This is a genomic window from Streptomyces sp. NPDC059668, from assembly GCF_042734135.1.
Lineage (GTDB): Bacteria > Actinomycetota > Actinomycetes > Streptomycetales > Streptomycetaceae > Streptomyces.
In genome coordinates, this window is sequence record NZ_JBHWEL010000033.1 from 1 (window position 1) to 43,198 (window position 43,198).

Annotated in this window: 44 protein-coding genes and 1 pseudogene; 26 read left to right on the forward strand and 19 right to left on the reverse strand. The window is 70.5% G+C overall.

Annotated features, from left to right (window positions below):
- Window positions 1-120: 120 nt before the first annotated feature.
- A complete protein-coding gene (locus tag ACFV2J_RS23195) occupies window positions 121-1,377 on the forward strand; it encodes a GNAT family N-acetyltransferase (protein WP_385081578.1) in 1,257 nt (418 codons plus the stop codon).
- Between the two features lie 209 nt (window positions 1,378-1,586).
- Here ACFV2J_RS23195 and ACFV2J_RS23200 read toward each other — a convergent pair whose 3' ends face one another.
- Window positions 1,587-1,772 (reverse strand): hypothetical protein, encoded by a 186-nt coding sequence (locus ACFV2J_RS23200; protein WP_168528796.1) that lies wholly within the window; start codon window positions 1,770-1,772, stop codon window positions 1,587-1,589.
- Between the two features lie 216 nt (window positions 1,773-1,988).
- Here ACFV2J_RS23200 and ACFV2J_RS23205 point away from each other — a divergent pair, with 216 nt between their 5' ends.
- Entirely contained in the window at window positions 1,989-2,897 is a 909-nt protein-coding gene (locus tag ACFV2J_RS23205; RefSeq protein ID WP_385081579.1) for a FadR/GntR family transcriptional regulator, read from the forward strand.
- A gap of 18 nt (window positions 2,898-2,915) precedes the next feature.
- Here the strand turns inward: ACFV2J_RS23205 and ACFV2J_RS23210 are convergent, their stop codons facing one another.
- Window positions 2,916-3,104, reverse strand: a complete 189-nt coding sequence (locus ACFV2J_RS23210; protein WP_148009080.1) for a hypothetical protein — start codon at window positions 3,102-3,104, stop codon at window positions 2,916-2,918.
- Window positions 3,105-3,319: 215 nt separating this feature from the next.
- Here ACFV2J_RS23210 and ACFV2J_RS23215 point away from each other — a divergent pair, with 215 nt between their 5' ends.
- The 3 genes from ACFV2J_RS23215 (at window position 3,320) to ACFV2J_RS23225 (ending at window position 7,556) form a co-directional block, all read left to right on the forward strand.
- The gene (locus ACFV2J_RS23215; protein ID WP_385081580.1) at window positions 3,320-4,198 is read left to right on the forward strand and encodes a GntR family transcriptional regulator; all 879 of its coding nucleotides are present in this window, start codon (window positions 3,320-3,322) and stop codon (window positions 4,196-4,198) included.
- Window positions 4,198-4,935: an HAD family hydrolase gene (locus ACFV2J_RS23220; RefSeq protein WP_385081581.1), complete on the forward strand. Its 738-nt coding sequence runs from the start codon at window positions 4,198-4,200 to the stop codon at window positions 4,933-4,935. Before ACFV2J_RS23215 ends, ACFV2J_RS23220 begins: the two co-directional genes overlap by 1 nt.
- Window positions 4,936-5,318: 383 nt before the next feature.
- Complete coding sequence (locus tag ACFV2J_RS23225) at window positions 5,319-7,556, forward strand: phosphotransferase family protein (protein WP_385081583.1); 2,238 nt, start codon at window positions 5,319-5,321, stop codon at window positions 7,554-7,556.
- A gap of 92 nt (window positions 7,557-7,648) precedes the next feature.
- Here the strand turns inward: ACFV2J_RS23225 and ACFV2J_RS23230 are convergent, their stop codons facing one another.
- Window positions 7,649-8,497, reverse strand: a complete 849-nt coding sequence (locus ACFV2J_RS23230) for a nitroreductase/quinone reductase family protein (RefSeq protein WP_385081584.1) — start codon at window positions 8,495-8,497, stop codon at window positions 7,649-7,651.
- 641 nt (window positions 8,498-9,138) lie between these two features.
- The gene (locus ACFV2J_RS23235; RefSeq protein ID WP_385081585.1) at window positions 9,139-9,831 is read right to left on the reverse strand and encodes a TetR/AcrR family transcriptional regulator; all 693 of its coding nucleotides are present in this window, start codon (window positions 9,829-9,831) and stop codon (window positions 9,139-9,141) included.
- A 53-nt stretch (window positions 9,832-9,884) separates the two neighbouring features.
- On the opposite strand from ACFV2J_RS23235, the gene ACFV2J_RS23240 reads away from it, so the two are divergent.
- The 4 genes from ACFV2J_RS23240 (at window position 9,885) to ACFV2J_RS23255 (ending at window position 13,103) form a co-directional block, all read left to right on the forward strand.
- A complete protein-coding gene (locus ACFV2J_RS23240) occupies window positions 9,885-11,009 on the forward strand; it encodes an FAD-dependent oxidoreductase (protein ID WP_385081587.1) in 1,125 nt (374 codons plus the stop codon).
- Between the two features lie 384 nt (window positions 11,010-11,393).
- Entirely contained in the window at window positions 11,394-11,933 is a 540-nt protein-coding gene (locus ACFV2J_RS23245; RefSeq protein ID WP_385081588.1) for a helix-turn-helix domain-containing protein, read from the forward strand.
- 106 nt (window positions 11,934-12,039) lie between these two features.
- The gene (locus ACFV2J_RS23250; protein WP_385440352.1) at window positions 12,040-12,630 is read left to right on the forward strand and encodes a hypothetical protein; all 591 of its coding nucleotides are present in this window, start codon (window positions 12,040-12,042) and stop codon (window positions 12,628-12,630) included.
- Between the two features lie 140 nt (window positions 12,631-12,770).
- Window positions 12,771-13,103: a DUF2516 family protein gene (locus tag ACFV2J_RS23255; protein WP_385081604.1), complete on the forward strand. Its 333-nt coding sequence runs from the start codon at window positions 12,771-12,773 to the stop codon at window positions 13,101-13,103.
- A 93-nt stretch (window positions 13,104-13,196) separates the two neighbouring features.
- On the opposite strand, the gene ACFV2J_RS23260 is transcribed toward ACFV2J_RS23255, so the two are convergent.
- From ACFV2J_RS23260 to ACFV2J_RS23270, 3 genes are all read right to left on the reverse strand, one after another.
- The gene (locus ACFV2J_RS23260) at window positions 13,197-14,552 is read right to left on the reverse strand and encodes a PP2C family protein-serine/threonine phosphatase (RefSeq protein ID WP_385081590.1); all 1,356 of its coding nucleotides are present in this window, start codon (window positions 14,550-14,552) and stop codon (window positions 13,197-13,199) included.
- A gap of 333 nt (window positions 14,553-14,885) precedes the next feature.
- On the reverse strand, window positions 14,886-16,010 hold the full coding sequence (locus tag ACFV2J_RS23265) for an NlpC/P60 family protein (protein WP_385440356.1): 1,125 nt from the start codon (window positions 16,008-16,010) through the stop codon (window positions 14,886-14,888).
- 269 nt (window positions 16,011-16,279) lie between these two features.
- A complete protein-coding gene (locus tag ACFV2J_RS23270) occupies window positions 16,280-17,092 on the reverse strand; it encodes a class I SAM-dependent methyltransferase (RefSeq protein WP_385081592.1) in 813 nt (270 codons plus the stop codon).
- 236 nt (window positions 17,093-17,328) lie between these two features.
- Between ACFV2J_RS23270 and mshA the strand changes: the two genes are divergently transcribed.
- The 3 genes from mshA (at window position 17,329) to ACFV2J_RS23285 (ending at window position 21,097) form a co-directional block, all read left to right on the forward strand.
- A complete protein-coding gene (mshA, locus tag ACFV2J_RS23275; RefSeq protein ID WP_385081594.1) occupies window positions 17,329-18,666 on the forward strand; it encodes a D-inositol-3-phosphate glycosyltransferase in 1,338 nt (445 codons plus the stop codon).
- Between the two features lie 37 nt (window positions 18,667-18,703).
- On the forward strand, window positions 18,704-19,195 hold the full coding sequence (locus ACFV2J_RS23280; protein ID WP_385081596.1) for a YbjN domain-containing protein: 492 nt from the start codon (window positions 18,704-18,706) through the stop codon (window positions 19,193-19,195).
- A 126-nt stretch (window positions 19,196-19,321) separates the two neighbouring features.
- The gene (locus ACFV2J_RS23285) at window positions 19,322-21,097 is read left to right on the forward strand and encodes a glycosyl hydrolase family 28-related protein (protein ID WP_385440360.1); all 1,776 of its coding nucleotides are present in this window, start codon (window positions 19,322-19,324) and stop codon (window positions 21,095-21,097) included.
- 137 nt (window positions 21,098-21,234) lie between these two features.
- Here the strand turns inward: ACFV2J_RS23285 and ACFV2J_RS23290 are convergent, their stop codons facing one another.
- Complete coding sequence (locus ACFV2J_RS23290; protein ID WP_385440363.1) at window positions 21,235-22,047, reverse strand: AraC family transcriptional regulator; 813 nt, start codon at window positions 22,045-22,047, stop codon at window positions 21,235-21,237.
- On the opposite strand from ACFV2J_RS23290, the gene ACFV2J_RS23295 reads away from it, so the two are divergent.
- Window positions 22,046-22,531, forward strand: a complete 486-nt coding sequence (locus ACFV2J_RS23295) for a DUF2000 family protein (RefSeq protein WP_385087658.1) — start codon at window positions 22,046-22,048, stop codon at window positions 22,529-22,531. The two genes, ACFV2J_RS23290 and ACFV2J_RS23295, sit on opposite strands and share 2 nt — an antisense overlap.
- A 144-nt stretch (window positions 22,532-22,675) precedes the next feature.
- On the opposite strand, the gene ACFV2J_RS23300 is transcribed toward ACFV2J_RS23295, so the two are convergent.
- Entirely contained in the window at window positions 22,676-24,079 is a 1,404-nt protein-coding gene (locus ACFV2J_RS23300; RefSeq protein WP_385087656.1) for an MDR family MFS transporter, read from the reverse strand.
- A gap of 184 nt (window positions 24,080-24,263) precedes the next feature.
- Between ACFV2J_RS23300 and ACFV2J_RS23305 the strand changes: the two genes are divergently transcribed.
- Complete coding sequence (locus ACFV2J_RS23305) at window positions 24,264-25,022, forward strand: phosphoglyceromutase (RefSeq protein WP_385087655.1); 759 nt, start codon at window positions 24,264-24,266, stop codon at window positions 25,020-25,022.
- Between the two features lie 83 nt (window positions 25,023-25,105).
- Here the strand turns inward: ACFV2J_RS23305 and ACFV2J_RS23310 are convergent, their stop codons facing one another.
- A complete protein-coding gene (locus ACFV2J_RS23310) occupies window positions 25,106-25,240 on the reverse strand; it encodes a hypothetical protein (RefSeq protein ID WP_385087653.1) in 135 nt (44 codons plus the stop codon).
- A gap of 155 nt (window positions 25,241-25,395) precedes the next feature.
- Window positions 25,396-25,677: a hypothetical protein gene (locus ACFV2J_RS23315; protein ID WP_385087652.1), complete on the reverse strand. Its 282-nt coding sequence runs from the start codon at window positions 25,675-25,677 to the stop codon at window positions 25,396-25,398.
- A 249-nt stretch (window positions 25,678-25,926) separates the two neighbouring features.
- On the opposite strand from ACFV2J_RS23315, the gene ACFV2J_RS23320 reads away from it, so the two are divergent.
- Window positions 25,927-26,271 carry a hypothetical protein gene (locus ACFV2J_RS23320; protein WP_385087650.1) on the forward strand — a complete coding sequence of 115 codons (345 nt, stop codon included), beginning with the start codon at window positions 25,927-25,929 and terminating at the stop codon, window positions 26,269-26,271.
- A 336-nt stretch (window positions 26,272-26,607) separates the two neighbouring features.
- Entirely contained in the window at window positions 26,608-27,177 is a 570-nt protein-coding gene (locus ACFV2J_RS23325) for a DUF4232 domain-containing protein (RefSeq protein WP_384724218.1), read from the forward strand.
- A gap of 345 nt (window positions 27,178-27,522) precedes the next feature.
- Here the strand turns inward: ACFV2J_RS23325 and ACFV2J_RS23330 are convergent, their stop codons facing one another.
- Together ACFV2J_RS23330 and ACFV2J_RS23335 are read right to left on the reverse strand one after the other, a co-directional pair.
- Window positions 27,523-28,017, reverse strand: a complete 495-nt coding sequence (locus ACFV2J_RS23330; protein WP_385087648.1) for a DUF5959 family protein — start codon at window positions 28,015-28,017, stop codon at window positions 27,523-27,525.
- A gap of 305 nt (window positions 28,018-28,322) precedes the next feature.
- A complete protein-coding gene (locus tag ACFV2J_RS23335; protein WP_385087646.1) occupies window positions 28,323-28,859 on the reverse strand; it encodes a winged helix-turn-helix transcriptional regulator in 537 nt (178 codons plus the stop codon).
- Between the two features lie 113 nt (window positions 28,860-28,972).
- Here ACFV2J_RS23335 and ACFV2J_RS23340 point away from each other — a divergent pair, with 113 nt between their 5' ends.
- From ACFV2J_RS23340 to ACFV2J_RS23350, 3 genes are all read left to right on the forward strand, one after another.
- Window positions 28,973-29,278 carry a putative quinol monooxygenase gene (locus ACFV2J_RS23340; protein WP_385087644.1) on the forward strand — a complete coding sequence of 102 codons (306 nt, stop codon included), beginning with the start codon at window positions 28,973-28,975 and terminating at the stop codon, window positions 29,276-29,278.
- A 28-nt stretch (window positions 29,279-29,306) separates the two neighbouring features.
- Entirely contained in the window at window positions 29,307-30,074 is a 768-nt protein-coding gene (locus ACFV2J_RS23345; RefSeq protein WP_385087642.1) for an SDR family oxidoreductase, read from the forward strand.
- A 339-nt stretch (window positions 30,075-30,413) separates the two neighbouring features.
- Window positions 30,414-31,211 carry a hypothetical protein gene (locus ACFV2J_RS23350; RefSeq protein WP_385087640.1) on the forward strand — a complete coding sequence of 266 codons (798 nt, stop codon included), beginning with the start codon at window positions 30,414-30,416 and terminating at the stop codon, window positions 31,209-31,211.
- A gap of 77 nt (window positions 31,212-31,288) precedes the next feature.
- Here the strand turns inward: ACFV2J_RS23350 and ACFV2J_RS23355 are convergent, their stop codons facing one another.
- Window positions 31,289-31,873, reverse strand: a complete 585-nt coding sequence (locus tag ACFV2J_RS23355) for a hypothetical protein (protein WP_385087638.1) — start codon at window positions 31,871-31,873, stop codon at window positions 31,289-31,291.
- Window positions 31,874-32,064: 191 nt separating this feature from the next.
- Here ACFV2J_RS23355 and ACFV2J_RS23360 point away from each other — a divergent pair, with 191 nt between their 5' ends.
- On the forward strand, window positions 32,065-32,784 hold the full coding sequence (locus ACFV2J_RS23360) for an SDR family oxidoreductase (RefSeq protein WP_385087636.1): 720 nt from the start codon (window positions 32,065-32,067) through the stop codon (window positions 32,782-32,784).
- 188 nt (window positions 32,785-32,972) lie between these two features.
- Here ACFV2J_RS23360 and ACFV2J_RS23365 read toward each other — a convergent pair whose 3' ends face one another.
- From ACFV2J_RS23365 to phoU, 4 genes are all read right to left on the reverse strand, one after another.
- Entirely contained in the window at window positions 32,973-33,734 is a 762-nt protein-coding gene (locus ACFV2J_RS23365) for an SDR family oxidoreductase (protein WP_385087634.1), read from the reverse strand.
- 4 nt (window positions 33,735-33,738) lie between these two features.
- Window positions 33,739-34,287, reverse strand: a complete 549-nt coding sequence (locus ACFV2J_RS23370; protein ID WP_385087632.1) for a hypothetical protein — start codon at window positions 34,285-34,287, stop codon at window positions 33,739-33,741.
- A 243-nt stretch (window positions 34,288-34,530) separates the two neighbouring features.
- A complete protein-coding gene (locus ACFV2J_RS23375; protein WP_168528760.1) occupies window positions 34,531-34,683 on the reverse strand; it encodes a hypothetical protein in 153 nt (50 codons plus the stop codon).
- A gap of 225 nt (window positions 34,684-34,908) precedes the next feature.
- On the reverse strand, window positions 34,909-35,598 hold the full coding sequence (gene phoU / locus ACFV2J_RS23380; RefSeq protein ID WP_351717296.1) for a phosphate signaling complex protein PhoU: 690 nt from the start codon (window positions 35,596-35,598) through the stop codon (window positions 34,909-34,911).
- A 240-nt stretch (window positions 35,599-35,838) separates the two neighbouring features.
- Between phoU and ACFV2J_RS23385 the strand changes: the two genes are divergently transcribed.
- Both ACFV2J_RS23385 and ACFV2J_RS23390 read left to right on the forward strand, forming a co-directional pair.
- The gene (locus tag ACFV2J_RS23385) at window positions 35,839-37,116 is read left to right on the forward strand and encodes an ATP-binding protein (RefSeq protein WP_356367497.1); all 1,278 of its coding nucleotides are present in this window, start codon (window positions 35,839-35,841) and stop codon (window positions 37,114-37,116) included.
- A complete protein-coding gene (locus ACFV2J_RS23390) occupies window positions 37,113-37,793 on the forward strand; it encodes a response regulator transcription factor (RefSeq protein ID WP_009340348.1) in 681 nt (226 codons plus the stop codon). Before ACFV2J_RS23385 ends, ACFV2J_RS23390 begins: the two co-directional genes overlap by 4 nt.
- A gap of 72 nt (window positions 37,794-37,865) precedes the next feature.
- Here ACFV2J_RS23390 and ACFV2J_RS23395 read toward each other — a convergent pair.
- Window positions 37,866-38,519 (reverse strand): annotated as a pseudogene (locus ACFV2J_RS23395) (DUF461 domain-containing protein); the annotation flags it as partial.
- A 623-nt stretch (window positions 38,520-39,142) separates the two neighbouring features.
- Between ACFV2J_RS23395 and ACFV2J_RS23400 the strand changes: the two are divergent.
- The 4 genes from ACFV2J_RS23400 to cysS all read left to right on the forward strand — a co-directional run bounded on the left by ACFV2J_RS23400 (window position 39,143) and on the right by cysS (window position 43,070).
- Window positions 39,143-39,625, forward strand: coding sequence for a CarD family transcriptional regulator (locus ACFV2J_RS23400; RefSeq protein WP_003953493.1), 483 nt, complete (start codon window positions 39,143-39,145; stop codon window positions 39,623-39,625).
- A 406-nt stretch (window positions 39,626-40,031) separates the two neighbouring features.
- Complete coding sequence (gene ispD, locus ACFV2J_RS23405; RefSeq protein ID WP_385097265.1) at window positions 40,032-40,784, forward strand: 2-C-methyl-D-erythritol 4-phosphate cytidylyltransferase; 753 nt, start codon at window positions 40,032-40,034, stop codon at window positions 40,782-40,784.
- Window positions 40,774-41,307: a 2-C-methyl-D-erythritol 2,4-cyclodiphosphate synthase gene (ispF, locus tag ACFV2J_RS23410; RefSeq protein ID WP_385097262.1), complete on the forward strand. Its 534-nt coding sequence runs from the start codon at window positions 40,774-40,776 to the stop codon at window positions 41,305-41,307. Before ispD ends, ispF begins: the two co-directional genes overlap by 11 nt.
- A 362-nt stretch (window positions 41,308-41,669) precedes the next feature.
- The gene (gene cysS / locus ACFV2J_RS23415; protein WP_385094660.1) at window positions 41,670-43,070 is read left to right on the forward strand and encodes a cysteine--tRNA ligase; all 1,401 of its coding nucleotides are present in this window, start codon (window positions 41,670-41,672) and stop codon (window positions 43,068-43,070) included.
- Window positions 43,071-43,198 lie beyond the last annotated feature (128 nt).

Consider the following 43,198-nt stretch of genomic DNA (forward strand, 5'->3'; position numbering starts at 1 on the left):
GCCCTTAAGGCCGGACGGGGGTCTGGGGGCGGAGCCCCCAGGTACGGGATGGGTCGGGTAGGGGCGGCGGGGGCGAAAAAACCCGCGACAGCCCCAGGGACGTACACCTAGCGTGCCCTCATGACCCGCCGCGATGGAATCGACGTACGCCCGATCACCGAGACCGAGATCCCGGACTGGACCCGCGCACTGAACACGGGATTCCTCCGCTCCCCGGCCGTCTCGGCCCAGGAGACGGCCGACCGCGGCGCGTACATGCTCCTGCCCCGCACACTCGGCGCCTTCGACACCGGCCGCTGCGTCGCGACCTTCCGCTCGTTCCCGCAGCAGCTCACCGCCGTGGGCGGCGCCCCCGTCCCCGCCGAAGCGATCACGAACGTCTCCGTCACCGCCACCCACCGCCGCCGCGGCCTCCTCACCCGGATGATGGGCACCGCCCTCACGGCCGCGAAGGAGCGGGGCGACGTGGTCGCCACGCTGATCGCCGCGGAGTACCCGATCTACGGGCGGTACGGTTTCGGACCGGCCACCACCGCCGCGCAGTGGACCGTCGACGTCCTCAGGACCGGCCTCGACCGCCGCTGGTCGGGCCCGGCCGACGGCGGCCGCATCGACCTGGTGGACGGCGAGGAGGTGCGGAAGACCGGCCCGGAGCTGCACGCCCGGCTCGCCCGCACCCGGGCGGGCGTGGTCGACCGCGCGGAGCGCTGGTGGCAGAAGAACACCGGTGCGCTGAAGGTGGACCCCGCCGCGTGGACGGAACCGTTCTACGCCGCGTACCGCTCGGCGGACGGCGAGGTGGAGGGACTGGTCGCCTACGAGGCGGACGACAACTGGGGCGACGCGAAGCAGCCGCTGAACACGGCAACCGTGCAATGGCTGATCGGGGTGACCCCCGCCGCCGAGCGTGCCCTGTGGCACTACCTCTGCTCGATCGACTGGATCACCCGGGTCAAGACCGGCTGGCGCGCCCCCGACGACCTGCTGCCGGACTTCCTGCCGGACCCGCGCGCCGCCAGGATCACCAGCCAGGCGGACTGGCTGTGGGTGCGCATCCTGGATGTCGTACGGGCCATGGAGGCGCGTACCTACGCGGGCTCGGGAACCCTCGTCCTGGACGTCACCGACGCGGACGGACTGTCCGCCGGGCGCTACCGGCTGGACGCGGGCCCGGACGGGGCCGTGTGCGCCCCGACCGGGCAGCGGGCCGACCTCACGCTGGACGTGCGCGAGCTGTCGGCCCTGTGGCTCGGCGAGCCGTCGGCGGTGCGGCTCGCGGCGCTCGGGCGGGTGCGGGAAGAACGAGAGGGCGCCGCCTCCGTGGCCGACGCCCTGCTCCGCACGTCCAGGCGACCGTGGTGCCCGGACATCTTCTGAGTCCTGAGTTCTGCCGGCCCGACTCCTGCTCCTTCCTGTGGCCGCGGCTTCCTGGTTCCTTGTTCCCGGGGCGTATTCCGTAGCACCCCTGTTGCTGTTGCTGTTGTTGTTGTTCGACGTGCGGTGGTGCGTCGTACGGACCGACCGAGCTCCCGGCTCCCCTCCGGAGGGGAGCCCGGTCAGCCGGACTGCCGGACGGTGGTGCCCGATCAGCCGGACTGGGAGAGCAGCAGGACGAGGATCACGGCCCCGATGCCGCTGATGGTGGTGTTCTTGGCCTTGAGGCCGACGGTCAGCACGGCGAAGGCGATGAGGCCCATCGGCCCGTACCTCCACTGGATGATCTGCTCGAATCCGATGGCGAGGGCGGCGACGGCGAGGGCGATGAGCGGCATGACGGTCCCTCCTTCGGGACGGCGAGGCGGACCCCGCTGGGACCGTCCACCTGGTCGGCCGAACGTGCACCTGGACGACTCTGGCGGCCAACCCCTAGGGAAGTTTGACCATGTTGCTTAAGTTGGCAACCAACTCATTCTTAGTTATCTCCTCGTTGGGACGACTCATAACCACCTATCCTGCAACTGCCCAAAGATGGCGCGAAGTTGTAGTGTTTGGTCGTGGAGCCGGAACACGCCGCCGTCAATGGGCGGAACAGGTCACCACGGCCACAGAGGTCACACCGTGAGGTGGCCGACGAACTGCGCAGCCGGATCAGGTCCGGCAAGCTGCGGCCGGGCCAGCGCATGCCCACGCAGGCCAAGCTGGCCGACGAGTTCGGCGTCGAACGCGGGGCCGTCCGTCAGGCGCTGCGCATCCTGCAGTCGGAGCACCTGCTCGTCAACGTGTCCAAGGGGAGCCCGGCCACCGTCGCCGACACCCCCGAACGGGCTCTGACCGGCCCGGAAGCCTCACCGCAGCCCACCACGGTGACACTGGGCGGCCGGATCGCGGCCGCCTTCGGGGCCCGGCACGTGGAGATCGACGCACTCTGCCTGACCTCCATTTCGCTCACCCTTGCCATGGGCGAACCCCTCCGGCACATTCACGCGGGCCGCATAAAACCAGCCAGGGTGGACGTGCGCGTCCTGCTCCCCAGCAGTGACATCGACCTGGCCTTCCCGGCCCCGGTCGACGCGTCGGCCTCGGGACGGCTCCAGCGCAGCTGGCTCACCAACCGCAACGCCCAGGGGCAGGTGCTGCGCCACAACCTGCTCGCCCTGCGGGCCACGCACGGCATCGACGTCAACGTGTCCTTCCGCGCGCTGCCCTTCACCCCGCCCGTGAAGCTGTACCTGCTGAACGGGACCGAGGCGCTCTTCGCTTACTACACCCTGGCCAGGCGCGAGGAGGAGGTCGACCACGAGTACCTGGAGATGTACGACGTCCAGGGCACCCAGTCGATGCTGTTCCCGTTCTCGCACGGAGCCGGGCAGCGGGACACCACCTTCGTGGAGCAGTCCCGCCTGTGGTTCGACGCGCTGTGGGAGACCATCAGCTCGGAGCTGCTGCTCTCGGGCTGACCGCCTCCCGGCCGGGGCTCACAGGGCGGGGCCGGCCACCAACAGGGCGAGGACGACCGCCCCGATGGAGCTGCAGGTGGGGCTCTTCGCCTTGACCCCGATGGTGAGCAGCAGCAGACCGACGACGCCGGTCGTGCCGTACTGCCACTGGACGAACTGGTCGAAGCCGACGACGAAGAGGGCGGAGAGAAGGGCGATGGCGGGCATGGGCGGTTCTCCTGCTTCTACTGTGGCGTGGTGGTTCCTCTGGGGTGTGCGGGGGTGAGTCCGGGGAGCTGGAGGCCCCTGACTCGGAGGGGGAGGCAAAACTTCCGCCAACTTGACCAAGTTGGCTGCCAACTCTGCTTAGGTTGTCCCCACTTGGCCACCAGTCATAAACAACTTTTAAACAACTCCCCGCAGATGGGCAGGAGTTGTAACGTTTGGTCGTGACCCAGGAGAACGTTGCAGTGAACGGCAGCAGAAGGCTCTCGCCGCAGGAGATCGCCGACGTCCTGAGGGATCGGATCCGGGCCGGAGACCTCAAGGCGGGAGACCGGCTGCCCACGCAGGCCGAGCTGGCCGAGGAGTTCGGTGTCGAGCGGGGGACCGTCCGGCAGGCGCTGCGCGTCCTTCAGGACGACGGCCTGCTCAGTAACGTCAGCAAGGGCAGCCCGCCCCGGATCGCGGAACGGGCCCCGGTGCAGGGCGAGCCCCAGACGACGATGGTCGGCCTGGCGCCCCGCCTGGCCCAGGCGTTCTCGGCACCGCACGTGCGGATCGACGCGGCCTGTCTGACCGCGGAGACGCTCATGGTGGCGCTCGGTGAACCGGTCCGCCTGATCCACGAGGGCCGACTGCGCCCCGAGTCGATCGACGTCCGCATCCTGCTCCCGTCCCGGGACATCAACCTGGCCTTCCCGGTCTCGGTCGACAGCGGGGCGGACGACGACCCGGTCCACGGACGCTGGCTGACCCAGCGCAACGCCCAGGGTCACGTCCTCCAGCACAACCTGCGCGCCCTGCGCTCCTCGCACGGCATCGACGTACGGGTGACGTTCCGGGCCCTGCCCTTCACGCCGCCCGTGAAGCTGTACCTTCTCAACGAGGCCGAGGCCCTGCTCGCGTACTACATGGTCACCCGGCGGGAGGAGGAGATGGCCGACGTGACGCTGGACATGTACGACGCCGTGGGATCGGACTCCCTCCTCTTCTCCTTCGAGAAACGGTCCGGCCAGCGGGACGCGGCGTTCGTGGAGCAATCCCAGAAGTGGTTCGACGCCCTCTGGGAAACCATCACCACGGACCTGACACTCTCCTAGTGACTTCTGATACGAGGCAGACCGAACTGGTGACAACGGAGACCGAGAACCTGCGAGAAGTGATCGAAAGGGCTCGCTTCGTGCTCTTCGACTTCGACGGGCCGATCTGCCGGCTGTTCGCGGGGCACCTGGCGGTGAACGTGGCGAAGGACCTGGTGGAGTGGCTCGAACACCAGGGCATGCGGGGGCTGCTGACGGAGGAGGAACAGGTCCACCCGGACCCGATGGTCGTTCTGTACGCCGTCCACCGGCGCCATCCGCACAGCGACCTGGTGGCCGAACTGGAGGAACGCCTCACCCAGCAGGAACTGAAGGCCGTGACCTCCGCCTGGCCGACCCCGTACGCGGATCCGCTGATCCGGACCTGGAGCGCGGTGGGCGCGCGGCTGGCCGTCGCGACCAACAACTCGGCCCGTACGGTCTCGGGCTACCTCGAAAGCCGCGGCCTCACGGACTGCTTCACCCGCAACCTCTACGGCCGCACACAGGACCTGAACCAGCTCAAACCCCACCCGCACTGCCTCAACCGCGCCCTGAACGCCCTGGGCGCCGCCCCCTCCGCCGCCCTGATGATCGGCGACGCCCCCTCCGACCACGAGGCCGCCCGACAGGCGGGCGTCCCCTTCCTCGGCTACGCACGCAATGCGTACCAGGAGAAGCTCCTGCGCGCCGCGGGCGCCGAGGACGTGGTGTCCTCGCTGGAGCCGGTGCTGCGGGTGCTGCGGGGGCAGGACTGACGGGGCGGCACTGGCGGGACAGAGCTGGAGGGTGCGGTCGCGGGTGCAGGAGAGCGCGGGCTCGACGCCGTCGACGTGCCGGGCCCGGATCGGCACTCACACGTCCCGTCAACGACGGGGGTGATCCGGACTCCTGCGGGTCGGTGTTCGTGGAGAGCGTGCGTGCCTGGCTCGATTCCTGCTGGAATCTCCTCTCGCGACCGTCCTGAGACGACATGGAGTCCACCGGGGCTCCGCCCGCGCGGTGCCTCCTGGGACTGGAACTTTCCCCAATTACAGAGCGTTTCCCAGTCCCCGCCCGCGGGCGGGGACTACTGTGTGTCCTCACCCTCGTCGCGATGCATGAACATCAGCGATCACGCACAGCCATTCAGGAGTGACCCGTGGGCGTTCCGCTGATGCCCGGCCCGCCCGGCCCACGGGCCCTGGAAGAGGCGGCGGACACGGCGTACCGCGACTTCGTCCGCTACGCAAAAGCGTTCGGATCGTTCGGCCGGGGTCACCACAACCTGAACTACATGGTGAGGCCGCTCACGGAGCGTGACTCCCGTCTGGTGGTGTGTGACGACGGCGCGCCGGTGACGGTGCGGGAACGTATCCCCTCGGCGCTACCCGTGGTCATCAGGACCTGGGGGGACGAGGCGGAGATCCTCAACAGGATTCGGGAGGTACTGCCGCACGTTCCGCGATGCCTGGTGAAGCACCGTGATCTGATCATCCTGAGTTATGTGGAGGGCATGCCGCTGTCGCGCATCTGCCCCAACGGCAATCCGCTGGACTCCGGTCTGATCGGCGCACTCGCGGATCTCCTCGCGGAGATGACGCGGGTGCGCAGACAGCACCTCCCCGCGCTGCCTCCGTCCTGGCCGCACTCCAACCGGGACAGCAGAGCCTTTCTGCGGGCGCTGGCGTTCGCGGCGGAGGAGCAGATCAGAAAACGCAACTGGGCGGCGTTCGGGGGGCTGTTCGCGATGCTCGGCATCTCCGAGGACGCGATGGTGCGTTTCGTCGAAAGGGTGCCGGCGCTGGTCAACCGCCCCTTCAGCCTTCTCCACACCGACCTGCACCGGGACAACGTGATCGTCTCCTACGACGGCGATCCGCCCCTGATCTGCGTCGACTGGGAACTCGCCAGCTACGGCGACCCGTTGCACGACCTCGCCACGCACCTGGTGCGGATGCGGTACCCCGACTATCAGTGGCCCGAGGTGATCGAGGCGTGGCGGGAGGCGATGGGCCGGCGGCGCCCCGCGGCCGTGCACGGGCTGGATCGCGACCTCAGGCACTACGTCGCCTTCGAGCGTGCCCAGTCCGTGTACCCGGACGTGATCCGGGCCGCCACATCGCTCGGTGACTCCACCACACAGCAAGAACTGGAGGCCGCGTCGGCTGCGGTGCACCGGGCACTGCTGGCGGCCGAGGCACCGCTGCGGCTCGCGAGCGTGCCGGACGAGACGGCGATCGAGCGCATTCTCTTCCGGTGGAACGAGTCCCACGGAGGCCGGACCGAACGGCGCAGGTCGCGTTCGCAGATCGTCTGGAAACGCGACCACCGAGTTCCCGAGCACCCGGAATTCGACTCGGCGGCCGTGAGCGACGCACTGTTCGAGGAGGGAGCCGCCTCCGCGGACCGGGTGTTCAAGGGGACGGCTCATCTGAACACTGCGGTACGGGTGCCGGACGTGTCCTTTCCCGTCATGGTCCGCCGGAAGGTCGCCTCGGCGAACACCCGGGAGCGCCGGTTCCTCAACGAGCACGCCGTTCTCGGAGCCATCGAGCGGTCGAACGTTCCCGTGCGTGCCCCGCGCGTGCTGGCCCTCGGCATCAGTGGCCTGAAGGAACAATTCACCATCCACTCCTACGAAGGGCCGGCGGACCCCTTCAGAGCACCGAATCACCCCGTGGAGGGCCTGCGCCCCTTCGAGGCGGACGACCTCGTGGACCAGCTTCGGGCCCTGACCTCCGTGGACTGTGGGCAACTGGATCAGGGCACGGACGGGTTGGATCTCTACCCTGGACTCCGCGACGAACTGGTCCACATGGTGAACGGACTGCCCAGGTCGACCAGGGACCTGATGCGTGAACTGGGGCTCCCCGACGGATACCGGCTCGGCGAGATCCTCGACCGCCACACGCTGGTCCACCGTCAGCCCGTACTCCTGCACGGTGATCTCAACCCGTGGAACATGGTGCGCGGCGAGCAGGGTGAACTGATCCTCATCGACTGGGAGATGGCGGTCGTCGGCGACCCCCTGTACGACCTGGTACGGCACATGCACCTCACGCCCACGCGCCCCGAGATCCGGGAGCGACTGTTCTCCCGCTGGGCTCGCGTGCTGCCGGAGGACTGCACGAAGGGCTGGCGCGAGGACTGGCGTGTCTACCGGTGGATGGAGGTCGTCCGCTCGGCGTACGTGGACCTCGACCGGCTGGTGACCGGCGACAGCCTGGACGCACCGAACGTCCGCCGGGCGGTCGACTCGTACGCGATGACCCTGGCCGACGCCACGGCGGTGCTGGGGCTTCCGGGCAGATCGACGGCGAACCCGTACCTTGCCCGTGCACTGCCGCACCGAGACAACGGAGTCCGAAGGACAGCCGGGGTCACCGCGGATCTCTGACCCGCCGCCCACCCCTCGTACCGGCAGGCGGGGTCGGCCCGGTGGCCGGCCGGCGACCCGGTCCCGTTCGACGAGGTCGCCGGACCGGCGGATCAGGGGGTCGTCGCCGCCTCCAGGATCGGGATCAACTGTTCCTCCTCATAGGCGAGATGGGCTTCGAGCTCCTCCGTGAGCCGTACCACCTCGGGGAGTACGAGTGACGGGTCCGGGTGCTTCTCGCCGACGACCCGGCGCAGTTCCCCGGTCAGCGCGGCGATCCGTTCGTGCTCGTCGCGCAACCGCTCCAGCAGCGGCGCGTGTTCGGGCCGACTGTCGGCCAGGGCGCGGAAGAGGCCGAGGTCCTCGCCGGTGTGGTGCTGGTGCAGGCCCTGGCAGAGCGCGAGGCAGTTGACACGGAGCTGGGCTCCCAGGGAGGGGCCAGAAGTCATGAACTCTTCCCTGATCAGGGCGAGTTCGCGTCGAAAGCCGTCGTGGACGGCCGTCAGTGCCTCGCCCACGGAGTCGGCGTTCACCTGCGGCGGGCCCTCGTGGGGGATCTCCTGGAGCGCGACGACGGGGATCACGCGGTCCGTCTTCGCCTGGTAGGTCGCCCAGCCCGGGTCGGCCTCCACCGCCCGGGCGAAGAGCCGGTCGCGCTCGGCGCCCGCCAGGACGACGGCCCGCGCGTCGTACACGAAGACACCGCTCTCGACGCGCACGCGCGGGTCGGCGACGAGGTTGCGGAACCAGTCCGGGTGCCTGGGCGCGCCCCCGGCCGAGGCGATGACGAGAACCCGGCCGTCGCCGTCGGGGTAGTAGCCGAGGGGGGTGGTGTGCGGGGCCCTGGTGCGCGCCCCGTTGGTGGTCAGGAGGAGCAGTCGGGCTCCTTCGAAAGGGCCGCCGACCTTCCCGTGACGGGCACGGAATTCATCGATGATCTGCTGGTTGAAGGTATGGGACATGCTCTGCTTTCTGCTGTCGTCGGGCCGTTTTCGGGCAGGGGGAATCGCCGCGGCGCCGTGCGCGTGCGAGGGCACGCGAAGCCCGCGTTGCGGAAATCGAGGGAAATCGAGGGAAGTCGAGGAGAGGGGGAGGCGCGCGATACTCCGTATCCCGGAGTGCGCGAAAAAAGGGAGTGGGCGGTGCCCTGCACCGCCCCGGCCTCACTCGGAGGCCGGGCAACCAACTCGCTCACGGCACGAGGCCGACCCGGCAGTCATGGCCGCTACGGTAGTGCCGAGGGGCCCGCGAGGCAATGCGCGGGCCTCATGGTTTCAGGCCATGCGGTCGCTCCAGCATTTCCCGTCGCGGTCGGTTACCGCGGTCATTCATCGGCGAATCCCGTCGACCGTCCCGTCCATTCGCCGGGAGGAACGCGGTCGTTTATCAAACATGGTCGACTGGCGAGTGCCGCCTGCGGGCGAGGACGGTCCTTTCGAGGTGGGCCGGCCACCGGTCGTTTCTGCCTGGCGTGCCGAGCATGGTGACGAACTCCGGATGGGTGGCGATGTAGTCCCGCTCGTCGACACAGGTGGCGGCGCAAGTCCCGCACGGCCTGGGGGCAACGACCCCTACCTCGCTCACATCCAGCAGGAGTTGAGTGTCACGCCGACGGCCGGGTGAGTTTGGCGGCCACGGCGTCGAGGACCCAGTCCAGGCCGGTCGTGAAGGATGTCTCGGCGTCCACATCCGTGCCGTCGTGCACGGCCTTGGCCAGTGCCGGGAAGCGGCCCGTGGCCAGCATTCTTGTCACATGCGGGCCGTGGGCGCGCTGCCAGTCGTACTTGGACAGGCCCGTGGCGCGCTCGGCCCGCAGGTTCGTGATCTCACGCCTGATCGCGCCGGTGAAGTAGGCGCTGACCGTCTCCACGGCTCGCATGACGGTGTCGATGCCGGTGAGGCCGTCGAGGGCGGCCAGCGTGGCCTCGGTCACGGCGAGGCCGTTCGGGCCCAGGGCCGGGCGGCGGCCGAGCAGGTCGGCCAGCCATTCGTGACGGAGAGCTGCCTGCCTGGTGCGGTGGGCGAGGATGCGCAGCGCCTCCCGCCAGTCGGCGGGCTGCTCCTCGGGAAGGATCTCGGCGTAGACCTCGTCCACCATGAGGTCGAACAACTCCTCCTTGGTGGAGATGTATCCGTACAGCCGCATCGGTCCGGCGTTCAGCCGGCCGGCGACCTTGCGCAACGACACCGCCTCCAGCCCACCCTCGTCGGCCAGCGCGATGGCGGCGGCCACGATCCGCTCCTGGTCGAGCGGCACGGGGCGAGTCGGCGGCTCCGGCCGGTCCCACACAGTCATGGTCACATCGTACTGTTGCGATGCAGTGTATTGGAGAAATACAGTGTATCGACATGAGACATCGTATCGCCGTGGTCGGGAGCGGTCCTGCCGGCCTCACCTTCGCCCGTGCCCTGCGACGCCATGGCCACCCTGTCACCGTCTTCGAACGCGATCCCGCCCCCGACGCCCGAGCCCCGGGCGGCACGCTGGACCTGCATGAAGGGTTGGGCCAGCTCGCGCTGGACAAGGCGGGGCTGCTGGCGGAGTTCCAGGCGCTGTCCCGTCCCGAGGGGCAGGCCATGCGCATCCTGGACACGGCCGGGACCGTCCTGCGTGACTGGCGACCCCGTCCGGATGACCGGGCCAATCCCGAGATCGACCGCGGGCAACTCCGTGACCTGCTGCTCGGCCCTCTCGACGTCCGGTGGGGACGGGGCGTGACGCAGGTGGTGCCGGGGACCCGGGACGGTGCGCTGGTCCATTTCGCGGACGGGCGACAGGAAACGTTCGACCTCGTGGTCGGCGCGGACGGCGCCTGGTCCCGGGTCCGCCCGGCGGTCTCGTCGGTGAAGCCGCACTACACCGGCGTCACCTATGTCGAGACCTCCCTCGACGACATCGACACCCGCCACCCCGACCTCGCCCGGCTGATCGGCGACGGTTCCGTGGCTGTGTACGGCGTGAACCGCGCGCTCGTCGCCCAGCGCAACAGCGGCGGCCACGTCAAGGTGTACGCCCAGTTCCGCGCGCCGCTGGACTGGCACACGAACCTGGACCTGGCCGACGTCGAGGCCGTGCGAACGGGTCTGCTGGCTCTGTTCGACGGCTGGACCGCTCCCGCCCTCGACCTCCTCCGCCGCGGCGCGGCTTTCGTCCACCGCCCCCTCTACGTCCTGCCCGTGTCCCACACTTGGGCCCACGTCCCCGGGGCGACGCTACTGGGCGACGCCGCCCATCTGATGCCCCCGCTGGGGGCGGGCGCGAACCTCGCGATGCTGGAGGGCGCCGAACTCGCCGAGGTCGTCGCCGCCGCCACCGGCCCGGGGGATCTGGACGAGGCCGTCCGCGCCTTCGAGGAACAGATGTGGGTACGGGCCGGCAGATGGGCGAAGATCACGACGGCCGGCCTGGAACGCCTCGTCAGCCCGGACCCCACCGACGCCCTCGCCCTCTTTGACGAAGTCCAGCCATCCTGACTGCCCAGCCCATCTGACTGCCCAGCGCGAGATCATCAGCATCAGCATCAGCATCAGCGGCTCGGCGCGGCTTCACGAGACAGACGGCACCGCCGCGTCACTTCCGGCAACACCACCGTTGGGCGAGCGCGCGGACGCCTGTACCGGGCACGGCCTTCGTCCCGTTACCCGCCAGAATCCGGCTCGATCCTCCTTGTGGGCCGGTAAGGCAGCTCGCTGCGCAGGTCGTCCGGTAACCGTTCGCTTCACCTCGCAGACCGCGGGAAGCCGCAGAGGGACAGGGAACGGACACCTGCGTCCGACCGGGGGGCTTTCGGCGTGGCGCAGCGCACTTTTGCAAGCGGGTGCTTGCAATTGTTAGCGGGGGTGCGGCAAGGTGGAGCCATGGCATCGCTCAACGTCGGCAATCTCGGTGAGTATCTGCGTGAACAGCGGCGCACCGCGCAGCTGTCACTGCGGCAGCTCGCCGACGCCGCCGGAGTGTCCAATCCGTATCTGAGCCAGATCGAGCGCGGGCTGCGCAAGCCGAGCGCGGAGGTGCTGCAGCAGGTCGCCAAGGCGCTGCGGATCTCCGCCGAGACGCTGTACGTGCGGGCCGGCATCCTCGACGCCGAGCGGGACCGGGACGAGGTGGAGACACGTGCCGTCCTCCTCGCCGATCCCACGCTGAACGAGCGGCAGAAGCAGGTACTGCTCCAGATCTACGAGTCCTTCCGCAAGGAGAACGGATTCGAGATCACGCCGGACGTGGTCCAGGACATGGACCAGGACCAGGGCCGGGACACGGTCCAAGGCGTGGTCCAGGAGATGGTGCAGGACCCGGCGCAGAACATATCGGGCACCCGGCATTCGCCGGACACCGCTGTCCGCGGCCCCCGCACGGCCGACGGCAGCGATGCCGATCCGCAGCAGAACGCCGGTTGACCCGCACCGGCGGCGGCAGTGCCGCCGCTGCCGGCGCGGACCGGCGGGTTCCACCGCGGACCATCCAAAACCCTCAGCTGAAAGCGACTCCGGGAGGATCATCGCCATGGCCATCACCGACGACATCCGCAAGGCCGCCACGGACCCGACCCCGCTGTACTTCCTGGCCGGCACCGCCGACCTGGCCGTACAGCAGGCCCGGAAGGTCCCCGGCATCGTGGAGCAGATCCGCGCCGAGGCACCGGCGCGCATCGAGACCGTGAAGAACATGGACGCGAACACCGTCCAGGAGAAGGCCGCCTCCCGCGCCAAGGAGGCGCAGGAGACGATCCAGACCCGGGTGACAGACTTCATCAGCGGCCTCGACACCGACCTCAAGAAGCTCGGTGAGTCCGCCCAGGACCTCGCCCTGCGCGGTGTCGGCGTCGCCGCCGAGTACGCCGTGAAGGCCCGGGAGACGTACGAGAAGGTCGCCGAGCACGGCGAGCAGACCGTGCGGACCTGGCGCGGCGAGGCGGCCGACGGCATCGAGGAGCTGGCCGTGGCCGTCGAGCCGGACGCGCAGCCCGTCCCGGTCAAGGAGGAGCCGAAGCCGGCCACGGTCGCCGCCGAGTCGTCCGCGGCCCGGAAGACCGCGCCGAAGAAGGCCCCGCTGCGCAAGCCCGCCGCGAAGAAGACGACTCCGCCCACGAAGTGAGCGACCGCCGCCAGCCCGCTGCCGTATGGGTCGGGCGAACGGTGTAGCGATGCGGGGACGGGCCGGGCACTCTCAGAGTTCCCGGCCCGTTCTCCGGGTACGGTGACCGTAGAGATGACTCGAATCGGGCGGTGGGCATAGTGCTGTTGACGGCATTCGGCGGCTTCATGTCGCTGATCTTCCTGGCCATGCTGGTGCTCGCCGTGGTGGCACTGGGGATGGCCGCGATCTCCCGCGAGGACGCGTACCGCGCGGCGGACAAGCAGAGCAAGATGTTCTGGCTGATCATCCTGGGCATCACGGTGGCCGTGAACCTGCTGGTCCCGATGATCTTCCTGCAGATCGCCGGGCTGGTCGCCACGATCGTCTTCTTCGTGGACGTACGCCCCGCCCTCCGTCAGGTCTCCGGAGGCGGCCGCCGCGGCGGAAGCAGCAGCGACGGCCCCTACGGTCCGTACAACGGCGGTCGTTGACCCCTCCGTCGACCACTCCGTACGGCAGCGGTCGTCGACCACCTCGCGCCGCGTGCGAACGCGGCGCTCCGGTCGGCGTACGAGGCTACGACGCTACGGCCTGCGGTCCAGCAACAGCACCGCGACGTCGTCCGTCAGCTCTCCGCCGTTGAGTTCGCGCACCTCGCTCACGGCCGCCCGCAGCAGCCGCTCGCCCTCCAGGCCCTCGGCGAGCTGGCGGCGGACCATGTCCACCATGCCGTCCTGGCCGAGCCGCTGGTTGCCCTCGCCGACACGGCCCTCGATCAGACCGTCCGTGTAGAGCATCAGGCTCCACTCGCCGCCGAGCTCCACCTGCTGGCGCGGCCAGCGGGCGCCGGGCAGCAGACCGAGCGCCGGACCACCGTTCTCGTACGGCAGCAGCTCGGCCGGGCGGCCGGGGCGAGCGATCAACGGGGACGGGTGACCGGCCAGGCAGAGCCCGGCGCGGCGGCCGTCCGGCGCGATGTCGACCGTGCACATCGTCGCGAAGATCTCGTCGTTCTCCCGTTCGTGCTCCAGGACCTGCTGGAGCGTCGAGAGCAGCTCGTCGCCGCACATCCCCGCGAAGGTCAGCGCCCGCCAGGCGATGCGCAGCTCCACGCCGAGCGCCGCCTCGTCGGGTCCGTGTCCGCAGACGTCGCCGATCATGGCGTGCACGGTGCCGTCGGCCGTACGGACCGTGTCGTAGAAGTCGCCGCCGAGCAGGGCCCGGGAACGACCGGGGCGGTAGCGCGCGGCGAACCGCAGCGAGGAGCCCTCCAGGAGCGGGGTCGGCAGCAGGCCGCGTTCCAGGCGCGCGTTCTCCTGGGCGCGCAGCCTGGACTCGGTGAGCCGCCGCTCGGCCTTGTCGGAACGTTTCCGCTCCACCGCGTAACGGATCGCGCGGCTCAGCAGCCGGCCGTCCAGCTCGTCGCGGAACAGGTAGTCCTGGGCGCCGACGCGTACCGCTTCGGTGCCGCGCTCGGCGTCACCCGACGCGGTGAGCGCGAGGACGGCGTGCCGGGGCGCGAGCCGCAGCACGTGCTTGAGCGTGGCCAGCTCGTCGTCCGACTCGGCCGCCGCCCGGCCCGGCGCCGGCAGCGCGAGGTCGAGCAGGATGCAGTGGACGTCGTCGGTGAGCAGCCGCTCGGCCTCGGTGAGGTTGCGGGCGGTACGGATGCGGATCGGCTTGCCGGCCGCGTCGAGCATTTCGGGCACGCTCAGCGAACCGGCCGGGTCGTCCTCGATGACCAGCAGGGTCAGGTTGGTGGTGCTGTCGACCGGGGTCGCGGCGCGGGGCGCCGGCAGGGCTTCGGCCGGGCCGCCAGTCGCGTGTCCGGCGGGGCCGCCGGTTGACTCTCCGGAGGGACCGCCGGGTGAGAACGCGGCTGAAGCCTGACCACTTTCCGCGGCCGGGATCGCTCTCTGCCGCGGTATGGGTACGGGCATCGTCTGTTCCTTCCCTCCCCCCGAGGGCGTGGTGGGGCGAAGGTCCTCGACCCACCGACGGGGACCATAGCGGTAGCGGACGCCGCGGGGGAATGGTGCGCGGCGGGCCGTCCGGCAATCGGCCGGAGTCATATGCCGCATCCTGTACCGCACTTGGACAGGATGCCGGGTCGCCGAAGATGACGAACGTCACGTCCCCGGGCGGGGGCGGTACGGGCCCCCGTGGGGCAGGTCACGTGCGGTGGGTCACGCCGGGCCGCGTGCCGCGCGCGCCCGGTCGCGGGGCGTCCCTCCGCGTGCTGCCCCGGCCCCGGGGCAGCGGGGCCGCACGCCTCACGCGTCCGGCCGTACGACTCCCAGTATCGGCATCGATCCCGCGCCCGCGACGGTCACCGTCCGCCCCGGCCGGGGCGCGTGCACGATCGCGCCGTCCCCGATGTACATCGCGACATGGCTGGCGTCGTCGAAGTAGATGATCAGGTCACCGGGGCGCATGTCCTTCACGTCGACGTGGGGGAGCTGCTTCCACTGCTCCTGCGAGGTGCGCGGAATGCCGTGGCCCGCGGAGAGCCAGGCCTGGGAGGTCAGTCCCGAGCAGTCGAAGGACTTCGGGCCCTCGGCGCCCCACACGTACGGTTTGCCGATCTGGTCGGTCGCGTACTTCACGGCCTTCTTGCCCTGCACGGACGCCTTGCCGTTGAGCTCCGTGAGGACGCCGGAGCCGAGCCAGGCCGTCTGCGCCTTGTAGGCGGCCTCCTCCTCCAGCTTCGCCAGCCGCTCCTTCTCCTCCTTCTGGAGCTGGGACTCCAGCTTCTCGGCGGCGGCGATCTGCTTCTTGATCTTCTTCTGGGCCTCGGCCTTGGCCTCGCGGTTGGCCTCCAGCTTCTGCCACTGGGCGGAGGCGTCCTTCGCGTACTGCTCCAAGTCCTGCTGGGTGCGGGCCATCTCGGCGAGCAGGCCCTTGGTCGCGTGCTGGCCCTGGCGGACCCTGCCCGCGCCGTCCAGGTACTCCTGGGGGTTCCTGCTCAGCCAGAGCTGCGCCTCGGGGGGCAGGCCGCCGCCCCGGTACTGCGCCCGGGCGGCGGCGCCCGCCAGGTCCTTCAACCGGTCGAGCTTCTCCTGGCCCTTGACGATGTCCTGGGCGAGGTCGACGATCTGGGCGGACTGCCGGCGGGCCTTCTCCTCGGCCGCGTTGTACGCGTCCGTGGCGACCGCCGCGTCGTGGTAGAGATCGTCCAGTTTCCTGCGGATCGCCTGGAGATCCTTCTTCTTGCGGATCGCCTGTGGGTCCTGGGCGGCCGCACCGCCCGCACTGCCCGACGGGGTGGGTGTCCGCGTGGGTGTCGGCGTGGATCCCGGTGTCGGGCTCGCGTACGCCACGCCCGGTGCCGACAGCACCGCGCAGGCGCACGCCAGGACCATGGCCGCCGTGGTCAGGCTCCGCTTGCCGGATCCCATTGCTCCGCCCCCAAACTGATTTACCGTCAGTAACTTTTGGACGCCTGGGGGATCGTGCCATGTCGGCGCGCAACGCGACAGAGGCGGGCAAGAACTCCCTTCCCTGCGCCTCGCTTCCGCAAGACGATCTCCCCGCGTGTGTGACGAACCACTCGCCGAGTTCGTTCCGCGACTGGTCCGGGCGTGTGAAGTCCGCGCCCGTTCACCGAAGCGCGCCCGCGCACCGGGCCGGGTTACGCCGTCAGCCGTCAGCCGTCAGCCGTCAGCCGTCACATTCCTGGCGCCAAGGCCTGCCAGCTCACCGTGACTTCGCCCTGGCGCCAGCGCGATATCGCGTCGGCCACGGGCCAGTCGGCCGCCAGGTCCCGCACCGTGCGGATCCACCGCTGCCGAGCGCCGTACGAGGCATAGGGAGCGGCGGCCGCCCACGCGCGGTCGAAGTCGCGCAGGAACGCGTGGACGGGTTCGCCCGGGACGTTGCGGTGGATCAAGGCCTTCGGCAGGCGCTCGGCGAGGTCGGAAGGGCGGTCCAGGGAGCCCAGCCGGGTGGCGAAGGTGACCGTGCGGGGGCCCTCGGGGCCGAGCGCGACCCAGACGTGCCGGCGGCCGATCTCGTCACAGGTGCCCTCGACGAGCAGGCCGCCCGAGGAACCCGGCCCCGCCGGGGCCAGGCGCGCGCACAGGCGCTCCCAGACGGCGGCGACCTGTTCCTCGTCGTACTGGCGCAGCACGTTCGCCGCCCGGATGAGGGTCGGTCTGCCCTCGACCGGGACCTCGAAGCCGCCGTGCCGGAAGGTGAGTCCCTCCCGCTCGTACGGCCGCGCCACCGCGACTCTGGCCGGCTCGATCTCCACACCCACCACGCGGGTGCGCGGGGCGATCGTGCGCAGGCGTGTCAGCAGTTCGACCGCGGTCCAGGGAGCCGCCCCGTAACCGAGGTCGACCGCCACCGGATCGGCGCTCCTGCGCAGTTCGGCGCCGTGGGTGGCCGCGATCCAGCGGTCCATCCGGCGCAGGCGGTTGGGGTTCGTGGTCCCGCGCGTCACCGTTCCCACGGGGCGGGACGCGGCGCGGGCTGTCATGCGTATGAGAGTAGGCGGCCCGTCCGCGACGCCGTGCCCGCCTGTGGACAACCCTCCGCTCCGTCCCCGGCCCTGTGGACAAAAGCCCGCGTACGCAACCCGCTATCGAACGGTTGAGCGAAATTTGGCAATGATTCGGCAAAGGGGAAATGGAGCGGCCTGCTCCGGCGTTCCCCACGATTGGAGGGCGCGCCGTGCCCTTCGACCGGCATGCCCGCAGCGAGGAGGAACGCCACGTGAGCCAGTACGTCAGCAGGCTCGGGCGGCGCTCCCCGGCGACGCCGTCACGGCTCAGGCTGAACCGAAGGCCCCGTCGCGTCGCGATGCTCTCCGTGCACACCTCACCGCTGCACCAGCCCGGCACGGGCGATGCCGGCGGCATGAACGTCTACATCGTGGAACTCGCCCAGCGCCTCGCCGCCATCAACATCGAGGTCGAGATCTTCACGCGGTCCACGACGGCCGCCCTCCCGCCGACCGTCGAGCTGGCCCCCGGGGTCCTCGTCCGGCACGTCGACGCCGGCCCGTACGAAGGCCTCGCCAAGGAGGACCTGCCCGCCCAGCTGTGCGCCTTCACCCACGGCGTCATGCAGGCCTGGGCCGGGCACCGCCCCGGCTACTACGACCTCGTGCACTCCCACTACTGGCTCTCCGGCCACGTCGGGTGGCTCGCCGCCGAGCGCTGGGGCGCGCCCCTGGTGCACGCGATGCACACCATGGCCAAGGTCAAGAACGCCGCGCTCGCCGAGGGCGACAGCCCCGAGCCGGCCGCCCGGGTCATCGGCGAGACCCAGATCGTGCGCGCCGCCGACCGTCTCATCGCCAACACCGCGGAAGAGGCCGACGAACTCGTACGCCACTACGAGGCCGAGTCCGGCAAGGTGGCCGTCGTCCACCCCGGTGTGAACCTCGACCGCTTCCGCCCGGCCGACGGCCGCGCCGCGGCCCGCGCCCGCCTCGGGCTCCCGCAGGACGCCCTGATCCCGCTCTTCGCGGGCCGCATACAGCCTCTGAAGGCCCCCGACGTGCTGCTGCGCGCGGTCGCCGTCCTGCTCGACGAGCGGCCCGAGCTGCGCCGGAACATCGTCGTCCCCGTGGTGGGCGGTCCCAGCGGCAGCGGACTCGCCAAGCCCGAGGGACTGCAGAAACTCGCCGCCCGGCTCGGTATCGCCGATGTCGTGTGCTTCCGGCCGCCCGTCGACCAGGAGCAGCTCGCGGACTGGTTCCGGGCCGCGTCGGTCCTGGTCATGCCCTCGTACAGCGAGTCCTTCGGACTGGTGGCCATCGAGGCGCAGGCGGCCGGCACCCCGGTGCTGGCGGCCGCGGTCGGCGGACTGCCCGTCGCCGTGTGCGACCGGGAGACCGGATTCCTCGTGCCCGGGCACGATCCCGTCGCCTACGCGCGCGTGCTGCGCGATTTCGCCGACGACCGGACGCTTCCCGCCCGAATGGGCGAGGCGGCCGCCCGCCACGCGCAGCGCTTCGGCTGGGACACCGCGGCGGCGGCCACTGCGGACGTGTACACGGCGGCCGCACAGACCCACCGCCGCAAGGTCCGCGGCCACCAGGGCTGACACCCCCGCTGTCGGACGGCTGACGTACGCTCGCCCCATGGCTGACGCAGCGTCGATCGTCGAGCGGACCCTCACCGAGGCCGAGCTGGAGTGGGAGAGCCCCACGACGGGCTCGTACGTCGTGAAACTGCCCGGCACCCGCAAGCTCTCGACGACCGTCTCCCTGATCGTCGGCAAGCACTCCCTGTCGCTGAACGCCTTCGTGGTCCGCCATCCCGACGAGAACGAGGAAGGCGTCCACCGCTGGCTCCTGGAGCGCAATCTCAAGCTCTACGGCGTGAGTTACGCGGTCGACCCCCTGGGGGACGTGTACCTGGTCGGCAAGCTGCCGCTCGCCGCGGTCACTCCGGACGAGATCGACCGGCTGCTCGGCTCGGTCCTGGAGGCCGCCGACGGCTCCTTCAACACCCTCCTTGAGCTCGGTTTCGCCTCCGCGATCCGCAAGGAGTACGCCTGGCGGGTCTCCCGCGGGGAGTCGACCCGCAATCTGGACGCGTTCACGCACCTGACCCAGCGTCCGACCGACTGACTCGTGGTCCAGTCCAACTAGCCACTGCACGCCCCTTTCCGCGCGGGCCCTCACGGTGGCATGCTCCCGACTGACGCAGATCTGAACGTCATTCACATCCATGGATGCGATGAGAGGCGGGCGGGCATGGGCGAGGAGCACGTGGGGATCGGCAGGCGGGGCCTGCTCGGCAGCGCGGCGGCCGTGGCGGCCGCCGTCGTGACCGGCGGACCGGCGGCGGCCGCGGCACGACCGGACGCGGCCTCGGCGGCGAGCGGCACGACAGCCGGTTCGACCGGCACGGCGGCCGGTTCGGCGGGCACGGCGGCCGGTTCGGCGGGCGCCGCAAGGCCCGGGGCGCACGGCCAGGTGCCCGGACTCTGGTGGGAGTTCGCCCGCTCCCCCTTCACCCACCCGCAGATCCCGTACGTCGGCCGGGCCGGATTCCGGGGCGGGACGGCGCGCTTCCCCCGCCGCCCCGTCGTGGCCGACGTACGCGACTTCGGCGCCGTGGCGGACGACGGCGTGACGGACTGCGCCCCCGCGATCAACCGTGCCATCGCTGCTGCCGGCAGGGCCGGCGGTGGCACGGTTCTCATCCCGCCCGGCACCTTCCGGATCGACGACCTGATCCGCGTCGGCCACTCGAACGTCGTCCTGCGCGGCGCCGGCAGCGACCGTACGAAGCTGTACGCGACCAGGAACCTCACCGAGCTGATCGGTGTCTACGGCTCACGCTACGGCGGCGACAAGTCCTCCTGGTCCTGGGCCGGCGGCCTCATCTGGCTCGCTCCCACCGCCCGCCTGGACTCCCTGGTCGCCGCCATCAGGGCGAAGGCCTGGCCCTTCGAGGGCTGGACCGGCAACCGCCGCGACGAGTGGGAGACGCTGACGACGGTGGCACCCGCCACCCGGGGCTCATGGACGGTGACGGTCGCCGATCCGCGCCGGCTGAGGGCGGGCCGGCTCGTCCTGCTCCGCCTCGCCGACGACGCCGGCCACACCCTGCTGGAGCACATGGCGGGCGGCGGCCCCGGCCCGGAGGCGTACTACTGGGACGACAAGACCAAGCTGACCAGCTACGTCCCCTACGAGTGGCCCGTGCGCGTCAGCCGCGTGCGGGGCACGAAGGTCACCCTGGAGCGACCGCTCCCGCTCGACATACGCGCGGAGTGGGACCCCCGCCTGACCACCCTCGTGGAGCCGCTGACGGGCTCGGGCGTCGAAGGCCTCACCCTGGAGGCCGTCGAGACCCCCCAGTCCCCGCACCTCCTGGACAAGGGCTACAACGGGGTCGTGTTCCAGTGCGCGTACGACTGCTGGGCGGACGACGTCGTCGTACGCCACGTGGACAACGGCTTCGGACTCGTGGCCGCCTCCGCCTGCACCCTGCGCCGCACCCGCGTGGCCGGCCGCGGCTCGCACCACCCGTACTTCTGCCGCGAGGGCTCGCACGACAACCTCGTCGAGGACTTCACCGTCGAGCAGCGCACGGTCCCGGCGCGGGCGGACACCCAGCTCCACGGCATCAACGTGGAGGGGCTCTCCTCCCACAACGTCTGGTCGCGCGGCGACATGCGGATGGGCACCTTCGACTCCCACCGCGGGATGCCCTTCGCCAACGTCCGCACCGACATCACCGTCAACAACAACGGCCGCCACGGCGGCGACGCCTCCGCCGGGCCGCTCTTCGGCGCCCGCTTCACCCACTGGAACATCCGCGACACCAACAGCCGCGCGGGCCTCGTCAAGATCGACGGCCTCGCGCCCTACAGCGCCACGGTCGGCGTCAACACCTGTACGGAGTTCGACCAGATCGACGTACCCGACTTCACCGGCGACCTGCACTCCCGTCTGGAGCTGTACGGGACGACGGACGTCGTACGGCCGCGGAACCTGTACGAGGCGCAGCGCGACCTCTGAGACGTGGGGGACGTGGGGGACGTGGGAGGCGAGGAGGCGCGTGGGCCTGGGGTGCCCGCCCGTGCCCCCTCGTGCCCCTCGACCCCTCGTGGCCCTCGTGCCTGACCTGCCCGTCGTGCCCGTCGCGTCCGTGAGGTTCACCGGGTCCGTGGGGTCGGAGTCGCCCCGCCGCGGTAACGCCCCGGGGCGACTCCGACCAGCCGCTTGAACTGGCGGGTGAGGTGGGACTGGTCGTAGAAACCGGTCGTGGTGGCCACCTCGGCCGGTCTGCCGCCGTCCAGGAGCAGCCGGCGGGCGCGGTCGACGCGCCGCGCCATCAGGTACTGGTGCGGCGCGATCCCGAAAGCACCGCTGAACGCCCGTACGAGATGGGCGGGATGAGCGTGCAGGAGCCGGGCGGCCTCGTCGAGGGAGACGCCGTCGACGAGCCGCGCGTCCAGCAGCTCGCGCAGCCGGTCGGCGAGCGTGGGATCGGGACGCGTCTCCCCGACGTGGCGCGGTCGCAGGTGGCCGCGCAACCGCTCGGCCACCAGCGTCAGCCTGCTCTCCGCCTCCAGTTCGTCACCGGGGTGCGCGAGGGCGGTGTGCAGCTGCCCGACGCGTCGGCGCAGCAGAGGGTCGCGCAGGTCGGGACCGTCCACCGCGGGGCCGATGAGACTCTCGTCGAGCCGGCTCAGGTCGAGATAGAGGACGCGTTTGCGGAATCCGTCCTCGGTGACCGGCGAACCGTTGTGGGGGACGTGCGGCGGCAGCAGCGAGACCGTGTCGTGCGGGGTGCCGTGCTCGTGCCGGTCGAGGTCGTAGCGCACGGCACCGTCGTCGACGATCAGCAGTGTCCATGCCTCGTGGACGTGCATCGGGTACGCGTACTCGGTGTAGTGGGCGTGGAAGACCTCCACGACGCCCGGGATCCGCGGGCGCCATGCGGAGATCTCCCGCTGGGCCGCCATGCAAACAACGTACAAGACGGCGTCGTACGGCGGACGGCAGTCTCGAGGCATGAGCACACCGGACAACGAGCCCATCCGTTTCGACACCAAGATCGCCGTGCTGCTGAGGGACGACCTGGAGCCCTGGCAGCGGCTCAACGTGACCGCTTTCCTGGTCAGCGGCCTCGGGGCGACCGTTCCCGAGGTGGTCGGCGAGCCCTACGCCGACGCGGACGGCGTCTCGTACCTGCCCATGTTCCGCCAGCCGGTCATGATCTTCGAGGGTGGCAAGGAGACGCTGACCGCGGCGCACGGCCGCGCGCTGGTCCGGGCGCTGCCGAGGGCGGTCTTCACGTCCGACCTGTTCGCCACCGGCAACGACCGGGACAACCGGGCGGCCGTACGGGCCGTGCCGACCGCGGAACTGGACCTGGTCGGGCTCGCGGTGTACGGGCCGCGGAACGGGGTGGACAAGGTGTTCAAGGGGGCGCGGATGCATCCCTGAGACGGGCCGGCCGACCAGGGGGGTGGGCGGGTGCGTGCGTGACGGGTCACGCCGTGGCGGCCCGGGACCTGGCCACCGCCGAGGGACCGGCCACGCCCGCCGGATCTGCCGGACCTGCCCGCGCCGGCGGTACGGCCGCCGGTGTCACGCTTCCACGGAGGTCTCCCCGGCCGTCGGCCCCGTCGGCCCCGCCTGCACCGCGGGAGCCCGCTCGACGGGAGCCCGCACGGCGGGAGCCGTTGTCCCAGACACCTTCGCCGGGGGCGCCTCCACCGCGGGCACCTGTACCGCGGTCACCGGCACCGCGGCCACGGGCACCGCGGCCATCGCGGGCACCTGTACCGCGGGCTCCTCCGCCGGGAGCCGGCTCATCAGCAACCCGTAGCCGAGCCCCGCGGCCGTGCCCACCACCGCGCACAGCCCCCACAGCCACTCCGCGCCGAGCCGGTCGATGACGACGCCGGACATCAGGGGCGCGACCAGCGCGGCGAGCGACCAGGAGAGGGTGTACATGCCCTGGTACCGGCCGCGGCCGTGCGTGGGGGAGAGCAGGACGACCAGTCCCGTCTGCGTCGGCGCGTTGACGATCTCCGCCAGGGTCCACACGCACACGGTGAGCGCGAAGACGCCGACCGATCCGGCGAACGCGGTGAGCCCGAACCCGTACCCGGCGAGGAGCGACGAGATCACCAGCAACCGCCGTGGGCCCCGGTGCTGGATGAATCGGGTGACCGGGATCTGCAGGGCGACGATGAGGACACCGTTGACGGCGATCGCCAGACCGTAGTCGGCCGGTGTGAACCCGGCCTCGCCCATCGCGACCGGAAGCCCCACGGACCCCTGCTGGAAGACGAGGCTGACCAGGAAGGACAGCCCGACGACGCTCATGAAGCGCCGGTCGCGCAGCACGGTCCCGAGCCCGGCCTCGTCGGCCTTCTCCTTGGCGGTGCGGATCGGCCGGGACTCCGGCAGCTTCGCGAACACGACCAGCGCGCAGATCAGCGTCATGCCGGCCTCGATGAGGAAGCCCGCGAGGTAGCTGAACTCGGCGATGAACCCGGCGGCCATCGAGGAGACCGCGAACCCGAGGTTGATCGCCCAGTAGTTGAGGGAGAACGCACGGACCCGGTCCTCGGGCCGCACGATGTCGGCCATCATCGCCTGCACGGCGGGCCGCGAGGCGTTGCTGGCCATGCCGACGAGGAAGGCGACGGCGGCGATGCTCACCGGGTCGTGCATGAAGCCGAGCAGCGCGACGGAGGCCGCCGTCGAGGTCTGCGCGATGAGCAGCGTGGGCCGCCGCCCGAGCCGGTCGGTCATCACGCCGGCGCCGAGCGAGGAGACGACCCCGCCGAGGCCGTGCAGCGACGCCACCAGGCCCGCGTACGAGGCGGAGTAGCCGCGGTCCAGCGTCAGGTACAGCGCCATGAAGGTGGCCACGAAGGCGCCGAGACGGTTGACCAGAGTGCTGGTCCACAGCCACCAGAACTCACGTGGCAGCCCTGAGACGGTCTCTCGGACGGCACGTCTCATCACGACTAGTGGCATGGCGGACCCCAGGTCAGGAAGGCGCGTAAGCGGCTCGGGCGGTGGGCACAACTTACGAGAATCCGGTCCGAGAGGGCCACTCGATTAACAGATGCCGTCAACCGGCGGACGATTGCCCGAGCGTCCGTGTCCGTCTGATGACCGGGGGAGCGGCGCGTCAACCCGTTCCATTACGCTCGACGCCATGGCCGACGCACCGTACAAGCTGATCCTCCTCCGCCACGGCGAGAGCGAATGGAACGCGAAGAACCTGTTCACCGGTTGGGTGGACGTCAACCTCAACGAGAAGGGCGAGAAGGAGGCAGTCCGCGGCGGTGAGCTGCTCAAGGACGCCGGCCTGCTGCCCGACGTGGTCCACACCTCGCTCCAGAAGCGCGCGATCCGCACCGCGCAGCTGGCGCTGGAGGCGGCGGACCGCCACTGGATCCCGGTCCACCGTTCCTGGCGCCTGAACGAGCGGCACTACGGCGCGCTCCAGGGCAAGGACAAGGCCCAGACCCTCGCCGAGTTCGGCGAGGAGCAGTTCATGCTGTGGCGCCGCTCGTACGACACCCCGCCGCCGCCGCTCGCCCGCGACGCGGAGTACTCCCAGTTCGACGACCCGCGCTACGCGACGCTCCCGCCGGAGCTGCGCCCGCAGACGGAGTGCCTCAAGGACGTCGTCGTGCGGATGCTGCCGTACTGGTTCGACGGCATCGTCCCCGACCTGCTGACCGGCCGTACGGTCCTGGTCGCGGCCCACGGCAACTCGCTGCGCGCCCTCGTCAAGCACCTCGACGGCATCTCCGACGCCGACATCGCGGGCCTGAACATCCCCACCGGCATCCCCCTCACCTACGAACTGGACGCCGACTTCAAGCCGCTCAACCCCGGCGGCACGTACCTCGACGCGGACGCGGCCGCGGCGGCGATCGAGGCGGTCAAGAACCAGGGCAAGAAGTAGTAACGAGACGCCTGTAAGCCCCCTACCTGCGGGTTCTCCGCGGGTAGGGGGCTTTCTAGTGGGCCTGGGCCGTCTCTGGGCCGTCAGGTGCGACGGCGCCGACGGCGGATGCGGATGTCGAAGACGATCAGCATGGCCACGGGGATGGCGATCTCGGCGGGAGCGTTGGCCCATAGGGCAAGCGCACCGCCGGCTGTGCCGATGAGCGCGATCGGCACGTCGCGGGGACAGATGTCGACGGTGACACCTGTGCGTGGGACGATGTGGCCTCCATCTGTGCAACCACAGCGACCGACTACGCCCGGCGGTGCCCATCAGCGCCCTTCAGGCAGCCTGTATGACCGCTGATGACCGATCTCTGTAGAGCTACGGATCAGGTGTTGTCTCTGGCCCGTAGCTCTTCCTTCCGCCGGCGGGCGTAGCCCTCCAGGTCCTGCTTGATGGTCATGACGTCGTCGACGCGGATCCGGATGGGCCCGCAGTGCAGGGCATCGCAGGAGCGGGGAAAGCTGCCGTCGATGAGGGAGACACCGCTGAGTACGATGCCCGCCACCTCGTCAACCGCAGTGCACAGCACCGGATGGAACGAGCAGTCCTCGTAGATGTCGCCCACCTGGATGCCGTTCGGGTTGCCGGGGTCTGGTGTCTCGCTCATGGGGAGCACCGTCTCAGTTTCCGTCTCATTCAGCGACGGTCAGGCCCGTTCGGGAGAGGCCGGAAGCGAGAGGCCGCCCGTCGATCTACCGCAGCCGAACGCAGGTGAACGAGGCCGGACAGAGTCCCGGACCGGACCAACGAACTTGGAAAGCGTGCACACTGCTCTCGTACCCGCGGCACCCCGTGTGAGCATCGGGCAGAGCACCTGCGATCAGCAGCGTGGCGCATACGGCGTGGTGGGGGAATCGTGGCAGCGCTGACCTGGGGCATCGTGGGCATCGGTGCCCTCTTCATCGTCGCGGCCATGTATGGGCGCTTCATGGAACAAGAACGGGTACGCCGCGGAGCAGACGCCTTTCGCTTCCGCCTCTTCCGAGTCTGGCTTCCCCTCGTCTTCGGTGTCGCAGCACTGGGCAAGCTCCCCCGAGCTCTGAGCGCCCCGTTCCCGATCGTGGCCCTGTCCGAAGTGTTGAGCCTCGCGCCGACCGTCATCATCGTTGGGCTGGGACTGATGGCTGCCAGAAAGCCACGCCCGGGAGCTCGCACCACAACCGCACCAGATCCAGCGGGGAACAGCGGGGAATCACGGTGAACGCGGCCCATTCCAACGAGGCCGCGGACGCGCCGTCCGCCCAGGTCAGCGCCCGAACCAACCCCGAATGCCCGCAGCTTCCCAAGCTGAGAGCGTGACGGGTGCACATCGAGTGGCCGCATCGCCCTTGATTCCAAGGCGTGTTGCCTTCGGTGTGTCAGCAACGGCCATCGGCACGGGTACAGCCTGTCGTCACCGTTCCGTCACAAGCAGTCGCCGCACGGAACCCTGCCGCTCTCCCGCCCTGTCTGCACTCACGTACCACGACCACGCGTACCGCGGGACAACAACCGACGACCGAAACCCGCGGACGAGGCGACTCAGGGGGACGACAGCATGCGGCACAGCAACGGCATTCGCAGGGCGGCTCTGGCGACGACGGCGGTCACGGCCGTCGCGGCGGCGGTGACCGGCATCCTGCCCGGCACCGCCATGGCGGCGAGCACCACCACCTCTACCCCGCCGCCCGCCTGCCCGGCCTCCGCTCTCCAGGTCAGCGCCCGGCAGGCCGCCCACCCGCCCGTCGGGACCGGGACCGGGGCGGCGGTCGTGCAGTTCACCAACGTCTCCCGGAAGACGTGCGTCCTGAAGGGCCATCCGACGGTCGCGGGCGCCGGCAACGGCTCCCCCGCCCACAACACCCCGCTCAAGGTCACCCCCACCGGCAGGGCGGCCACCGTGACGGTCCGGCCGCACGGCAAGGCGTGGGTGAAGCTGACCTTCGTCCAGGTCCAGGGGGAGGGCGACGGCTACTGCGTGTCGGGCAAGACCCCGGCGGTGTATCCGACGATGGTCATCGGGCTGCCGCACTCCGGGAAGCACCAGGTCGCCCTGAACGACGGGTGGTGGGCCGAGTGCGACAACAAGGTGACCGTCACCCCGGTCTCGGCGGTCAAGCCTTCCTGACCCTCCGTCCCCACAGAACGAGCAGCCTGCATGACGATCGCGCTGAGGTTCAGACGGGGCGTGTCGAAGGTGCCGGCTCTCGGTCGAGCGGGCTGAAGCCGGGCCGCCTCTGGGCCGTCCGACGTTGCTCAACTGCGGCCAATGACGACCAACGGCGACGGCCAAGCGTACGAGCCCATCGCCCCTGAGCAGCGAAAACGCAGGTCACCAAGATCTCCGGCAAGACCCAGGGCAAGAAGAAGTAGCCAGACGTCAGTAAGCCCCCGACCTGCGAGTTCTTCGCGGGGCGGGGGTTTTTTGGTGAGACTGGGCTGTCTCTGAGGCGCCGGGTGCTTGGCAGGACCGTCAGACGTCTTTGGTACGCCGCCACTCGTAGGCACCAGGTGATGTCTCGACGACCTCGCGGGGGTAGGCCTTGCGTGCCTGGCCGAGCAGGTCGCGTTGCTCGGTGACCCACTTCGCCGGTGGTACGAACAAGGGGACGGTGACAGTCACTGCTGACGACGGCCCGTCGTGCACGGACACCCAGAGTCCGCCGCTCTCGTCAGGCTTGAACTTCATGGAAGGCGTCCGCCCGGATGTGAGCCACATGGCGAACCGGCCGGACTCCAGGGTTGCCAAGGCGTCCTCCCAGTCCTCCAGGTCCTCAGGGAGAAGGGTCACGGAGAAGGTGCCGTTCACGGACTCCGCCTTGATGACGATCTCGCAATCGAGGAAGTCGTGTCCGGTCAGAATGCCGGGTTGGAAGCGCCCCAGGACGCGCACGGAGACACTGTGTCCACTGGTGCCGGGCCTGTCGGTCAGGTGGATCAGGTTGATGACGCCATCCGTCGAGTCCATGGATTCCCTCCCCGAAGCGACCAGGTCCGAGCATCCTGCCGGACCGCCCGCGGATCTCACGGTTCGGGGTGGGGAGACGCTTCGGACGGACGTCGGACAGGGCTCTGCTGGCTAGCTCCCGGCTGGACGGCATCAGATGCCCGTGGACGAACGACGGTCTCCGGATGGTGCCTGCCACCGACCTGCTTCCCGAAAGCTTCGTCTGGGCTCACCACCAGGCCGACGCTGAGGAGAGCGCCCTGCCGCCCCTCACCGGACGCCCACCCGGGCTGCTGCGGGACGAGGAGGTCACCGCCCGCCCCGCCTCAGCCCGACGCCCGGCCCTTCGCGATCGGTTCGAGGAGGCGGCGTGGTGTGTTGATCGCGCCGGAGACCGGGTCCTCCTCGGTGTCCGCCGAGCGGAAGCCGGGTCCGGGTTCGACCCGGATCTCCGGGACCGGGACGGCCGTACCGCAGTCCCGGCAGCGCCCGTCGCGGTCGAGGAGACCTCCGTCCAGGTCGTGGCGGAGGACGCGTTTCGTGCCGCCCGGGGAGTAGAAGGCCTCGCCCCAGTTCATCAGAGCGTGCATGGCCGGCCACAGCGCGACGCCCTTGTCCGTCAGCCGGTACTCGATGCCGCCGGCACCGTCGTCCTCGCGGCTGAGCACGTCCTCCTGCACCAGCGACTTCAGCCGGCTGGTCAGGACGGCTCGCGGGATGCCGAGCTGGGTGGCGAAGTCGCCGAACCTCCGCACCCCGTAGAACGCGTCGCGGACGATCAGGAGCGTCCAACGTTCTCCTACGACCTCCAGCGTTCGTGCGAGAGGGCAGTTCCCGTCCGCGTAGGTCTTGGGAAGGGTCATGCTCCCCATCCTAACAGCGGCAGTTCACTCACTGAACTGATGGTGTTACGGTGGTCCCGAGGGGCAGTTCAGTCATTGAACCGAACTGGCCGCGTCACCCTTGAGGAGAGCGCATGTACCAGTTCCTTGTTTCCTTCACCGTCCAGCCGGACCATCGCGACGACTTCGTCCGGGCGGCCCACCGGACCGCTCGCGACTCCCTCGCGAACGAGCCCGGCTCCCACCGCTTCGAGGTCGTCGCGGACGAGGAGAACCCGGACGTCCTCTACCTGAACGAGGTCTACGCGGACGTCGACGCGTTCAACGCGCACGCCGCCGGACCGTACTTCGCCGCGTTCTTCGCCGAAGCGGGCGCCTACGCCGAAGGCCCGACGTGGCTCATGAGGGGCAATCTCATCGGCGACGAAGCCGCCGCCTGAGTCGTACCAACGAAAGACGAGGTCCGTCATGTCGTCCGTACTCATCACCGGCGCGTCCAGAGGCATCGGCCGAGCCGTCGCCGTCGCGCTGGCAGGCCGGGGCCACCGGGTGGTCGCCACCGCACGCCGGCCGGAAACGCTGGCCGATCTCCCCGTCGACCAGCGTCTGCGCCTCGACGTCACTGATCAGGAAAGTGTCGACCAGGCCGTCCGGGACGCCGGCGACATCGACGTACTGGTCAGCAACGCCGGCGAAACCGTGCGCGCGCCCCTGGAGAGCGTTCCGCTCGCCGAGGTCGAGCGACTCTTCCAGCTCAACACCCTGGGTGCGCTGCGTGTGGCACAGGCCGTGCTTCCCGCCATGCGCGAAAGGGGGTCGGGTCGTCTGGTCTTCGTCTCCAGCATCCAGGGACGTCTGGTGCTGCCCATGATCGGCCCCTACGGCGCCAGCAAATGGGCACTGGAGGCGCTCGCCGAGACGCTCGCCATCGAGACGGGCCACTTCGGTGTCAAGGTGAGCGTCGTGCAACCCGGTGCGGTCTCCTCGGGCGGGGCCGAGCGGGCCAGGGTGTTTCTGCGGGAAGACGATCCCTATGCCCCCCTCTACGAGGCACTGCCCGCGCTCCGCGGCGAGTTCGTCACCCCGGAGGACGTCGCCGCCACGGTGGCCGACACGATCGAACAGCCCGACCCACCGTTGCGGGTGCCGGTCGGCGCGCCCGCCGAGCGTGTCCTGCGGGCCCGCAAGGAGGCCCCCGAGGACGAGCCCTTCCTGATGGCCGAGATCGATTGGTAGACGCCGAGCAGTCGGAGCCGATTCCTCGGTTGGAGCCGGGTCCTCGGTCGGAGCCGAGCCCGCAGTCGGAGCCGAGCGGCGACGCTCGGCTCCGGCTCCGGCTCCGGCGTCGATGTCGCCGTCGTCGCCGTCGTCACGCCCCGTCGTCGCGCCCCGCCGTACTGAGGAATGGGCGGGGGGCGGATCGGGGCGTGCGGCCCGCCTAAGCGTCAATCCTGTTGTCGTCTGATAGTGAATGTTCCACTTGGTGCGGTTTCGTCCCGGGAGGTCGAGCGGGTGGCGTCTCCGTGTTCGGACCCCGCGCCACGACGGCACCTGACGCGACAGTAGAGGGAGACCATGGGCTGGACACGCACACGTCGGTCGGCAGCGACGGCGGCGCTCGCCGGAGCGGTCGCCCTCGTCTCAACGATGCTGCCGCCGGCCCACGCCGGAACGCGGACCGGCGCCGCGCTGTCGTCCGCGACCGTGACGAAGACCGTGACGAGGACCGCGGCGGAGAACGTGACGGGGAACGTGACGAAGACCGTGGCGGGGAGCGTGACGGGGAAACGGTCCGGCTCACCCACGCCGCGTCCCCCTCGCCTCCCGCGGGACTTCCGTGGGAAGGGCAAGTGGATCGTCCGGGACCTGGGCATCACGGTCCCGTTCACCTGGGAGGGGAGAAACGGTGACAGCCAGATGATCGCGGGCGGCCCGCAGTACCCCATCTGGTTCACCAACCTGATCCACCACGGCAGCCTCTACACACTGACCTACAAATGGCCCGGCCTGAACGACCACTCGTGCTCACAGATCCCGGGCTTCGACCTCGACCAGTTGAACCAGGCCTTCCAGGGCGCGCGGTTCGTCGGGCGGGAGATCCTCCAGCGGAGCCCGAACCGGTACGTGAACCACTGGCGGGTCGGTGTCGTCCTGCCGAAGCGGCCGCCGGGCAAATTCCTGCGGTTCCCCCTCGCCCTGGGCGACATCTACGTCGATCAGAAGAACCGGGGTACGTTCTGGCAGGTGCTGCAGTTCGGCCTGCAGAATCTCTACGACCCCGAGCTGGACGAGTGGGCCGTGATGAACACGTTCGAGCAGAGGCCCGGTACGGTCACGCTTCCCGCCCGCTGCTCACCACCACCGTTGGTCTGAGGTCCCGGCGAACGTCCGCCTGCCGCGTCCCCGACCTCACAGGGCAGTAGACCCAGGAGAGTTCCGCGGCGCCGGGATCAATGGCCGCCGCTGGGCTGGTCGCAGCCGGAGTGGTCGGGGTAGCCGCCGAAGGCGTTCGCCTGGGCGGAGTCACGGTTCAACGTGCCCTCCACGCACAGCGGGTAGGTGTCGATGAGGAAACCGACCCCGGTGGGGCCGTTCTGGTACGACCGCACCTTCGAAGCCGGGTAGCCGAGCCCGCTGATCGCGTCGAGGGTGCTGTCCGGCGCGAAGTCGCCCCGCTCACGCAGAGGTTCGAGCGCGCCCTCGACCCGTGCGACGGCCGTGAGCCCCTCGCACCGCTCCCGGCCGTGCAGCGGGAAGGGCACCATGAAGCCGTGGTTCTCGGCGTAGTGGTCGGTGGGCGGCGTGGCCGGCCCCGAGCTGCCCGGGGTCCGCGACGGTGTCGGCGTGGGGCTCTCGCCCGGGCACCGGAAGTTCAGCGGCGCGCTCGGCGTCGCCGCCGCCCGGGACGCTCCGCCCGCACCGGCCTCCTCCCCGGGGCGATGCGTCCCGCACCCCACCGCCAGCACGGCCAGTAGGGCCGGCGCCACCATCGCCACCGTCCCGCGCCGGATCCCCGTCGTCCTGATCACCGTCATGCCCCCGATCCTCCCCCGGGTCAGGGCGGGCGTCATGAGTACGTCGACTCATTCGGGCCACCCGGGCCACCCGGGCCCGGGTGGTGATGGTGCGGGGGCCGGTATACGTTCGAGGAGGGGGCGGCGTCGTACCGTCGTGCCTGTTCACGGCGCCGGTCTCGGCCCTGCAACCCAAGCCGTGAGGTGCCCCCATGAAGATCCAGGAGTCGATCGCCTTCGTCACCGGAGCGAACCGCGGGCTCGGTGAGCACTTCGCGCGGGAACTGATCGCCGCCGGCGCGGCCAAGGTCTACGCGGGATCCCGCGACCCCGCGAAGGTCACGGTGCCCGGTGTGGTCCCGGTCGCGGTCGACATCACCGACCCGGAATCCGTGCGCGCGGCGGCCGACCTGGCCCAGGACGTGACGCTGCTCGTCAACAACGCCGGTTCGACGACCCGGGCGGACGTGCTCACGGCCGATCCGGACTCGTTCCGTACCGAGTTCGAGACGCACGTCCTCGGCACCCTCGCCATGTGCAGGGCCTTCGCCCCCGCCCTCGGACGCAACGGGGGCGGCGCGATCGTCAACGTCCTGTCCGTGCTGTCCTGGCTGTCGGTCACGGCCAGCGCCGGGTACGCCGCGGCCAAGGCCGCCGAGTGGTCGGTGACCAACTCCTTGCGGCTGGCTCTCGCGGAACAGGGCACGCAGGTCACCGCCCTGCACGTCAGTTACATGGCGACGGACATGGCCGCGAACGTGGCCGGTCCGAAGGCCGACCCGGTCGCGGTGGCCCGTGCGGCGCTCGACGGCGTCGAGGCCGGCCTGCCCGAGGTCCTCGCCGACGACGCGAGCAGGCAGGTCCAGGCGGCGCTCGCCGAGGGGCCGGGCGCGCTGTACCCCCAACTGACCGGCCGGCCGGGGCTGATCTGAGCCCGCGGGCGAAGCAGCGAGGGGCGAGGGGCGAGGGGACGAACGAGGGGCCGCAAGGGAAGAACTGACGCGTTCCGCGCGCTACGAGCCGGCCACCGAGGAGAGTCGGAGAGCAGCCGGGGAGAGCCGGCGAGCCGAGCCCACGAGCGGACAGCGAGCCCATGAGCCGTCAGCGAGCCCATGAGCCGTCAGCGCGCGACGAGTTGCTGGCCGCCGTCGATGTCGTACGTGCCGCCGGTCAGCGCGTCGTTGCCCATGATGTGCACGGCCAGGGCGGCCACGTCGGCCGGGCCGACGACCCGTCGGATGGGCAGCGTGGCCCGCAACTCCTCGCGCCGGACCTCCAGTTGATCGTCAAGGAGTCTGGCCGACAAGGGTGTGTCGACGAATCCGGCGGCGATGAGGTTCACCCGGACCGGCGCCAGTTCGAGTGCCAGGTTGGCGACGAGGGCGGGCAGCGCCGCGGTGAGGGCGGAGGCGACGGACATGCCGGGGCCGGGGCGCCGGCCGCCGGTGCCGCCGACGAAGATCAGGGTGCCGCCGGCCCGGACCTTGCCGCGGCTGTGGAGGCCGACCGCGAGCGTCATGGCCAGCCGCTCGCTCATGTAGGCGCCGGCGACGGCGGGGTCCATGTCCGCCAAGGGCATGTAGAAGGGGCCGCCGGCGGTGACCATCACATGGTCGACCGGTGCGGGAAGGTCTTCGAAGAACCGCTTCAACTGCTCGGGGTCGCCCGCGTCGAACGCCGCCGTGTCGAGCGGTTCGACCGCGCGAGCCGCCTGCCGCAGTCGCTCGGGGTCGCGGCCCACCAGGATCACCTGCCCGCCGTCCGCGCGTACCCGGCGGGCGGTCTCCAGCCCGATGCCCGCGCTGCCGCCGATCACCACGACCGTCCGGCCGGTGAGGTCCTCCGGGCGGTGGGGGGCCCGGACGGCGGGCGAGTCGGCCATGTCGTTAGCCCTCCTGCTGGTCGTCCAGGGTGATGTGGAAGGTGAGCCGTCGTTCCGTCACGGCCACCGGGACGGTGTGCGTGCCCGCGGGGACGGTGTGCACGAAGCCCCGGGCCGAGCGGTAGTCGCCCGTACCGCCGGTGATGGCGATGTCGACCGCCGCCGTGGCGGGCAGGTGCAGGAGGGCCTGCGAGGTGATCTGTCCCTGGGGCAGTGCGAAGGTGCCGAGGCACTGGAGTTCGCCCGGCTCGGTCAGGACGTAGGTGCAGACGACGGTGTGGTCGCCGATCTTCTTGCCGTCGCGGTACAGGTCCTCGGCGATGACGATCTCGTCCCCCGGGCTGAGCCCCTTCTTGCCCGCATCGACGTTCTCCGAGCGGGTCTGCCGGGCGACCAGCTGGATGATTTCCGTGTGCTGGCGGATTCTGCGGCCGGTGTCGGCGGCCGTGGAGGTGGCCGACTGTGCGGCCGTCGCCGTAGGGGCGGTGGCGAGGAGGAAGAGGGCGGTCAGAACCGTGGCCGCGCGCGGACTGCGTGGACGGAACGTGCGCATGGAACGTCTCCCATGTGCGGCGGAGATGTGCCTTTCGCGCCTTATTTTACCGTTCGGTAGGGTCCGGTGCTCGGCGCGCTCCCCTGGGTGTGAGCTCCGTCCACGAGGGAGGGGCCTTGTCGTGACGCGGGGGCGAGCCTCGTCGCGACGAGGGGGCGAGCCCGGTGGGACACGGAGGAGGGGCCCCGTCGTGGTGACGGGGCCCCTCTCGATCCGCGTGCTCCTGTGTGCCCGGGTGTCCGGTCAGCCGCACTGGCAGGGGTTGCCGGACTGGCAGCCGCACCCGCAGCCGGAGCCGCAGCCACAGGCGCCGAACAGGGGGAGACTTTTGATGTCGGCGGGCTGCTCGGTGTCCCGGTCCAGGGTCGGGTCGGGCGTGGCGGGGGATTCGGCCATGGGGTCCTCCCTCAATGAGGCCTCAGTGAGGCATCGAGGCATGGGTGCCTACGCCTATTCCATGCCCGCTCCGCCGGGCGCATCAACGGCGCACTGGGGCTCGCGAGCGCCCTCGGAGCCGGTGAGCAGACCGTTTCCGCCCGGTCGCGGTCTGCCGCCGCCTCTGCCGTCCCTGCCGTCCCTGTTGTCCCTGCCGTCCCGGTCCCGGCCTTGCCGCCCCGGGTCTCAGACCCCTTCGGCCCCCGTCACGGGGTGGATGTCCGCCTGGAGCTCGTCCGCGTGCTCACCCGTCACCAGGTACACGACGCGCTTGGCCACCGACACCGCGTGGTCGGCGAAGCGCTCGTAGTAGCGGCCGAGGAGGGTCACGTCGACGGCCGTCTCGATGCCGTGCTTCCAGCGGTCGTCGAGCAGGTGCTGGAAGAGGGTGCGGTGGAGGAGGTCCATGTCGTCGTCGTCCTGCTCCAGCTGGAGCGCGAGGTCGACGTCCTTGGTGATGACGACCTCGGCCGCCTTGGCCATCAGGCGCTGGGCGAGCTGGCCCATCTCCAGGATGGTGGCGTGCAGGTCGTGCGGGACCGCGCGCTCGGGGAAGCGCAGCCGGGCCAGCTTCGCGACGTGCTGGGCCAGGTCTCCGGCGCGCTCCAGGTCCGCCGACATCCGCAGGGACGTGACCACGATGCGCAGGTCGGTCGCCACCGGCTGCTGGCGGGCCAGCAGGGCTATCGCGCGGGCCTCCAGCTCGTGCTGGAGATCGTCGACCTTCTGGTCGGCCGCGATCACGCTCTCGGCGAGCTTCAGGTCGGCGTCGAGGATGGCCGTCGTGGCGCGTCCGATCGCCGACCCGACGAGCCGGGCCATCTCGACCAGGCCCTCGCCGATCGAGTCAAGTTCCTCGTGGTACGCGTCACGCATCTTGGTTGTCCCTCTCTGATGTCACCTTTGGGGGGCCTGGGGGCCGGGCCCCCGCAGGCATCTACTGACCGCCGGACGGGCCCCGTGAACCCCACGCTCCCACGTTCCGGCTCGTACGCGTCCGTTTCCGGCATCCCAAATGAACCACCCCTGGCTCCTGGGTGAACTCTGGGCGACGAGTGTTCGAGGTCGCACTCGGATGGCTGTGGGCTGGCGTGTCGACATGCCTAACCTGGGGGCATGGACGTGAACGCGGCGGTCGCCGCAGCGGCAGCGATCGCCGGAGTGCTTACCGGTGTCATCGCCATGCTGGCGTTCCGCTGGAGCGAGCGCGACCAAAAACGCCCCACCCGCACCTCGCTTCACACGGACCCGGTGCTTCCGCCAGGTGTCGACACGGTCCTCTCCGTGCTCCGCTCCTCCGCCGTCGTACTCGACGAGGCCGATGCCGTCGTCAAGGCCAGCTCCGCCGCGTACGCCCTCGGGCTGGTCCGCGGCGGCAAGCTCGCCGTCGAGCCCATGCTCCAGATGGCGCGTGACACCCGCCGGGACGGCGAGATACGCCAGGTCGAACTCGATCTGCCGAGGAGGGGAACGGGACGCGGTGAGGCCCTGGCCGTCTCCGCGCGCGTCGCGCCGCTCGGCTCCCGGCTCGTACTGCTGCTGGTCGAGGACCTCACCGAGGCGCGGCGCATCGAGGCCGTACGACGCGACTTCGTCGCCAACGTGAGCCATGAGCTGAAGACGCCCGTCGGCGCGCTCTCCCTGCTCTCCGAGGCCGTGATGGACGCGTCGGACGACCCGGAGGCCGTGGAGCGCTTCGCCGGGCGCATGCAGATCGAGGCCACCCGGCTCACCAATCTCGTGCAGGAGCTCATCGACCTGTCGCGGGTGCAGAACGACGATCCCCTGGAGGACGCCGAGCCCGTGCGGGTCGGCGAACTCGTCGCCGAGGCCATCGACCGGTGCCGCCACCAGGCCGGCACCAAGCAGATCACCATGGCCGCCGGCGGCACCGCCGAGCTGAGCATCTGGGGAAACCGCGGTCAGCTGGCCGCGGCCCTGGGCAACCTCGTCGAGAACGCCGTCAACTACTCGCCCGCCCGTACGCGGGTGGGCATAGCCGCGCGCCGGGTGACCGCGCCCGGCGGAGACCTCATCGAGATCGCCGTGACCGACCAGGGCATCGGCATCTCCGAAAAGGACCGGGAGCGCGTTTTCGAGCGCTTCTACCGCGTCGACCCGGCCCGTTCCCGCCAGACCGGCGGTACGGGTCTGGGCCTCGCGATCGTCAAGCACGTGGCCGCCTCGCACGGCGGGGAGGTCACGGTGTGGAGTTCCGAGGGTCAGGGCTCCACGTTCACCCTGCGGCTGCCGGAGGCGGGTGCGGCCCGCGACCGCGTGACCGATCACCACATGCCCGGACTCGACGAAGACGACGAGACCGAGCAGCCCGACGGGACGACCACCGTCTCATCCCCGTATGAACCGCTTCCTGCCCCGGAGGTCCTTCCGTGACCCGAGTGCTCGTCGTCGAGGACGAGGAGTCCTTCTCCGACGCCCTGTCGTACATGCTCCGCAAGGAGGGCTTCGAGGTCGCCATCGCGACCACCGGGCCCGACGGACTCGACGAGTTCGAGCGCAACGGCGCCGACCTCGTCCTTCTCGACCTGATGCTGCCGGGGCTACCCGGCACCGAGGTGTGCCGTCAGCTGCGCGGCCGCTCCAACGTTCCGGTGATCATGGTCACCGCCAAGGACAGTGAGATCGACAAGGTCGTCGGGCTGGAGATAGGAGCCGACGACTACGTCACCAAGCCCTTCTCCTCCCGCGAGCTGGTCGCCCGTATCCGGGCCGTCCTGCGCCGCCGGGGCGAGCCCGAGGAGGTCACGCCGGCCGCCCTGGAGGCGGGGCCGGTCCGGATGGACGTCGACCGCCACGTGGTCACCGTCTCCGGCTCCAAGGTCGACCTCCCGCTCAAGGAGTTCGACCTGCTGGAGATGCTGCTGCGCAACGCGGGCCGCGTGCTGACCCGTATGCAGCTCATCGACCGGGTGTGGGGCGCCGACTACGTGGGCGACACCAAGACCCTCGACGTCCACGTCAAGCGCCTGCGCGCGAAGATCGAGCCGGACCCGGGCGCGCCGCGGTACCTGGTGACGGTGCGCGGGCTCGGCTACAAGTTCGAGCCGTAAACCGGCCCTCGGAAGAGCGGGCGTCCGGAACTCCGGCGCCCGGGAACGGGACGCGCGGGCCCTCGCGGGCCGGCCTCCCGCCGCCCGCCCGCGTGTGGGGCGGCACGACGACGCCGAGTCCGACGGCGTGCCCGAGGCGGAGTCGGACGGCGAGGCGGACGTGTCCGGCGACTGGGACGTGGAGCCGGTCGCCGTCGCGCCGGGCGCCGCCGGGATGTCGCTCGGACCCCACTTGGTGAAGTAGCTCGCGGCCGGGACGACGAACGCGCGCAGGCTCACGTCTCCGGTCCTGCTGAAGGTGAAGGTGACCTTCTGCGCGTTGCCGTCCTTGACGCCCGTCCCCGGGGAGGACAGGGCCGCGGAGGCGTTGCCCTTGCCGCCGAGGATGACGGAGCCGCCGGCCGGGATGGTCAGCTTGCCCTTGCCCGTGGCGGGCGTGAGCTGGGCGGTGCCGTCGCCGACGACGCTGACCGAGTCCAGGGTCTGCGGGAGGGAGCCGTTGTTGAACAGGGTCGCGGAGATCACCGCCGGACCCGTGGACGTCGTGTCGGGCTGGGTGATGACGAGGGCGTTCTGGATCTTGATGTCGCCGACGCTGGTCGCCGCGTTGTCCGGCTTGACCTCCAGCGTCTGTGCGTCGTTGCCGGCAGCGCACGCGGCGAGCGAGGCGATCGAGAACGCAATGGCGGCGGCGGCGAGGGCGCCGCGTCGAAGGCTGCTGCTCACGGCGGCGGCAACTCCTTGAACGTGGGCGAAGCAGGGCGACTCCTGTGTAAAGCCGCCCTAAGGGTCTGTCAGCGGCCTTAGGTTACCGAGCCGTTCCCGTGCCACCGCACCCGACCCGCCCCTTCGCCCCCGCGAGCCCCGTCACGCCCTCCGCGCACGCCCGTCCCGTGCGTCGTCCCGAGCCGCCTCGTGGGCTCCTTTGGGCATCCGCCCGTCCGCCATTCACATAAGTAGCCATGAGATCCGCTTGGGGTTTTCCGGTACGGATTCCGTGGCGCACCGGAAAATTGATCATCGACAGTTCGGGGAGGGGCGTGATCAATTCCGGATTCGCCTCGTACCCGACTCCGGCAACCGAACGGAGTAGCGGAAGTCGAGCTCCTGGAGCAGGACAAAACGGGATGTTCAGACCCTGGTCAGGGTCTACAGGTGTGTGTACCGTACGCGTTTCACTTGCCCTGGACAGCCGCTCCCACCTGCGAATACCCTCTTCCGCTCGCCCCTCGCAGCACGTTTCTGTCGCGGTTGTCAAGCCCCGAGATATGCCCTGACCTGCGAAAACGCCATTCAGAAGACGCAGTTTCCGTGTTACCCTGGATAGCCACGGAAGGGGTACCTGTCACATGACGTTCAAGGTTGGCGACACCGTGGTCTATCCCCATCACGGGGCCGCGCTGATCGAGGCCATCGAAACTCGCCAGATCAAAGGCGTGGACAAGACCTACTTGGTGCTGAAGGTCGCCCAGGGCGACCTGACGGTACGTGTGCCAGCGGACAATGCGGAGTTCGTCGGCGTGCGTGATGTGGTCGGTCAGGACGGGCTGGACCGGGTCTTCGAGGTGCTGCGCGCGCCGTACGCCGAGGAGCCCACGAACTGGTCGCGTCGTTACAAGGCAAATCTGGAGAAGCTCGCCTCCGGCGATGTCATCAAGGTCGCGGAAGTCGTGCGTGACCTGTGGCGTCGTGAGCGCGAGCGCGGACTCTCCGCCGGTGAGAAGCGGATGCTTGCCAAGGCCCGGCAGATCCTGGTGAGCGAACTCGCCCTCGCGGAGAACACGAACGAGGACAAGGCCGAGGCTCTGCTCGACGAGGTTCTCGCGTCCTGACGCGTACAGCGCCCAGGCGGTGGTCGTTCGGACGGTGGGTTGGTTCATCTGTTGTTCGGACGGTAGTCGTTTTGACGTAAAGCACAAGGCCGCGCAGTTGTGCAATGAAATGCCGCGGTGCCCGATGACGCAATGGGAATTGCTGTCGCCGGGCGCTGCGGCATGTTCGTACCCGCATCTCCTCGGAAACCCGGATCTCTCCGGAGTCTCCGCCCCGAATCCTGATGCCCCGGCACGTGCCAGGTGCCGGGATACTCATGTGCCGGGCCCGGGCAGCCGACTCGACCGGATGTCACGGAAGGGTCCGGTCAGGACGCCACGCCGGGCACTCCCTCACGCTCCGCGAGCGGGAGGCACGCCAGGGCCATACCCAAGCAGGCCGAGTACACAAACCTGACAGGAACCGATGTCTGACGATTCGCGCCCTTCGCCGTCCGGGACCCCCGTCGCGGCCGTGATTCCGGCCGCCGGCCGGGGCGTGCGCCTCGGTCCGGGCGCCCCCAAGGCGCTCCGGGCGCTGAACGGCACGCCCATGCTCATCCACGCGGTGCGGGCCATGGCCGCCTCCCGTGCCGTCTCGCTGGTCGTCGTCGTGGCGCCGCCCGACGGGACGGCCGAGGTCAAGACCCTGCTCGACGCGCACGCGCTGCCCGAGCGCACCGACTTCCTGGTCGTCGCCGGCGGGGACACCCGCCAGGAGTCCGTGAAGTACGGCCTCGACGCGCTGCCGCCCGGGATCGACATCGTCCTCGTGCACGACGCGGCCCGGCCGCTGGTGCCGGTGGACACGGTGGACGCGGTCATCGAGGCGGTCCGGGACGGCGCGCCCGCCGTCGTACCGGCGCTGCCGCTCGCGGACACCGTCAAGCAGGTCGAGCCGGCCGGCGTGCCGGGGACGCCGGAGCCCGTCGTCGGCACACCCGAGCGGGCGCGGCTGCGGGCCGTGCAGACCCCGCAGGGCTTCGACCGGGCCACCCTCGTACGGGCCCACGACACCGTCACCGACGACGTGACCGACGACGCGAGCATGGTCGAGCGGCTCGGGGAGCGGGTCGTCGTGGTGCCGGGGCACGAGGAGGCGTTCAAAGTGACGCGTCCCCTGGACCTCGTCCTCGCGGAGGCGGTCCTCGCGCGCAGGAGGGCGAACGATGGGTTCTGAGGGCTTTGGGACCGCTGCCGCCGGGTCGCCGGCCGCCGGTGCGCCGTCGCTGCCGCAGGTCGGCGTCGGTACCGACATCCACGCCTTCGAGGAGGGCCGGGAGCTGTGGTGCGCCGGACTGTTGTGGGAGGGGGAGGGGACCGGGCTGGCCGGGCACTCCGACGCGGACGTCGTCGCGCACGCCGCCTGCAACGCCCTGTTCTCCGCGGCCGGGCTCGGTGACCTCGGCGCGCACTTCGGCACCGGGCGGCCCGAGTGGTCCGGTGCGTCCGGCGTGACCCTGCTGACCGAGGCCGCGCGGATCGTGCGGGCGGCCGGTTTCGTCATCGGCAACGTCGCCGTCCAGGTCGTCGGACCCCGGCCGAAGATCGGGAAGCGGCGGGACGAGGCGCAGAAGGTTCTGTCCGAGGCGTTGGGGGCGCCGGTGTCGGTGTCCGGGGCCACCACGGACGGGCTGGGGTTCCCGGGCCGGGACGAGGGCCTGATGGCGGTGGCGACGGCGCTGGTGGCCCGCGCGGCCTGAGGCGCGTGCCCCGACCAGGGGGCTGCCGCCCCCTGGACCCCCGCTTCGGCCTCAAGGGCCTTGTCCTCAATCGCCGGACGGGCTGAAAGGCGTGCCCCCGGGCGTCAGTCCTTCACCACGGCCTCGCGTATCCCGCCCGGAACCGTCCGGCGCAGGCCCGCGTCTCCAGCCCGTCCGGCGATTGAGGACGAGGCCGTCCAGGCCGAAGCGGGGGTCTGGGGGCGGCAGTCCCCAGGCGCGGGCCGGGACCGGTGAGGGGCCCGGGGCGCGGGAGCCGCCCGTGAGGGGCGTATGTCACGAATACGTGCCCCTTGCGCGGGAAGGGTCGCGGGGCACTACCCACTGGCCACTACCCTGGAGGCGTGACCATTCGCCTGTACGACACCAGCGCCCGGCAGATCCGTGACTTCTCCCCGCTCAAGCCGGGTTGTGTCTCGATCTACCTGTGTGGCGCCACCGTGCAGGCGGCCCCGCACATCGGGCACATCCGCTCGGGCCTCAACTTCGACATCATGCGCCGCTGGTTCGAGTACCGCGGATACGACGTCACGTTCGTCCGGAACGTGACCGACATCGACGACAAGATCATCACCAAGTCGGCCGAGCAGGGCCGCCCTTGGTGGGAGATCGGGTACGAGAACGAGCGCGCCTTCAACGACGGCTACGACGTGCTGGGATGCCTTCCGCCCAGCTACGAGCCCCGGGCGACCGGACACGTGACCGAGATGGTCGAGATGATGCGCGGGCTCATCGAGCGCGGTCACGCGTACGAGTCCGACGGCAACGTCTACTTCGACGTGCGGTCCTTCCCGGGCTACCTCCAGCTCTCCAACCAGGAGCTGGACAACCTGCTCCAGCCCTCGGGCGAGGGCGAGACCGGCAAGCGGGACCCGCGTGACTTCGCCATGTGGAAGGCCGCCAAGCCCGGCGAGCCCACCTGGGAGACCCCGTGGGGGCGCGGCCGGCCCGGCTGGCACCTGGAGTGCAGCGCCATGGCGCACAAGTACCTGGGCAGCGCGTTCGACATCCACGGCGGCGGGCTTGACCTGATCTTCCCGCACCACGAGAACGAGATCGCGCAGGCCAAGGCCTACGGGGACGAGTTCGCCCGGTACTGGGTGCACAACGCCTGGGTCACCATGAGCGGCGAGAAGATGTCCAAGTCCCTGGGCAACTCGGTGCTGGTGAGCGAGATGGTCAAGCAGTGGCGCCCCATCGTGCTGCGCTACTACCTCGGCACCCCGCACTACCGCTCGATGATCGAGTACAGCGAAGAGGCCCTGCGCGAGGCCGAGTCGGCGTTCGCGCGGATCGAGGGCTTCGCGCAGCGGGTGACGGAGCTGGCGGGGGGCGTCGTCGAGCCCGTCGCCGAGGTGCCGCCCGCGTTCGCCGAGGCCATGGACGACGACCTCGGCGTGCCGCAGGCGCTCGCGGTCGTGCACACCACCGTGCGGCAGGGCAACTCCGCGCTGGCCGCCGACGACAAGGAAGCCGCCGTGGCACGGCTCGCCGAGGTCCGGGCCATGCTCGGCGTCCTCGGTCTGGACCCGCTCGACCCGGCATGGGCCGGCGAGGGCGACCGCGGCGAGGACCTGCACGGGGTGGTCGACACCCTCGTACGCCTGGTGCTCCAGCAACGCGAGGCGGCGCGGGGCCGGAAGGACTGGGCCACCGCGGACGCCATCCGCGACCAGCTCAACCAGTCCGGTCTCGTCATCGAGGACGGGCCGCAGGGACCCCGGTGGACACTCGGCCCGCGCTGAGTGTTCCTTGATCGAGTGTGGGGGGGGGGGGGGGGGGGGGGCGCCGCCCACACCCCGCGACAGGAAGAAAAAAAACAACCCCCACACCACCACACAGCCCGGGAGAGGGGGGGAGTGGGCGCTGAGGC

Excerpts from the sequence above, each read along its gene's own strand:
- ACFV2J_RS23195 (WP_385081578.1), top strand. The coding sequence starts at position 121 with ATGACCCGCCGCGATGGAATCGACGTACGCCCGATCACCGAGACCGAG.
- ACFV2J_RS23200 (WP_168528796.1), bottom strand. The coding sequence starts at position 1,772 with ATGCCGCTCATCGCCCTCGCCGTCGCCGCCCTCGCCATCGGATTCGAG.
- ACFV2J_RS23210 (WP_148009080.1), bottom strand. The coding sequence starts at position 3,104 with ATGCCCGCCATCGCCCTTCTCTCCGCCCTCTTCGTCGTCGGCTTCGAC.
- ACFV2J_RS23230 (WP_385081584.1), bottom strand. The coding sequence starts at position 8,497 with ATGTCCCATACCTTCAACCAGCAGATCATCGATGAATTCCGTGCCCGT.
- ACFV2J_RS23235 (WP_385081585.1), bottom strand. The coding sequence starts at position 9,831 with ATGACTGTGTGGGACCGGCCGGAGCCGCCGACTCGCCCCGTGCCGCTC.
- ACFV2J_RS23240 (WP_385081587.1), top strand. The coding sequence starts at position 9,885 with ATGAGACATCGTATCGCCGTGGTCGGGAGCGGTCCTGCCGGCCTCACC.
- ACFV2J_RS23245 (WP_385081588.1), top strand. The coding sequence starts at position 11,394 with ATGGCATCGCTCAACGTCGGCAATCTCGGTGAGTATCTGCGTGAACAG.
- ACFV2J_RS23250 (WP_385440352.1), top strand. The coding sequence starts at position 12,040 with ATGGCCATCACCGACGACATCCGCAAGGCCGCCACGGACCCGACCCCG.
- ACFV2J_RS23260 (WP_385081590.1), bottom strand. The coding sequence starts at position 14,552 with ATGCCCGTACCCATACCGCGGCAGAGAGCGATCCCGGCCGCGGAAAGT.
- ACFV2J_RS23265 (WP_385440356.1), bottom strand. The coding sequence starts at position 16,010 with ATGGGATCCGGCAAGCGGAGCCTGACCACGGCGGCCATGGTCCTGGCG.
- ACFV2J_RS23270 (WP_385081592.1), bottom strand. The coding sequence starts at position 17,092 with ATGACAGCCCGCGCCGCGTCCCGCCCCGTGGGAACGGTGACGCGCGGG.
- ACFV2J_RS23280 (WP_385081596.1), top strand. The coding sequence starts at position 18,704 with ATGGCTGACGCAGCGTCGATCGTCGAGCGGACCCTCACCGAGGCCGAG.
- ACFV2J_RS23285 (WP_385440360.1), top strand. The coding sequence starts at position 19,322 with ATGGGCGAGGAGCACGTGGGGATCGGCAGGCGGGGCCTGCTCGGCAGC.
- ACFV2J_RS23295 (WP_385087658.1), top strand. The coding sequence starts at position 22,046 with ATGCAAACAACGTACAAGACGGCGTCGTACGGCGGACGGCAGTCTCGA.
- ACFV2J_RS23290 (WP_385440363.1), bottom strand. The coding sequence starts at position 22,047 with ATGGCGGCCCAGCGGGAGATCTCCGCATGGCGCCCGCGGATCCCGGGC.
- ACFV2J_RS23300 (WP_385087656.1), bottom strand. The coding sequence starts at position 24,079 with ATGCCACTAGTCGTGATGAGACGTGCCGTCCGAGAGACCGTCTCAGGG.
- ACFV2J_RS23305 (WP_385087655.1), top strand. The coding sequence starts at position 24,264 with ATGGCCGACGCACCGTACAAGCTGATCCTCCTCCGCCACGGCGAGAGC.
- ACFV2J_RS23315 (WP_385087652.1), bottom strand. The coding sequence starts at position 25,677 with ATGAGCGAGACACCAGACCCCGGCAACCCGAACGGCATCCAGGTGGGC.
- ACFV2J_RS23325 (WP_384724218.1), top strand. The coding sequence starts at position 26,608 with ATGCGGCACAGCAACGGCATTCGCAGGGCGGCTCTGGCGACGACGGCG.
- ACFV2J_RS23330 (WP_385087648.1), bottom strand. The coding sequence starts at position 28,017 with ATGGACTCGACGGATGGCGTCATCAACCTGATCCACCTGACCGACAGG.
- ACFV2J_RS23335 (WP_385087646.1), bottom strand. The coding sequence starts at position 28,859 with ATGACCCTTCCCAAGACCTACGCGGACGGGAACTGCCCTCTCGCACGA.
- ACFV2J_RS23340 (WP_385087644.1), top strand. The coding sequence starts at position 28,973 with ATGTACCAGTTCCTTGTTTCCTTCACCGTCCAGCCGGACCATCGCGAC.
- ACFV2J_RS23345 (WP_385087642.1), top strand. The coding sequence starts at position 29,307 with ATGTCGTCCGTACTCATCACCGGCGCGTCCAGAGGCATCGGCCGAGCC.
- ACFV2J_RS23350 (WP_385087640.1), top strand. The coding sequence starts at position 30,414 with ATGGGCTGGACACGCACACGTCGGTCGGCAGCGACGGCGGCGCTCGCC.
- ACFV2J_RS23355 (WP_385087638.1), bottom strand. The coding sequence starts at position 31,873 with ATGACGGTGATCAGGACGACGGGGATCCGGCGCGGGACGGTGGCGATG.
- ACFV2J_RS23360 (WP_385087636.1), top strand. The coding sequence starts at position 32,065 with ATGAAGATCCAGGAGTCGATCGCCTTCGTCACCGGAGCGAACCGCGGG.
- ACFV2J_RS23365 (WP_385087634.1), bottom strand. The coding sequence starts at position 33,734 with ATGGCCGACTCGCCCGCCGTCCGGGCCCCCCACCGCCCGGAGGACCTC.
- ACFV2J_RS23370 (WP_385087632.1), bottom strand. The coding sequence starts at position 34,287 with ATGCGCACGTTCCGTCCACGCAGTCCGCGCGCGGCCACGGTTCTGACC.
- ACFV2J_RS23375 (WP_168528760.1), bottom strand. The coding sequence starts at position 34,683 with ATGGCCGAATCCCCCGCCACGCCCGACCCGACCCTGGACCGGGACACC.
- phoU (WP_351717296.1), bottom strand. The coding sequence starts at position 35,598 with ATGCGTGACGCGTACCACGAGGAACTTGACTCGATCGGCGAGGGCCTG.
- ACFV2J_RS23385 (WP_356367497.1), top strand. The coding sequence starts at position 35,839 with ATGGACGTGAACGCGGCGGTCGCCGCAGCGGCAGCGATCGCCGGAGTG.
- ACFV2J_RS23400 (WP_003953493.1), top strand. The coding sequence starts at position 39,143 with ATGACGTTCAAGGTTGGCGACACCGTGGTCTATCCCCATCACGGGGCC.
- ispD (WP_385097265.1), top strand. The coding sequence starts at position 40,032 with ATGTCTGACGATTCGCGCCCTTCGCCGTCCGGGACCCCCGTCGCGGCC.
- ispF (WP_385097262.1), top strand. The coding sequence starts at position 40,774 with ATGGGTTCTGAGGGCTTTGGGACCGCTGCCGCCGGGTCGCCGGCCGCC.